General features: G+C 72.8%; 54 protein-coding genes (2 of these 54 running past the window's edge). 16 read left to right on the forward strand and 38 right to left on the reverse strand.

Annotated elements, in window-relative coordinates:
• The 3 genes in view from ABD292_RS10425 to ABD292_RS10435 are tightly spaced (at most 53 nt apart) and all read left to right on the forward strand, a layout consistent with a single transcriptional unit that may run on beyond the window.
• Positions 1-836: the 3' portion of a glycoside hydrolase family 43 protein gene (locus ABD292_RS10425; RefSeq protein ID WP_344206880.1), read on the forward strand. It extends 541 nt beyond the left edge of the window; 836 of the gene's 1377 nt are visible here — the last part of the coding sequence; its start codon lies beyond the left edge, outside the window; it ends in the stop codon at positions 834-836.
• Positions 837-849: 13 nt separating this feature from the next.
• Positions 850-2421, forward strand: a complete 1572-nt coding sequence (locus ABD292_RS10430) for a lectin (protein ID WP_344206881.1) — start codon at positions 850-852, stop codon at positions 2419-2421.
• Between the two features lie 53 nt (positions 2422-2474).
• The gene (locus ABD292_RS10435) at positions 2475-2915 is read left to right on the forward strand and encodes a S26 family signal peptidase (RefSeq protein ID WP_344206882.1); all 441 of its coding nucleotides are present in this window, start codon (positions 2475-2477) and stop codon (positions 2913-2915) included.
• Here ABD292_RS10435 and ABD292_RS10440 read toward each other — a convergent pair.
• The 3 genes from ABD292_RS10440 to ABD292_RS10450 all read right to left on the reverse strand — a co-directional run bounded on the left by ABD292_RS10440 (position 2837) and on the right by ABD292_RS10450 (position 5531).
• The gene (locus ABD292_RS10440) at positions 2837-4738 is read right to left on the reverse strand and encodes an ABC transporter ATP-binding protein (protein WP_344206883.1); all 1902 of its coding nucleotides are present in this window, start codon (positions 4736-4738) and stop codon (positions 2837-2839) included. The two genes, ABD292_RS10435 and ABD292_RS10440, sit on opposite strands and share 79 nt — an antisense overlap.
• On the reverse strand, positions 4735-5265 hold the full coding sequence (locus ABD292_RS10445) for a TlpA family protein disulfide reductase (RefSeq protein WP_344206884.1): 531 nt from the start codon (positions 5263-5265) through the stop codon (positions 4735-4737). Before ABD292_RS10445 ends, ABD292_RS10440 begins: the two co-directional genes overlap by 4 nt.
• Positions 5266-5363: 98 nt before the next feature.
• Positions 5364-5531 carry a hypothetical protein gene (locus ABD292_RS10450; protein WP_344206885.1) on the reverse strand — a complete coding sequence of 56 codons (168 nt, stop codon included), beginning with the start codon at positions 5529-5531 and terminating at the stop codon, positions 5364-5366.
• Between the two features lie 359 nt (positions 5532-5890).
• Between ABD292_RS10450 and ABD292_RS10455 the strand changes: the two genes are divergently transcribed.
• Positions 5891-6166, forward strand: a complete 276-nt coding sequence (locus ABD292_RS10455) for a hypothetical protein (RefSeq protein WP_344206886.1) — start codon at positions 5891-5893, stop codon at positions 6164-6166.
• A gap of 66 nt (positions 6167-6232) precedes the next feature.
• Here ABD292_RS10455 and ABD292_RS10460 read toward each other — a convergent pair whose 3' ends face one another.
• From ABD292_RS10460 to ABD292_RS10510, 11 genes are all read right to left on the reverse strand, one after another.
• A complete protein-coding gene (locus ABD292_RS10460; protein ID WP_344206888.1) occupies positions 6233-6460 on the reverse strand; it encodes a hypothetical protein in 228 nt (75 codons plus the stop codon).
• A gap of 872 nt (positions 6461-7332) precedes the next feature.
• Positions 7333-7875: a hypothetical protein gene (locus ABD292_RS10465; protein ID WP_344206889.1), complete on the reverse strand. Its 543-nt coding sequence runs from the start codon at positions 7873-7875 to the stop codon at positions 7333-7335.
• A gap of 11 nt (positions 7876-7886) precedes the next feature.
• A complete protein-coding gene (locus tag ABD292_RS10470; RefSeq protein WP_344206890.1) occupies positions 7887-9311 on the reverse strand; it encodes an oxygenase MpaB family protein in 1425 nt (474 codons plus the stop codon).
• Entirely contained in the window at positions 9308-10042 is a 735-nt protein-coding gene (uppS, locus tag ABD292_RS10475) for a polyprenyl diphosphate synthase (RefSeq protein ID WP_344206891.1), read from the reverse strand. The genes ABD292_RS10470 and uppS overlap by 4 nt, the downstream gene beginning before the upstream one ends.
• Positions 10043-10117: 75 nt before the next feature.
• Complete coding sequence (locus tag ABD292_RS10480; protein WP_344206892.1) at positions 10118-11545, reverse strand: FGGY family carbohydrate kinase; 1428 nt, start codon at positions 11543-11545, stop codon at positions 10118-10120.
• A gap of 2 nt (positions 11546-11547) precedes the next feature.
• Positions 11548-12336 carry a class I fructose-bisphosphate aldolase gene (locus ABD292_RS10485; protein ID WP_344206893.1) on the reverse strand — a complete coding sequence of 263 codons (789 nt, stop codon included), beginning with the start codon at positions 12334-12336 and terminating at the stop codon, positions 11548-11550.
• Positions 12337-12352: 16 nt separating this feature from the next.
• Positions 12353-13360, reverse strand: a complete 1008-nt coding sequence (locus ABD292_RS10490; protein WP_344206894.1) for an alcohol dehydrogenase catalytic domain-containing protein — start codon at positions 13358-13360, stop codon at positions 12353-12355.
• On the reverse strand, positions 13357-14187 hold the full coding sequence (locus ABD292_RS10495) for a carbohydrate ABC transporter permease (protein ID WP_344206896.1): 831 nt from the start codon (positions 14185-14187) through the stop codon (positions 13357-13359). Before ABD292_RS10495 ends, ABD292_RS10490 begins: the two co-directional genes overlap by 4 nt.
• Positions 14184-15104 carry a carbohydrate ABC transporter permease gene (locus tag ABD292_RS10500; RefSeq protein WP_344206897.1) on the reverse strand — a complete coding sequence of 307 codons (921 nt, stop codon included), beginning with the start codon at positions 15102-15104 and terminating at the stop codon, positions 14184-14186. The genes ABD292_RS10495 and ABD292_RS10500 overlap by 4 nt, the downstream gene beginning before the upstream one ends.
• A 66-nt stretch (positions 15105-15170) precedes the next feature.
• Entirely contained in the window at positions 15171-16535 is a 1365-nt protein-coding gene (locus tag ABD292_RS10505) for an ABC transporter substrate-binding protein (protein ID WP_344206898.1), read from the reverse strand.
• Between the two features lie 65 nt (positions 16536-16600).
• Positions 16601-17416, reverse strand: a complete 816-nt coding sequence (locus ABD292_RS10510) for a GntR family transcriptional regulator (RefSeq protein WP_329591547.1) — start codon at positions 17414-17416, stop codon at positions 16601-16603.
• A 121-nt stretch (positions 17417-17537) separates the two neighbouring features.
• On the opposite strand from ABD292_RS10510, the gene ABD292_RS10515 reads away from it, so the two are divergent.
• Positions 17538-18539: a dihydroxyacetone kinase subunit DhaK gene (locus ABD292_RS10515; RefSeq protein WP_344206899.1), complete on the forward strand. Its 1002-nt coding sequence runs from the start codon at positions 17538-17540 to the stop codon at positions 18537-18539.
• A gap of 5 nt (positions 18540-18544) precedes the next feature.
• Positions 18545-19162, forward strand: a complete 618-nt coding sequence (dhaL, locus tag ABD292_RS10520; protein WP_344206900.1) for a dihydroxyacetone kinase subunit DhaL — start codon at positions 18545-18547, stop codon at positions 19160-19162.
• Between the two features lie 5 nt (positions 19163-19167).
• Here dhaL and ABD292_RS10525 read toward each other — a convergent pair whose 3' ends face one another.
• From ABD292_RS10525 to ABD292_RS10575, 11 genes are all read right to left on the reverse strand, one after another.
• The gene (locus ABD292_RS10525) at positions 19168-20085 is read right to left on the reverse strand and encodes a MurR/RpiR family transcriptional regulator (protein WP_344206901.1); all 918 of its coding nucleotides are present in this window, start codon (positions 20083-20085) and stop codon (positions 19168-19170) included.
• A 69-nt stretch (positions 20086-20154) separates the two neighbouring features.
• Complete coding sequence (locus ABD292_RS10530) at positions 20155-21480, reverse strand: ArgE/DapE family deacylase (protein ID WP_344206902.1); 1326 nt, start codon at positions 21478-21480, stop codon at positions 20155-20157.
• Positions 21477-22490 carry a branched-chain amino acid ABC transporter permease gene (locus ABD292_RS10535; protein WP_344206903.1) on the reverse strand — a complete coding sequence of 338 codons (1014 nt, stop codon included), beginning with the start codon at positions 22488-22490 and terminating at the stop codon, positions 21477-21479. The genes ABD292_RS10530 and ABD292_RS10535 overlap by 4 nt, the downstream gene beginning before the upstream one ends.
• Positions 22490-23365, reverse strand: a complete 876-nt coding sequence (locus ABD292_RS10540) for a branched-chain amino acid ABC transporter permease (RefSeq protein WP_329591560.1) — start codon at positions 23363-23365, stop codon at positions 22490-22492. Before ABD292_RS10540 ends, ABD292_RS10535 begins: the two co-directional genes overlap by 1 nt.
• Complete coding sequence (locus ABD292_RS10545) at positions 23352-24083, reverse strand: ABC transporter ATP-binding protein (RefSeq protein WP_344206904.1); 732 nt, start codon at positions 24081-24083, stop codon at positions 23352-23354. The genes ABD292_RS10540 and ABD292_RS10545 overlap by 14 nt, the downstream gene beginning before the upstream one ends.
• The gene (locus ABD292_RS10550; RefSeq protein ID WP_344206905.1) at positions 24080-24826 is read right to left on the reverse strand and encodes an ABC transporter ATP-binding protein; all 747 of its coding nucleotides are present in this window, start codon (positions 24824-24826) and stop codon (positions 24080-24082) included. Before ABD292_RS10550 ends, ABD292_RS10545 begins: the two co-directional genes overlap by 4 nt.
• Positions 24823-25653 (reverse strand): SDR family NAD(P)-dependent oxidoreductase, encoded by an 831-nt coding sequence (locus tag ABD292_RS10555; RefSeq protein ID WP_344206906.1) that lies wholly within the window; start codon positions 25651-25653, stop codon positions 24823-24825. The genes ABD292_RS10550 and ABD292_RS10555 overlap by 4 nt, the downstream gene beginning before the upstream one ends.
• Entirely contained in the window at positions 25650-27347 is a 1698-nt protein-coding gene (locus ABD292_RS10560) for a gamma-glutamyltransferase (protein WP_344206907.1), read from the reverse strand. Before ABD292_RS10560 ends, ABD292_RS10555 begins: the two co-directional genes overlap by 4 nt.
• On the reverse strand, positions 27331-28173 hold the full coding sequence (locus ABD292_RS10565; RefSeq protein ID WP_344206908.1) for a polysaccharide deacetylase family protein: 843 nt from the start codon (positions 28171-28173) through the stop codon (positions 27331-27333). The genes ABD292_RS10560 and ABD292_RS10565 overlap by 17 nt, the downstream gene beginning before the upstream one ends.
• Before the next feature lie 6 nt (positions 28174-28179).
• The gene (locus ABD292_RS10570; RefSeq protein WP_344206909.1) at positions 28180-29487 is read right to left on the reverse strand and encodes an ABC transporter substrate-binding protein; all 1308 of its coding nucleotides are present in this window, start codon (positions 29485-29487) and stop codon (positions 28180-28182) included.
• A 153-nt stretch (positions 29488-29640) separates the two neighbouring features.
• A complete protein-coding gene (locus ABD292_RS10575; protein ID WP_344206910.1) occupies positions 29641-30408 on the reverse strand; it encodes an SDR family NAD(P)-dependent oxidoreductase in 768 nt (255 codons plus the stop codon).
• A 173-nt stretch (positions 30409-30581) separates the two neighbouring features.
• Here ABD292_RS10575 and ABD292_RS10580 point away from each other — a divergent pair, with 173 nt between their 5' ends.
• The 3 genes from ABD292_RS10580 to ABD292_RS10590 are packed head-to-tail and all read left to right on the forward strand — an operon-like array spanning position 30582 to position 34190.
• Positions 30582-31880, forward strand: a complete 1299-nt coding sequence (locus ABD292_RS10580; RefSeq protein WP_344206911.1) for a glutamine synthetase family protein — start codon at positions 30582-30584, stop codon at positions 31878-31880.
• Positions 31870-33030: an amidohydrolase family protein gene (locus ABD292_RS10585; RefSeq protein WP_344206912.1), complete on the forward strand. Its 1161-nt coding sequence runs from the start codon at positions 31870-31872 to the stop codon at positions 33028-33030. The genes ABD292_RS10580 and ABD292_RS10585 overlap by 11 nt, the downstream gene beginning before the upstream one ends.
• A complete protein-coding gene (locus tag ABD292_RS10590) occupies positions 33027-34190 on the forward strand; it encodes a M20 metallopeptidase family protein (protein ID WP_344206913.1) in 1164 nt (387 codons plus the stop codon). The genes ABD292_RS10585 and ABD292_RS10590 overlap by 4 nt, the downstream gene beginning before the upstream one ends.
• Positions 34191-34274: 84 nt before the next feature.
• Here ABD292_RS10590 and ABD292_RS10595 read toward each other — a convergent pair whose 3' ends face one another.
• Complete coding sequence (locus ABD292_RS10595) at positions 34275-35609, reverse strand: RNA-guided endonuclease InsQ/TnpB family protein (protein ID WP_344207152.1); 1335 nt, start codon at positions 35607-35609, stop codon at positions 34275-34277.
• A gap of 66 nt (positions 35610-35675) precedes the next feature.
• On the opposite strand from ABD292_RS10595, the gene tnpA reads away from it, so the two are divergent.
• Both tnpA and ABD292_RS10605 read left to right on the forward strand, forming a co-directional pair.
• Entirely contained in the window at positions 35676-36092 is a 417-nt protein-coding gene (gene tnpA / locus ABD292_RS10600) for an IS200/IS605 family transposase (protein WP_344206914.1), read from the forward strand.
• A gap of 168 nt (positions 36093-36260) precedes the next feature.
• A complete protein-coding gene (locus ABD292_RS10605; RefSeq protein WP_344206915.1) occupies positions 36261-37643 on the forward strand; it encodes a N,N-dimethylformamidase beta subunit family domain-containing protein in 1383 nt (460 codons plus the stop codon).
• Between the two features lie 71 nt (positions 37644-37714).
• Here the strand turns inward: ABD292_RS10605 and ABD292_RS10610 are convergent, their stop codons facing one another.
• The 11 genes from ABD292_RS10610 to coxB all read right to left on the reverse strand — a co-directional run bounded on the left by ABD292_RS10610 (position 37715) and on the right by coxB (position 47176).
• Positions 37715-38359 (reverse strand): cytochrome c maturation protein CcmE domain-containing protein, encoded by a 645-nt coding sequence (locus ABD292_RS10610; protein WP_344206916.1) that lies wholly within the window; start codon positions 38357-38359, stop codon positions 37715-37717.
• Between the two features lie 85 nt (positions 38360-38444).
• A complete protein-coding gene (gene ccsA, locus ABD292_RS10615; RefSeq protein WP_344206917.1) occupies positions 38445-39116 on the reverse strand; it encodes a cytochrome c biogenesis protein CcsA in 672 nt (223 codons plus the stop codon).
• Positions 39117-39156: 40 nt separating this feature from the next.
• On the reverse strand, positions 39157-39432 hold the full coding sequence (locus ABD292_RS10620; protein WP_344206918.1) for a hypothetical protein: 276 nt from the start codon (positions 39430-39432) through the stop codon (positions 39157-39159).
• On the reverse strand, positions 39422-40894 hold the full coding sequence (gene qcrB / locus ABD292_RS10625) for a cytochrome bc1 complex cytochrome b subunit (RefSeq protein WP_344206919.1): 1473 nt from the start codon (positions 40892-40894) through the stop codon (positions 39422-39424). The genes ABD292_RS10620 and qcrB overlap by 11 nt, the downstream gene beginning before the upstream one ends.
• Positions 40891-41730: a Rieske 2Fe-2S domain-containing protein gene (locus tag ABD292_RS10630; RefSeq protein ID WP_344206920.1), complete on the reverse strand. Its 840-nt coding sequence runs from the start codon at positions 41728-41730 to the stop codon at positions 40891-40893. Before ABD292_RS10630 ends, qcrB begins: the two co-directional genes overlap by 4 nt.
• The gene (qcrC, locus tag ABD292_RS10635) at positions 41727-42398 is read right to left on the reverse strand and encodes a cytochrome bc1 complex diheme cytochrome c subunit (RefSeq protein WP_344206921.1); all 672 of its coding nucleotides are present in this window, start codon (positions 42396-42398) and stop codon (positions 41727-41729) included. The genes ABD292_RS10630 and qcrC overlap by 4 nt, the downstream gene beginning before the upstream one ends.
• Positions 42395-43324, reverse strand: coding sequence for a cytochrome c oxidase assembly protein (locus tag ABD292_RS10640; RefSeq protein WP_344206923.1), 930 nt, complete (start codon positions 43322-43324; stop codon positions 42395-42397). Before ABD292_RS10640 ends, qcrC begins: the two co-directional genes overlap by 4 nt.
• Complete coding sequence (locus ABD292_RS10645) at positions 43315-43695, reverse strand: hypothetical protein (protein ID WP_344206924.1); 381 nt, start codon at positions 43693-43695, stop codon at positions 43315-43317. Before ABD292_RS10645 ends, ABD292_RS10640 begins: the two co-directional genes overlap by 10 nt.
• Positions 43692-44303 (reverse strand): cytochrome c oxidase subunit 3, encoded by a 612-nt coding sequence (locus tag ABD292_RS10650; RefSeq protein ID WP_344206925.1) that lies wholly within the window; start codon positions 44301-44303, stop codon positions 43692-43694. The genes ABD292_RS10645 and ABD292_RS10650 overlap by 4 nt, the downstream gene beginning before the upstream one ends.
• Entirely contained in the window at positions 44300-46201 is a 1902-nt protein-coding gene (gene ctaD / locus ABD292_RS10655; RefSeq protein ID WP_344206926.1) for a cytochrome c oxidase subunit I, read from the reverse strand. Before ctaD ends, ABD292_RS10650 begins: the two co-directional genes overlap by 4 nt.
• Before the next feature lie 3 nt (positions 46202-46204).
• Positions 46205-47176 carry a cytochrome c oxidase subunit II gene (coxB, locus tag ABD292_RS10660; protein ID WP_344206928.1) on the reverse strand — a complete coding sequence of 324 codons (972 nt, stop codon included), beginning with the start codon at positions 47174-47176 and terminating at the stop codon, positions 46205-46207.
• Positions 47177-47357: 181 nt separating this feature from the next.
• On the opposite strand from coxB, the gene ABD292_RS10665 reads away from it, so the two are divergent.
• From ABD292_RS10665 to ABD292_RS10685, 5 genes are read left to right on the forward strand one after another with little or no spacing between them, the layout of a single operon-like run.
• Positions 47358-49358 (forward strand): heme lyase CcmF/NrfE family subunit, encoded by a 2001-nt coding sequence (locus ABD292_RS10665; protein WP_344206930.1) that lies wholly within the window; start codon positions 47358-47360, stop codon positions 49356-49358.
• Entirely contained in the window at positions 49355-49873 is a 519-nt protein-coding gene (locus tag ABD292_RS10670; RefSeq protein ID WP_344206931.1) for a TlpA family protein disulfide reductase, read from the forward strand. The genes ABD292_RS10665 and ABD292_RS10670 overlap by 4 nt, the downstream gene beginning before the upstream one ends.
• The gene (locus tag ABD292_RS10675) at positions 49873-50889 is read left to right on the forward strand and encodes a cytochrome c-type biogenesis protein (protein ID WP_344206932.1); all 1017 of its coding nucleotides are present in this window, start codon (positions 49873-49875) and stop codon (positions 50887-50889) included. Before ABD292_RS10670 ends, ABD292_RS10675 begins: the two co-directional genes overlap by 1 nt.
• Positions 50886-51227 carry a hypothetical protein gene (locus ABD292_RS10680; protein WP_344206933.1) on the forward strand — a complete coding sequence of 114 codons (342 nt, stop codon included), beginning with the start codon at positions 50886-50888 and terminating at the stop codon, positions 51225-51227. Before ABD292_RS10675 ends, ABD292_RS10680 begins: the two co-directional genes overlap by 4 nt.
• Positions 51224-51673 (forward strand): MerR family transcriptional regulator, encoded by a 450-nt coding sequence (locus ABD292_RS10685; RefSeq protein WP_344206934.1) that lies wholly within the window; start codon positions 51224-51226, stop codon positions 51671-51673. The genes ABD292_RS10680 and ABD292_RS10685 overlap by 4 nt, the downstream gene beginning before the upstream one ends.
• A 33-nt stretch (positions 51674-51706) precedes the next feature.
• Here the strand turns inward: ABD292_RS10685 and ABD292_RS10690 are convergent, their stop codons facing one another.
• A protein-coding gene (locus ABD292_RS10690) for an ATP-binding protein (RefSeq protein WP_344206935.1) crosses the window boundary here: on the reverse strand, positions 51707-55928 show its 3' portion. It continues 1247 nt past the right edge of the window; the window shows 4222 of its 5469 coding nt (coding positions 1248-5469); the start codon falls outside the window, past its right edge; its stop codon occupies positions 51707-51709.

Raw genomic sequence — 55928 nt, forward strand, 5'->3', positions numbered from 1 at the left:
TCCGGCTCAACGCCGACATGATTTCGTACTCCGGCAGCCCCACCCAGATCCCGCTCACCACGGCGGGCTTCGGCACCCGCACCGGCAACGCCAGCCGGCCCACGCTGTACGAGGAGGGCCCCTGGGTCTACAAGCGCAACGGCCTCTACTACAACGTCTTCGCCGCGAAATGCTGCTCGGAGTTCATCGGCTATTCGACGGCCCCCGGCCCCACCGGCCCCTGGACCTACCGCGGGACGGTCATGCCCACGCAGGGCAGCAGCTTCACCAACCACGCCGGCGTCATCGACTTCAACGGCGGTTCCTACTTCTTCTACCACAACGGCGCACTGCCGGGCGGCGGCGGCTTCACCCGTTCGGTCGCCGTCGAGAAGTTCACCTACAACGCCGACGGCACCATCCCGACGATCAACATGACCACGACCGGAGCGCCCCAGGTCGGCACCCTGAACCCCTACGTCCGCCAGGAGGCCGAGACGATCGCCTGGGAGTCCGGCGTGGAGACCGAGCCCGCCAGCGAAGGCGGCATGAACGTCGGGTGGATCGAGAACGGCGACTACGTCAAGGTCAAGGGCGTCGCCTTCGGCTCCGGCGCGAGGTCCTTCAGCGCGCGGGTCGCCTCGGCGGCCGGCGGCGGCCGCATCGAGCTGCGCCTGGACGGGCCCAACGGCACCCTCGTGGGGACGTGCACCGTGGCGGGCACCGGCGGCTGGCAGACATGGACGACGGTCACCTGCCCGGTGAACGGCGCGACGGGCACCCACGACCTGTACTTCAGGTACGCCGGCGGCAGCGGCTACCTGTTCAACGTGAACTGGTGGCAGTTCACCTCCTGAAGGGAGGAATCGGATGCGTAAATTCATGAGCTGGCTCCTGACGGTGTCACTGGCCGCCGCCTCGCTGGTCGCGGTCGGCGGCGCCATGTCGCCCGCCCTCGCGCTGGACAACGGGCTCGCCCGCACCCCGCAGATGGGCTGGAACGACTGGAACTCCTTCTTCTGCAACGTGAACGAGAGCCTCATCCGGCAGACCGCGGACATCATGGTCTCCAGCGGCATGGCCGCGGCCGGCTACCAGTACGTCAACATCGACGACTGCTGGTCCACGAAGAGCCGCGACGCCGGCGGCAACCTGGTGCCCGACCCGCAGAAGTTCCCCAGCGGCATGAAGGCCCTCGCGGACTACGTCCACGGCAAGGGGCTCAAGCTCGGCATCTACTCCTCGGCGGGCACGACCACGTGCGCGGGCTACCCGGCCAGCCTCGGCTACGAGCAGCGCGACGCCGCGCTGTGGGCGTCCTGGGGGATCGACTACCTGAAGTACGACAACTGCGGCGACCACCAGGGCAGGACCGGATTACAGCGCTACACCGCCATGCGCGACGCGCTGGCCGCCACCGGACGCCCGATCCTCTACAGCCTGTGCAACTGGGGCCAGGAGAACGTGTGGACCTGGGGGATGCCGGTGGGCAACTCCTGGCGCACGACGGGTGACATCGCCGCGAACTGGAACTCCGTCATGGGCATCCTGGACCAGCAGGTCGGGCTCGAAGCGTACTCGGGGCCCGGAGGCTGGAACGACCCCGACATGCTGGAGGTCGGCGTCGGCTCGCTCACGGCGACCGAGGGACGGGCGCACTTCAGCCTGTGGTCCCTGCTGAACGCGCCGCTCATCGCGGGCAACGACCTCCGGTCGATGAGCGCTGAGACCCGTACCATCCTGACGAACACCGAGGTCATCGCGGTCAACCAGGACTGGGGCGGCAGGCAGGGCCACAAGATCAGCGACAACGGCAACCTGGAAGTCTGGCGCAAGCCGATGTCGAACGGCTCGGTCGCGGTCGTCCTGCTCAACCGGGGCACCTCCACCTCGACCGTCTCCACCACCGCCTCGGCCCTCGGCCTGGGCTCGGCGTCCTCCTACTCGGTACGCGACCTGTGGGCGCACACGACGTCCTCCTCCACCGGGACCATCAGCGCGTCGGTGCCCGGGCACGGGGCGGCCATGTACACCGTCACCGGCGGCGGCATCGTCCCCGCGGTCGCGTTCAGAGGGGTCGGCTCGGGCCGGTGCCTGGACGTCGCGGGCGCCTCGCCGACCAACGGCGCGCAGGCGCAGATCTGGGACTGCAACGGCCAGCCCAACCAGCAGTGGACGCCGACCGCGAGCGGCGAGCTGCGAGTGTACGGCAACAAGTGCCTGGACGCCTACGACCAGGGCACCGCCAACGGCACCCAGGTGATCATCTGGGACTGCAACGGCCAGGCCAACCAGCAATGGCGGCTGAACGCCGACGGCACCATCACCGGCGTGCAGTCGGGCCGGTGCCTCGACGTGCCGAACAACGCCACCGCCAACGGCACCAAGCTGGTGCTCTGGTCCTGCAACGGCGGCGCCAACCAGCGGTGGAGCCGCGTCTGACGCGTGGCCTGGGACATGACGGCTAGGGTGGCCCCGTGCGGTACTTATTGATCTTGCTTGGGGTTCTCGCCGGGGCCCTCGCCGTCGCCCGCCGTCGCTTCGTGGTCGTCCGGGTGACCGGGCCGAGCATGGAGCCCGCGTACCGCTCCGGCGACCGGGTGCTCGTCCGCCGCGTGGCCGGTTCGAAACTCGGGCGGGGCCAGGTGGTGGTCTTCGAGGCGGCGGCGGGCGGACGGTGGCGCACCGGCCCGCTGTCCGCCCCGAAGGACGCGAAGTGGCTCATCAAGCGGGTGGCCGCGCTGCCCGGCGATCCTGTGCCGCCCGCGGTCAACGCCCCCGAGGGGGCGCTGGTCCCCGCAGGGCGGCTGGTCGTGATCGGCGACGGCCCGCTGAGCGCCGACTCGCGGCACTGGGGTCATCTACCGGCGGACCGGGTGCTGGGCGTGGTCGTACGCAGGCTCTCCCCGGCACCTGGCCCGGCGGCGGGCTCGTAGCCGCTGGCCTGCAGACCGAACAGCCGCGCGTACTCGCCGCCCAGCGCCATGAGCTCGCTGTGGGAGCCGCGTTCGCGGATCTTCCCCTCGCTCAGCACGACGATGAGGTCCGCGTCCCGCAGGGCTCCGAGCCGGTGTGAGATCAGCACGCTGGTACGTCCCGCCCGATGCCGGCGCAGCCCCAGGTGGACGGCGTGCTCGGCCTCCGCGTCCAGGCCGGAGCTCGGCTCGTCGAGGATGAGCAGGTCCCGGCGATGACGCATCAGCGCACGGGCAAGCGCCAGCCGCTGCCACTGCCCGCCCGACAACGTCACCCCCGCCTGCCGCTCGTCCCCCTCACCGAAGAAGATCCGGCTGAGCAACGTGTCATAGCCCTTGGGCAGCGTGTCGAGCGCGTCATGTATCCCGGCCCGCCGGGCCGCGGCCCGGATCGCCTCCGGATCGGCACCCGCGGCCAGGTCACCGAGCATGATGTTCTCGGCGGCGGTGAGGTCGTACGCCATGTAGTCCTGGAAGACCACGCCGAGCCGGGCGCGCAGGTCGTCCGGGTGCACCTCACGCAGGTCCACGCCGTCCCAGAGGACGGCGCCGCGGACCGGGTCGTACAGCCGGCACAGCAGTTTGACCAGGGTGCTCTTGCCCGCCCCGTTCAGCCCGACCAGGGCGACGGCTTTGCCGTACGGGATGAAGAGGTTCACCCCGCGCAGCACCCAGGGGTGCTCGTCGTCGTAGCGGAACCACACGTCGCGCAGTTCGATGCCCTCGCGCAGCGCGGGCAGCGCGGCGGGCGCCGCGGCCACCGGAAGGCCGGGCCCGGCCTGGACGACGCCGACGTAGTGCCCGAACATCAGCAGGGCGTTGTGCGCGCCGGCCCACTGGCTGACGATCGAGGTCAGGGCCGTCTGCACCCCGGCGACGGCGGCGACGAACACGGAGACGTCCCCCACGCTCAGGCTGCCCGACGCGGCGGCCAGCACGGCCCAGAACAGGCCGCCGGCCGCGACGGCGGCGCCCAGCAGGGACATCAGCCCCTGGCTGCGCAGCGTCCGCCGGTCCAGGTCCCGCTCGGCCTCGTTCACGGTCCCGAGCTCCTTGAGCATCCGGGCGCGCAGGAAGTCGCCGAGGCCGAACAGCCGTACCTCCTTGGCCGCGTCGGGGCTGGTGAGAAGGGCGCCGTAGAAGAGCTGGCGGCGCGTGTTGGAGCTGATGCCCCACATCGTGCGGGCCCTGCGGCGGCTCAAGGCGAGCTGTACCCGGGCCGACGGCAGCGCGGCCGCGATGACGATGACGACCATGACCGGGCTGAGCACGGTCAGCGTGACCATGAACCCGAGCAGCGTCAGGACGCCCTGGAAGATCGCCAGGGATGAGCCGACGATCTGCTGCGGTGCGTTCTGGCCGGCCTCATGGGCCAGCCGCAGCTCGTCGTGGAAGGAGGGGTTCTCGAACCGGCTGAGCCCGGGGTCGGCGTTGACGGCCCGGAACAGCCGATCGTAGATCAGCCGCTGCAACCCCCGGTGCAACTGCCCGTTGAGGTACTCGGCGACGTGCGGCAGGACGACCAGGGCCAGGCCCGCCACCCCGAGGGCGGCCGCGAGGAGGAGGATGCCCCCGCCGCCGCCACTACCACCGTCGCCGCTGCCGCCGCCGCTCGCCAGGCTGTCGAGCACGAGCTTGGTCAGCCACGCGGTCGCCACCGGTGCCGCACCCATGAGCAGCACCACTGCCAGCGAACCCAGCACGGCGGCCGGCTGCGCCCGCCAGGCCAGCTCGGCCGCCACCCGTCCGCGGCGGAGCAGGGAGCCCGCCCCGGCGTCCCTCACGTGAGGGCCGCCAGCGGCAGCTCGTCAGGGGTGAGCGCGGCCGCGGAGATCACCGCTCGGCCGTCGACGAGGTAGAAGGCCGGGAAGAACGACACCTGGAACGCCCTGCCCAGCGGCCCGTCCGGCGGCTCGACGACCACGGTCGCCACCGGGGCCAGGGCGGCCGCGAACGCGCCGGCGTCCTGTTTCTCGTCCACGACCACCGCGAGCGCGCGCCCGGGGCCGAGGGACTCCGCCCGGCTGGTGAACTCGGGCAGTCGCTCGTGACAGGCCGAGCAGGTGGTGGAGAACATCCCCACCAGGGTCGGCCCGGTGAAGAAGTCCCGCGACACCGTCGTGCCGTCGGCCGCGGCAGCGGTGAAATCGGGCAGCGCGGTGCCGGCCCGCACGAGGGGCGGTCGCGCCGGCCGACCGGCGGCGAGCTGGGCCGCATGCTCGCGGAGACGGCGGATGACCGCCAGGGTCAGCAGCAGGTTCACGGCGCACAGGGCCCCGACGAGGACTACGGCGACAACGAGGTACGACATCGAATTCCCTTCACAGGCCGGCCCGCCCGGAGAACGGCGCCGACCGGCACGCAGCCGGCGCCGTGCACCGCATGACGATCACTCGGTGCGGATCTCGATCAGCGCCAGGGGGTGCAGGCCGTGTAACCGGCGGCGATGCAGCACGTCCTGCGCATGGTGTAGCCGACGAACTTGATCTCGTCCCAGCAGGTGTCGGCGGCGGCGGAGGTCGTGGGGAGCAGCTTGTCGAGCAGCCGGTCGCCCAGCTTGCCAAGAGAACGGATCATGAACTCTCCTCTGTCGAGCACCTCGTCCGTACGCTGTCACCGCGTCGCGGAAGTCGGTGATCATTGCTTGTGGCGCCTGCAACCTATGCCGGACCAAGATCAGAACTTAACGATGAAGATCGCCGCAAGGCGCAACCTTGTTTCGATGACTCTTGCCGTTGACATGATCATCCGGTTTGTGTAAAGGCGCGGGGGCGTGCGGGCGCGGCAGCGTCAGGATCGACCTGACGGCAACCCCCCTTCTCCGAAAATCGGAGAAAGTCAATTACGGTGTTGACACACTTGAGTGAAGATCCGTAGCGTGTTGCGCAAAGGTCGGCAAAAGGGGCGCAATCGGGTGCCCTGCGGAAAGGAAAAGTGTGCGACGCAGATTGGCGCAAGCCGCTTCAACGCTCCTGGCAGCAGTATTCCTGACAGCGGGAGGAAGCTTCCTCGCGACCGCTTCCGCACAAGCTCAAACCGCACAGCAGGCAAAGGTCGCGGCGCCGCCTGCGGTCTGGGTGGACTACAAGAACTACGCCACTTATGAAGCCTGCCGTCAGCAGGGCCGGGAAATGCTCGGCGGCGGAGTCGTCATCGCCTACACCTGTGACTACGACAGCCCGTTCTGGCTGCTCCGCGTACGTATCGAATAGCCAGCCAACAGTCTGATGGAGGGTGACGGACCACGCTCCGTCACCCTCCATCAGCCTTTCGCGGAATTATTTGTAAACGCTCAGCAGCCAGTAGGGGCTGTCCCACGAACAGTCGTAGTTCTTGACGATGCCCGCATTCAGCAGTTCCTTCCCCTCCTGCTGGCAGGCCGCGTAGGTGGCGTAATTCTTGTACGGCGTCCAGCCGGCCGCGGCGTAGGCCTGCTGCGTCGATCCGGCCTCCGCGGAAGCGGCCGCGATGGAGGCTCCGCCGACCGTCAGGAATACCGCTGCCATGAGCGTGGAGGTTGCTTGCGCCAGTCTACGTCGCACACTTTTCCTTTCCGCAGGACGCTGCAAAGCGCCCCATATGTCGCACTTTTCACAACACGCTACGGATCTTCACCAAGATCTGTCAACGCCGACCAGCGTCCGCGACGGGCACCCCCCGCCCCAAGCAGGAGCCTTCCCTGCGGCACGAGGCGGACGGAAAGAACGCAGCCACGACCCCGCCCCGCCGCTCCAACTGGCCACCCGACCTCGGCTGGAGCAGCTTCATCCGGCCGAGCGGATGCACCGGAACCCTGCCGACTCAACGGCCTCCAAGCGGAGGACGCGCCGCGCCCAAGCACGGCCACGGCATGGTTGAGCTCGGCAACGGCGTGCCGCGCGGGCAGAGGCGTGCCGTCGCAGGCCGCGGGCAGGCGTCGCAGACCGGAGGCATCACCGCAGCAGCCCCCGCGCCATAGCCGCCGAACTCACCGATTGAAGGGCCGCGCCGCCGCCACCAAGCCGTAAGCCGACGGCCTAGGCGCCTTCGTCATCCGCTCCGCGGGGATCGTCGGCCGCTCGACGTGTCAGCCGCCGGATGACGAGTGCTCCGCCGAGCCAGCCGCCCCCGAACACGACAACCCGGGCGACGACATAAGTCGTCGTGATCCTCTCCGACCCTTCGCTGAGGAGATCTCCGGCCAGCATTCCCGCGAGGAGGATCAACAGCCAGGAGGTCCAGCCCAGCAGGGCCCTGGTCGCATCCTGCCCCCAGCGCCTTCGACGATCAGTCACCTCATGCCTCCGGAGGGCGGGGACGCTCTGGCTCCAAAGCGAGGACCACCGCATCGAAGGCCAGAGCATAGACGCCGCTACGCGTCCCATCCACGCTCGCGCAGTCATCGAAGTGCGAAACGGCGCAGCAACTCCGCCTGCTCGGGGCGCAGGAGCAGCGCCGGGTTGCTTGCGCGCGGGTAGATCTCGGCTGCCGCCCATTGCGCTGCTCGGACGCTGGAGGCGGTTCCGATCCTGAGCCCGCGCGCGCGTAGCTCCGCCTGCACCTGCTGGACGTCGAACAAGTAGACCGACTCGATGCACCAGGGGCGGACGCCCCCGCGCGACGAGGCCGCCGGCGACGCCGGCCCCGTCAGCACGAGGTAGTAGTCCAGCGCCGCCCGCTCGGTCATGTCCAGAAGGCCCTCGCGCTTCAAGTACCACTTCACGTTGACCGTCCGCCCGTGCAGCGGACCGGACGTGAACCGGCCGTCGATCGCGGCGGTCACCGCGGACCTCTCCAGCTCGATGCCGAAGACCCGCGCCGCGATCCACTCGCCCAGGTGGCCCGCCGTCATCGGTCGCTGAATGATCGCTGCGATCTTCTCGTCGACGGCGTTGCGCTCCCTCAGCAGCTCGGCGATCCGCTCGACCTCGGCATCGCTCATGTCGTCCACGGTCAGCCCGACGACAGGAGGGAGATGTAGGCGTTGGAGTGCTGCTGTCCGGACATGAAGGAGACGAACTGTCTGACGAAGGCGCCGCGGGAGTAGCTGTCGTCGTTGCCGGCCAGGTCGCGGTGGAAGGCCGTACGGAACAGGTTGAGGTATTCCTCGCTGTCGATCTTCTCGTCGTCGTCCACGTCGGTGACGTCGAACAGCACGTCGGCGATCTTCACGAGGCCGGTGCTGGGCAGGCGGGCGGCCGAGGCGGCGTATTCGGCGCGGGTGACCCGTCCGTCGCCGTCGCTGTCGAGGGCGCTCTGCAGCTCGCGCCACCAGGCGGCGTACGCCTGGAACAGCCGGTCTTCCTCCTGTTCGCCCAGGTCGAGCCGGGTGGCGATCTCCCGGGCCATCGCGGCCAGGTCGGGCCAGCGCAGGTAGCCGTCGCCGGTCTGGTCGAGGACCTCGGCGAAGAACCGGTCGGCCGATCGGGTCACCTGGCCGTCCTCGCCGCCGGAGGCGGGGGTGAGGAGGCGGGCCAGGGCCGCGGCCTTGCCGGCCCGGCGGCGTACGGTCTCCCACGGGCCCGCGCCCTTGTGGTGGGAGGGGTCGAGCAGGCCCATGAAGAACTCCACCCGCGTCCAGCTCTCCGGCAGGTGGCGGGTGGCGAGGGCGGTGCTGAGGTAGGCGGCCTGCATGAGGGTGCGGGCGCCCGGCAGGTCGGGCAGGGCGACGCGCCGGCTGAAGGACTCGGGGAGCGAGGCGATGGTGATCGCCGTGGCCAGCGGGCCCGCAACGGCCCGGCCCGCGGCCCACACCACGGGGTAGGGGCGCAGCACCGGAGGCGCGGGCACGTTGGCGAACAGCCGGTAGAGGATGGCGCCCACCGCCTCGTTGTTCTCCAGCTGGTGCTCGACGATGTCGTCGTAGTAGGGCCAGAACTCGTGCAGCGTCGCGGGAAGGTGGTCGCTGGTGCCGTCGATCAGGGCCAGGAACGTGCGGTGCTCGGCGTAGAGCCGCCGCATCTCGTCGGCGTCGAGCGCGTCGCCGCTCAGCCGGCACATCGTCACCGTCGACTCGAACAGGGTCGCCGCCACCCAGGCGCGCGCCGCGGGGTCGGTCGCGTCGTAGGGGCGGCCCTGGGCGTCGACGCCGGACATGCGGGAGTGGAGGCGGTTGAGCCGGGCCGCTTCGCGGTCGCGTACGCGCGGATCGGGGTCGAGGAGCCGCCGCGAGCTCGTCGCGGTGTTGCGCAGCCGCCGCCAGGGGTTGGTGAGGAACGTGGAGTTCTCCATCAGCGCCGCGCCGATCTGCGGGTGGGCGGCTTCCAGCAGGGTGGCGCGGGTCACCGCGAGGCCCCAGCGTGCCTCGCCGACCAGGCGGCGCAGGATGGAGTCGGGTCCGAAGACGTCGATGGTCTCCTGGGGGATCGTGTGAGTCATCGAAGGCCCTTTCCTGTCATGGTGGCGGGGCTGACGTCGCCGAACCGGCGCTGGCGCCGGAGGTAGGCGTCGAGGCATTCGCAGAAGTGGGCGGCGCGGAAGTCGGGCCAGAGCACCTTGGGGAAGACCCACTCGGCGTAGGCCACCTGCCAGAGCATGAAGTTGGAGATGCGCTGCTCGCCGGAGGTGCGGATGACCAGATCCACGTCGGGGGTGTCGGCGTAGGGCAGGTGCTCGGCGAAGCTCGCCTCGGTGACCTGGTCGGCCGGCGTCGAGGACCGGATCAGCGACCGGGCGGCCTCCACGATGTCGCGGCGGCCGCCGTGGTCGAAGGCGACGGTCAGCGTCATGCGCTTGTTGTCGCGGGTGAGCGTCATCAGGTCGGTGATGTCCTGGACCAGCGGCGCCGGGATGCGCGGGTCGGTCATGCCGAGGAACCTGCAGCGGATGCCCCGCGTGTGCAGCACCGGCGCGTGTTTGCGGATGGCGCGGCGGACGAGCCGCATGAGGATGTCGACCTCGCCGGACGGCCGCCGCCAGTTTTCCGTGGAGAAGGCGTAGAGGCTCAGCCAGGAGACCCCGGAGGAGCGCGCCGCCTCGATGACGTCCATCACGGCGGCCTCGGCGGCCTCGTGACCCGCCGTGCGCGGCAGCGACCGCTGCGCGGCCCAGCGGCCGTTTCCGTCCATCACACACGCCACGTGACGCGGCACGACCATGACCACCCCCATAGCTGTACGTGACTATACCAATACTCTAGGTGCTCCTTGGAGTCATGGCAGCCCCACGTACGGCCACCGGTCGCGTCAGGGGGTGAGTTCCCGTACGGACACCGGTGCGATCGGTCCGGGCAGGCAGAGGTGGGCCGCGCCGAGTGCGGACAGCTCCGGCTCCGCGAGAATCCGGTACGGCAGACCCGCCGCGGCGGCCTTCAGGCGCATCCACCCTGGCGCGCGGGTCCATCCGCCGGCCGCGTAGGCGGCTTCGGCGTCGGGGGCCAGGGCCCGCAGGGCTGCGGCGCCGGCCTGCGCGAGCTGCCAGGCCGCGCCGGCCGCCCGCGCCTCGGCGGACAGGTCGGCCGCGGCGGGTGTCCAGTAGGGCGGTTCGCCGCCTGCCGCGCCGGGCGCGAACACCGGCCGATCGGGCCGTTCCACGACGAGGCGGCCGGCCAGGACGGCGTCCAGGCAGGGGCCGAGGCCGTTGTCGCGGAGCCAGGTCATGTTGCGGTCCAGCTCCAGCACGGTGAGAGCGGTCAGACCGTCGCCGAGCACCGCAGGGGAGAGGTCCACCCCAGGAGGCGGGTTCCCCCCGGTCCGACGATCCCCGGTCCGGAGGTCTCCGCGATCCCCGCCGTCTTCATTCCGGAGGTCCCCGGTTCGGAGGACCCCGGTCCGGAGGTCTCCGCGATCCCCGCGGTCCCCGGTCCGGCGGTCCCCGGTGCGGGCCGGTCGGTTCGCGGGTTCGAGGGTGCGGACGAGGACCTCTGCGGTGCCCATCGAGTCGAGGGGCGCGCCGGGATCCTGCCGGTGCACGACGGAGGCGCCCACCGGGTGGTCGTGGCCGCCCGCGACCACCACCGCGTCGGACGCGAGCAGGTCCGCCAGCCGCCTGCTGCGCAGCTCGCCGACCACGGTGCCGGCCGGGACGACCGGCGGCAGCAGGTCGGCGGGGAGGAACCGGCCGGCGCGTTCGATGTCCCACTCACCCGGATCGAGCAGCCAGGCGCCGGTGCGCGGAGCGAGGCTGCTGGACATGATCGCCCGGCCGGTCCAGCGCAGCGCCGGGTAGTCGGTGCACGCCACCCACCCGTCGGCCGCCGCGAGGTCGGCGGACGGGATCAGGGCCCAGGCCGCGACGGTGCGGGCGGCGTCCAGCTCCACCCCGTAGCGGAGCCGGTCGCCCGGCCGGGCGAGCTCGGCCAGGCGGTCCAGGGCCGCACGCCGGGACGGGTCGAACCACGGCAGCGCGGTGCCGAGCGGCCGCCCGCCGGCGTGCAGCACGCCGTCCTCGCCGACCCCGGCCACGCACACCCCGCGCAGCCGGGGACGCGACGCCGCGCCCGCGGCCAGCAGGATCAGCTCCTCGAGGACGTCGACCAGCTCGTCCGGGCGGACGCGCAGCCCGGCCCTGGGGGTGGGCCTGGCGGCGCGAGCCAGTACGGTGCCCTCGGCGTCGGCGAGCAGCACCTTGACGTTGGTGCTGCCGAGGTCGGCGCCGGCCCACACGTCCGTCATGGTCAGACGGTCTGCAGCGTGCGGCCGCCGGAACGCGAGAGCGCGGCGAGCTGCCCGACGATGGTGTGCGCCTCGGGAAGGCTGCGCTGCCAGACGTTGCGGCCCACGATGATGCCGCGGGCGCCGGCCACGACGGTCTGCCTGACGGCCTCGACGGTGTCGGCCGCGTCGCCCTCCCGGGGTCCGCCGGCGATGACGACGGGCAGGCCGAGCTCCTCGACCAGGCGGCGGGTGCCGTCCTCGCCCGGGAACGCGATCTTGATGATGTGCGCGCCGAGGTCGAAGGCGATCCGGGCGGCCAGCTCCTCGGCGGCGACGACCTCGGGGGTGCGCGGCGCGCCCAGCATCACCGGCTCCAGCATGAGCGGGATCTGCCAGCGCTCGCAGTCGGAGACCACCTTGCCGACGCGGGTGACGAGCGCGGCCTGCTCCGCCTTGGTGGTGTTCCAGGGCATCAGCATCTTCACGCAGTCCACGCCGAGCCGTACGGCGTCCTCCACGCTGTGCTGCAGCGCGCCGACGCCGGCCGGGGCGTCGGTGTAGTGGTAGAACGCGTCGATCGCCATCACCCGGGACAGGTGCGGTCGCTCGGCGAAGTACCGCTCGGTGCGCACGACGAGCCCCGGGCTCATCATGAAGCCGGTGATGTCGTCACCGCCGAACTCCTCCACCACGGCGGCCGGGTTCTCCAGGCCGGGCAGGCGGTCGAAGATGAGCCCGTGGTCGACGGGCATGATGATGGCCGCCCGGTCCGCGGGCAGCGTACGGGTCATGCGGTAGGCCATGGTCATGGGTGTTGCCTTCCGATCAGGTGTTCATTGAGGGATCGATGTGGACCTTGAGCGCCTCGGGGGAGGCGGCGACCGCGAGCGCCTCGGCGTACGCGGTGAGCGGCAGCCGGTGCGTGACCAGCGGCCGGACGGCCGCGGCCAGGTCGCCGATCTGCTCGACGGCGGCCGGGTAGCAGTCGGCGAGGCTGTTGGAGCCGAGCACCGTCAGCTCCTTCTCGAAGACCTCGAACGGGCGCAGCGGCACGGCCGTCTCCGGCGCCGTGACGCCCATCTGCACGAGGGTGCCGCGGATCGCGATCCGCTCCAGCGCGTCGGCGACGGCGGACGGGTGCCCGCTCGCCTCGACGACGACCTGGGCCCCGTCGGGCAGGTCGAGTTCGGCGCCGTTCGCGGCGACGTGGTCGGCGCCGAGGCGGAGCGCGGCGTCACGGCGTACCGCGTGCGGTTCGACGACCTGGACGCGGCCTGCTCCGCGCTGCCGGGCGACGGCGCACAGGAGCAGGCCGATGGAGCCGGCGCCGTACACCAGGACGTCCAGTCCCCGCAGGTCGGGGGCGCGGTCGAGGGCGTGCAGGACGCAGGCGAGCGGCTCGATCAGCGCGCCGACCGTGGGATCGAGGCCCGCGGGCAGCCGGTGGGCGACGCGGGCGGGGACGGCGACCTTCTCGGCGCAGGCCCCGGCGCGGGTGACGCCGACCGGTTCGAGGCTGAGGCACAGGTTGGGGGCTCCCGCCCGGCACCAGCGACAGCGGCCGCAGTTGACGTTGGGGTCGACGCCGACCAGGTCGCCGGGTGACAGGCCGCGGACGTCCGCCCCGACCTCGACCACGGTGCCGGCGAACTCGTGGCCGGGCACGACCGGATGGCGTCCCGTGGCGTAGCTGCCCTCGACGAGGTGCAGGTCGGTGCCGCAGATGCCGACCGCGGCGGGGGCGATGACGACGTCCTCGGGGCCGGGCACCGGGTCGGGCACCTCGGCCGGTTCGACGCCGCCTTTTCCGTCCAGGATGATCGCGCGCATCATTTCACCGCTCCGAACAGCAGGCCGCGCACCAGGCTGCGCTGACAGATCCAGCCGAGGATCACGACAGGGACGCTCACGACGGTGGCCACGGCCGCGACCTGGGCGGTGTAGAGCTCACCGAAGGACAGGAACTTCTGCATGAACACCGGCAGGCTGGAGGTGGTCGTGGTGAGGTTGACCGCGTAGAAGTACTCGTTCCAGGAGAACACGCACGACAGCAGCGCGGTCGCCCACAGGCCGGGGCTGATCAGCGGCAGCACGATGCTGCGCATGATCCGCAGCCGGCCGGCCCCGTCCATGGACGCGGCCTCCAGCACCTCGCCCGGCACCTCCTGCAGGAAGGAGCGGATCATCCACACCGCGAGCGGCAGATTCATGCCGAGGTGCAGGACGATCAGGACGGTGACCGTGTTCAGCAGGTTCAGCTGCTGCGCGACCACGTAGATCGGGATGATGCCGGCCGCGATCGGCATCATCTTGGTGCTGATGAAGAAGAACAGCGCGTCCTGCGCCTTGCGGACCGGCCGGACCGACAGCGCGTACGCGGCCGGCAGCGCGAGCAGCAGGACCAGGACCGTCGAGACCACCGCGATGGCGATCGAGTTGCCGGCGTACGCCCAGAAACCCGCGCCGAAGGCGTTCCTGTAGTGCTCGAACGTCGGCTCGAAGATGAGCCTCGGCGCCGGCGAGGCGGCGTCCGTCTCGCTCTGGACGCTCTTGAGCAGCATGTACGCGACCGGCGAGAACAGCAGCAGCGAGCCGAGCCAGCCGAGCACGGCGACCGGCCAGCGGGCCCGGTCCTTGTCCGGAGCGGTGGTGACGGTCATCGCCGTCCCTCCTGTCGGAAGATGCCGGACAGCAGGCGCAGCGCCGGCAGCGCGAGCGCGATCGTGAGCACCAGCGTGACCAGGCCGTAGGCGGACGCCGTGCCGAAGTCGAACGAGTTGAACGCGCGCAGGTAGACGTAGTAGGTGATGTTGGTGGTGCCGTACGCGGGGCCGCCCGCCGTGAGCAGCGCGATCTCGCCGAACGTCTGGATGACGTTCATGCTGAGCAGCAGCGCGGTCAGCTCCATGAACGGCCGCAGATGCGGCAGGACCACGCCGCGGAACTGCCACCACCAGCTCGCGCCGTCCACCCGCGCGGCCTCCAGCTGCTCGTCGGGCATCGCCTGCAGCCCGGCGAGCAGGACGAGCATCGCGAACGGCGTCCAGCGCCAGGACGTGATGAGCACGATGGACGTCATCGACTGCTCGCTCAGCCAGTTCACCCGCGGCAGCCCGGCCAGGTCGGTGAGCCAGCCGAGCAGGCCGAACGAGGGGTCGAACATGGCGCTGCGCCAGAACAGCGCGGCCGCCACCGGCATGATGAAGAACGGCGTGATGGCGAGCGTGCGGGCGACGCCCCGGCCGGGGAACTTCTTCTGCAGCAGCATCGCCAGCACCAGGCCCACGAGCATGCTGAGGATCGTCGCCCCGGCGGTGAGCACCACCGTGTTGCCGATGGCCTTCCAGAAGGTGCCGTCGGCGAACGTGGCCCGATAGTTGGCGAGCCCCGCGAAGCCTCCCTCGCCGGGGGCCAGCAGGTTCCAGCTCCGCAGCGAGTACCAGATCGTCATGACGAACGGGATCTGCGTGAGCGCGAGCGTGATGACGAGGGCCGGCAGCAACGGGGCGCGTCTGCTCCACGCCCCGCGCCGGCCGCGGGCCCGCGCCGGGCCGGTCGTTGACGCGATGGCGGTCATGTCCCACCTCCTCCTGGGTTGTCGGGTGGCGTCGCGGGGTGGCCTTCGCGACGCCACCCCCGGCGGCTACTTGAGGTAGCCGGCCTTCTTGACGGCCTCCGCCGCGTACTCCTGGGACTTCCTCAGCGCGTCGGCCACGGTCTGGGTGCCGCTGATGGCGCCCGCGACCTGCTGGGAGACGTAGTCGCCGATGTCGGTGAACTCGGGGATCTGGACGTACTGGACGCCCGTGTAGGGCACCGGCCGCACGGTCGGCTGCTTCGGATCGGCCGCGTTGATCGACTTGAGGGTCAGGTCGGCGTAGGACCTGGCCGCTTCCTGGTACTCAGGCAGGTCGTAGGTAGAGGTGCGCGAGCCGGGCGGGATCGAGTCCCAGCCGGCCTTGGCGCCGGCCAGCTTGATGTACTCCTTGCTGGTCGCCCACGAGATGAACTTCCAGGCGGCGTCCTTGTTCTTGCTGGACTCCGTGATGCCGAGGGCCCAGGACCACAGCCAGCCGGAGGCGTCGGTCCGCTCGACCGGGGCCAGGGCGAAGGCCAGGTTGTCCTTGATCTCGGGGGTGGCCTGCTGCAGGGCCGAGCCGGCGAAGACGGTGTCGTCGTACCACATGGCGGTCTTGCCCTGGGTGATCTGCTGCAGGCAGCCCTCCCAGCCGTCCTTGGCGGCGTCCGGTTGGCCGTGCTCGCGCAGCAGGTCGACGTAGAACTGCACGGCCTTCGTGGTCTCGGGCGAGGTGAGCTGGGGCTGCCACTGCTCGTCGAACCAGCGGCCGCCGAAGGTGTTGATGACGGTGGTCAGCGAGGCCAGGTTCTGTCCCCAGCCCGGGAGGCCGCGCAGGCAGATGCCCGAGACGCCGCCTTTCTTGTCGTCCATCTTGGCCGCGGCGTCGGCGACCTGCTTCCAGGTCGGCTTCTCCGGGATCTTGACGCCCGCCTTCTCGGCGAGGTCCTTGCGGTAGAAGAGGAAGGAGCTGGAGCCGTAGAAGGGGGCGCCGTAGAGCTTGCCGTCCGCGGAGACGATGTCCTTGATGGGCTGGAGCACGTCGCCGGAGTCCCAGGCGGTGTCCTTGGCGACGTAGTCGTCGAGTGGAACGATCCAACCGTTCTTCGCCCAGATCGGCACCTCGTAGCTGCCGATCATCGTGACGTCGTACTGGCCGGCCTTGGTGGCGACGTCCTTGGTCACGGCGGGGCGCAGGTCGTTCTCCGGCAGGGTGGTGAACTTGACCTTGAGGCCGGGGTTCTTCTGCTCGAAGTCCGCGATGAGGCTCTCCGCGGTCTTCATCTGGGGGTTCGCGGCGAGCGCCACGGTGATCGTGGTCTCGCCCGAGGCCGAGGTCTGCTCGGCGGTGGGGTCGGAGCAGGCGGAGACGGTGGCGAGGGTGGCGACGGCCAGCACGGCCGCGCTGAGTGGTCGGGTACGGAGTCGCAAGAGATCCTCCAGGAGGGGGTGGGGGGACCGGCCCGCCGTCGGCGCGGCGGGCCGGGCAAGCGGGTTCAGGGGCTGGCGATCCGGCCGATCTCGGGGTGGCGGGCCGAGGTGGACGACGGGGTGGGGGCGCCCACCTGGATCTCGACGTGCACGACGTCGCTGCGTACCCAGACCTCGTAGTGGTCGAAGGCCACCAGGTTCGCGTCCCAGGACGTCGACTTGATCTTCAGTAGCGGAGTGCCCTCGGGCACGTGGAGCAGGCGGGCGATCTCGCCCTCCGCGGCGACCGCCTCGACCGTGCGCGAGGCGCTCGCGACGGCGTAGCCGGCCCTGCGCAGGATGCCGTTGAGCGAGCCGGTGCCGGTCGGGACCTCGCCGCGCGACACCAGCGTCCCGATCTGCGGTGGCAGATAGTTGATGGAGAACAGGGCGACCTTGCCGTCGAGCTCGCGCACCCGTTCGAGGACGTAGCCGTGGCTGCCGGGCGGCAGGTGCAGCGCCTCCAGGGCCGACTGCGGCAGCGGGGCCTGCTCGGCGCGCAGCACCTGGGTGGTGACCTGGCGCTGACGCCCCTCGACCTCGTCCTCGAAGAAGCCCTCACGCCCCTGCAGCAGCCAGCCGCGCTGGGGCGGCATCGAGGCGAACGCCCCGCGGCGGGGGATGCGGATGACCCAGCCCTGCTCCTCCAGCAGCCGGAGCGCCTCGCGAACGGTGGCTCGCGACAGGTTCCAGGTGGTGGCCAGCTCGCCCTCGCTCGGCAGGCGGTCGCCCATCGCGAGGTGGCCGTCCGAGATCTGCTTGCGGATCCGGTCGGCCAGCTGGAGGTAGTAAGGCTCGACCGAGACGCGGTCGATGGCCTTGCCGTCGGGGGGTAGGTTCATGGTGACTCCGTAATCCGAGGTCAGTGCCCTGGTACGTACAAGACGTACAGTCTGGACATGGAGGAATGTATGGGTTAGTTTTCCGGCACGTCAAGAGCTCGTTACACGGAAGTTGGGCTGCATGAGCCGACGACAGTTTGTCAACGAACCCGATCAGGTCGTCCCGGAGGCGCTGGAAGGGCTGGTCCTGGCCCACCCCGCGCTCCTGCGGCTGAACCCCGACCCCGCCTACGTGGTCCGGGCCACGCCCGCCACCGGCAAGGTCGCCCTGGTGTCCGGAGGCGGATCCGGGCACGAACCGCTCCACACCGGCTTCGTCGGCGCCGGCATGCTCGACGCCGCCGTGCCCGGCGCGGTCTTCGCCAGCCCCACGGCGCTGCAGGTGGCGGCGGCGACCACCGCCGTCGACAACGGCCGGGGCGTGCTCCAGATCGTCAAGAACTACACCGGCGACGTGCTCAACTTCACCATCGCCGCCGAGATCGCCGCCGACGAGGGCGTCTCCGTCGAGCGGGTCCTCGTGGACGACGACCTCGCCTCCGAGCGTGCCGACGGCGAGGGCCCGGGGCGGCGCGGCACCGCCGCCGTCGTCGTGGTGGAGAAGCTGTGCGGCGCCCTCGCCGAGCAGGGAGCCGACCTGACCCGCGTCGCCGGCTTCGGCCGCGAGCTGGTCCGCGACGCGCGCAGCATGGGCGTCGCCCTCGCGGCGGGCGCGCATCCCGGCGAGCGCCTGCCCGCGTGGGAGCTGGCCGACGACGAGGTCGAGCTGGGCGTCGGCATCCACGGCGAGCGCGGCATCGGCAGGCGGGCGTTCGCGAGCGCCGACGAGCTGACCGCCGACCTGCTCGACCGGCTGGTCGCCGCGCTCGGGTTGGGCCGCGGCGACGGCGTGCTCGTCGTCGTGAACTCGCTCGGCGCCACCCACGGACTCGAACTGTCCCTGGTCCACCGGGCCGTGCACCGGCAACTGGCCGGCCGCGGCATCGAGGTGGCCAGAAGCCTGGTCGGCCCCTACGTCACCTCGCTCGACATGGCCGGCCTGTCCATCACCCTGGTGCGCGCCGACGACACCCGCGTCGCCCTCTGGGACGCTCCCGTCCGCACCCCGGCCCTGACCTGGTGAAAGGCATGAGCATGAACGCATCCGACGCGCGGCGGTGGATGGAGCGGTTCTTCGCCGCCTTCGACCGCGAGCAGCAGGCGCTCACCGACCTCGACCGCCGCTCGGGCGACGGCGACTTCGGCGCGAACCTGCGCTCCGCGCTGGGCCGCGCCCGTACGGCGCTCGCGACCGCCGACACCGCCACCCCCGGCGACGTGTTCGACGTGGTCTCCACCGCGTTCCTCAACACCGGCGGGACGTCCGGCCCGCTGTTCGGGATGTGGTTCAGGCACCTGGCCAAGGCGACCCGCGCCGAGACCGTCGGCGTGGCCGAGCTGGCCCGCGGCTTCGCCGACGCGACCGCGACCGTGCAGCGGCTCGGCGGGGCGAAGCCGGGCGACAAGACCATGGTGGACGCCATGGTCCCGGCCGCCGAAGCGCTCACCGCGGCCTCCGTGGGAGCGCCAGGCGACCTGCGGGAGGCGCTGACGGCCGCGGCCGCCGCCGCCCGCTCCGGCGCCGACGCCACCGCCGACCTGCTGGCCAGGCGTGGCCGGGCCAGCTATGTGGGCGAGGTGGCACGCGGCGTCCTCGACCCTGGCGCGGTCACGGTGGCGCTCCTGACGGAGGCCGCCTGCCCGTGACCTGGTCAGCGTGCTCTCTGTGACCTGCGGGAGCGCTCGGCGGACGGGGCCCGGCGGTCGTCCTCGCGGAGGACGCCGTCGGCCAGCTGGTCGTACTCGGCCACGCGGGCCCGCCCCACCTCGCCCAGCTCCTCCACCACCGCCGCGATCAGCGTCTCCAGCAGCGCCACGGCCGGGGTGAGCGAGTCGAACGGCGACGGTGAGCGCACCTGGGCGGGCAGCACCACGTCGGCCACCGCGGCGGCCGGGGACAGCCACGGGTCCGTCAGCAGCACGATCTTGACGTTGCGGGCCGCCGCGGCGTTGGCGAAGGCGATGCTCTCCTGCTGGTAGCGGCGGTAGTCGAACAGGACGAGCACGTCCTTACGGCCCATGTCGAGCAGGTGGGCAGCGTGGTCGGCGGTCGAGCCCGCCAGGTGGGCCGTGCCCGGCCGCAGCTGCTGGAGATGGGCGATCAGGTATTGGGCGAGGATCGTGCTGAACCGCCCGCCGAGCGCCCACACGCGCCGGGCGGGGTCGGCCAGCAGCCCGGCGGCCTTGAGCAGCTCGCCCTCCGGCAGTTGCTCGAAGGTCGCGGCGGTCGCTTCGAGCAGGACCCGGCCGGACCGGCCCAGCACGCCGTCGGAGTCCTCCTGCGGGGTGCCGTACTGCGCCAGCGGTGAGGTGTAGCGCTGCTGGGTCTCGCGCTTGATCGCCTGCTGCAGCTCGGGATAGCCCTCGAAGCCGAGCCGGTAGGCCAGCCGCAGCACGGTCGCGGCGCTGGTCTGGGCGAGCCCGGCGACGATCGCGAGCGGTTCGAGGCCCGCCGTGGGGTAGCCGGCGAGGAGGGCGCGGGCCACCCGCTGCTCGGCCTTCGGAAGCTGGGGCAGCACCTCGCGGAGCTGCGCCGCGACGGTGCGGGACTCGGGCACGCCGGATGTCACCCTGCCTCCTGGGGGAAGAGACGGCACGCCGCCCGCCGATGGGCGGCGCGCCGCAAAAGCGTACGCGGTTCACGCACCGTCCGTGAGCCCGCACCAGTCGATCGCGGTGAGCGCGTACGTCTTGGCCGACTGGACGAGCTGGGCGATCTCGACGTACTCGTTCTCGGCGTGCGCCGTGAAACCGACGCCGGGGCCGTAGACCAGGCCGCCGAGGCCCTTGCGGTCCATCCACGTCAGGTCGCACACGCCCATGAACCCGGCCCGCTGCGGCGCCACGCCGCCGGCCGCGGCGGCGTGCGCGCCCGCCACCACCGCGTTGAGCGGGGCGTCGTCGGGCAGCGAGTACGGCGGCCACAGCAGCTTCCACGCGAAGACCGGCGGGTGCTCGCGCAGCCACGGGTCGGCGGCGCAGGCCGCGAGGACGCGCCCCTCGATCTCGGCGATGACCTCCTCGTTGGACCGGTCGGGGTGGTGGTAGACGCAGTACTCGACGGTCAGCTCGTCGGCCAGGAAGAACGGCACGAGAATCCCGGACGGGTTCGCCCGCAGCACGCCGGGGAGCAGGTTGAAGTAGCCGGGCGGGAAGAGCGGGTGCCGGTTGTGCCTGGCCCACTCGTCCTCCAGGGCGCGCAGCGCCTGGTAGACGACCCAGAACTTGTCGACGGTGTTCACGCCGAGCGCGTCGCCTTCGAGCGTGGGGTGCACGGTCATGCCGCGCAGCCCGGAATGGGCGGTCTTGCCCTCCAGCGAGATGCTGAACCACAGCAGGCCGGGGGTGACCGGGACCTGCGCCGGCAGGGTGCCCGCCTGCCCGGACGGCTCGCAGACGATGGCCGCGTCGGCGGTGAACCCGGCCTCCAGCACGGCCGTGGTGCCGGCCTCGTGGTCGCCGACCTCCTCGCCGACGACGCCCTGCAGGACCAGGTCGCCCGCGAGGCGCACCCCGGCCCGGCGCAGCGCCACGGCGGCGTAGGCGGCGGCGATCAGGCCGCCCTTCATGTCGGTCGCGCCGCGCCCGACCACCTTGTCGTCGGTGACGACGGCCTGGAACGGGTTGCCGCGCCACCGGTCGAGCCGGCCCTCCGGCACCACGTCCACGTGCCCGTTGAGCAGCAGCGACCGCCCGCCGCCCGCGCCCGCGACGACGCCGACCACGTTGTCGCGGCGGGGCTCGGCGGTGACCTTGGTGACGTCCGCGCCCGCCTCGGCGTAGAGGTCGGCCAGCAGCGCGCTGACGTCGCTCTCCGCGCCGACGATCTTGTCGTACTCCTGGCCGGGGTAGCGCGGGTTGACGCTGGGCACCGCGATGGCGTCGGACAGGCTGGACACCATGCGCTCGGCGAGCCGGTCCACCTCGTCGATGACCGCGTCCCGCGGGTCGCCGGTGTTCGTCATGAGAGCTCCTTCGCGTGGGTGATGGGATCGGATGCGGACGGAGAGCGGTCGGCACGGCCGCGCCGTTCGCGCAGCGCGGTGACGGCGGAGCGGGCGATGCCCGCAAGGCCCTTGGGCGCGGTCCACAGCACGACGAGGATGAGCGCGGCGATCACGACGTCCCGCCACGGCCCGGCGTCCTGGAGCGCGTCCGAGACGACCGTGACGACCACGGCCCCGGCGATCGGCCCGTAGACGCTGCCGCTGCCGCCCAGGAAGATCATGCTGAGCAGCAGGGTGAGGTAGCCGAAGCCGAAGATGTCGGTGCTGACCACGCCGTTGAGGAAGGCGTTGAAGCTGCCCGCCACGCCCGCGACGGCCGCGCCGACCATGAACACGATCAGGTGCTGCCGGACGCGGGAGATGCCCCGGCTGGTGGCCAGTGCCTCGTTGTCCCTGATCGCGAGCAGCGACCTGCCGAGCGTGGACCTGGTCAGGACCCTTACCAGCAGGGTGACCGCGAACAGCAGCGCCGCGCCGAGGAAGTAGTAGCCGATCCGCCCGTCGGCGCGCAGGTTCAGCTCGCCCAGGGACAGCCGGGGGATGCCGACGATGCCGTTGGAGCCGCCGGTCAGGCCCGCCTGCCCGAGCACCAGGTAGATGCACAGCTGCGAGAACACGTACGTGGCCAGGCCCACGTAGATGCCGCGCAGCCGCAGCACCGGCAGGAACGCCACCAGCGACGCGAGCGCCGCCGACACCCCGGAGACGGGCAGGGCCAGCCAGGGCTCGACGCCGGTGCGGGTGACGAGGATGCCGGTCGTGTAGGCGCCGATGCCGAAGAAGCCGATCTGCGCGAAGTTGAAGATGCCCGCGAAGCCGAGCGTGAGGTTCCAGCTCAGCGCGAGCACGCCGTACATGGTGATGAGGATCAGCAGCAGCCTGCCGTGCGGATCGGTGATGACCAGCGGCAGGATCGCCAGCACGATCGCGTAGGCGGGCCAGCCGGCCCGCGTCCCGAGCTTCGCCATCACGCGCTCCTCACCCGCGTGTGCAGCAGCCCTTCCGGCTTGACCAGCATGATCACGATCATCGCGAGGAACACCAGCACGGGGCTCCAGGACAGGCCGAAGTAGTACGTGGTGACCGCCTCCAGCAGGCCGATGGCGTACGCGCCGGCGATGGTCCCTGCGAGGCTGCCCGCGCCGCCGAAGGCGAGGACCACGAACGCGCGCAGCAGCGGGTCGCTCCCCATGGCCGGGGACATGAACTGCATGCTGCCGAGCAGCGCCCCGGCCACGGTGGCCAGCCCGACCGCGACCATGACCACGAACAGGTAGACCCGGCGCGGCGCGATGCCCAGCAACTGGGCGTGCTCGCGGTTCTGTTCGAGTGCGCGCACGGTCAGCCCGATGCTGCTGCGCCTCAGCACCAGCGCGAGCAGGCCGACCAGGAGCGGGGCCAGCACGATCGTGACGAGCTGGGTGCCCTGGACGACGGAGCCGGCCACGTCCACCCGCGCCCCGCCGAACGGCGGGAGCTGCTTGAGCTCCGGCCCCCAGATGAGCTGGGCGCCGGACTGCAGCAGCATCGTCGCCGCGAGCGTGGCCACCATCACCAGCATGTCCCCGTTGGGGCGCTTGATGAACGGGCTGACCAGCAGGAACTCGTACACCGCCCCCAGCGCCGCCATCGCCACGACGGCCCCGGCGAGCGAGACGACCAGGGGCAGCCCGGTCGTGTTGAGCAGCGTCCAGGTCAGGTAGGCGCCGAACATCAGCAGCGCGCCGTGCCCGAAGTTGAAGACCCGCAGCGTGGACCAGATCAGGGTCAGGCCCGCCGCCATGAGCAGGTAGAGGCCGCCCAGCACGAGCGTGCTGGTGGCGATGACGCTAATGCCGCTCATCCGCGGCTCCTCCCAGAAAGAGCGACATCATCTCGTCGCGGCTGCGCTCGTCGTCCGACGCGCCGCTGTCCACGACGTCGCCGTGCAGGACGACGTGGTAGCGGTCGGTCAGATCGAGCACCAGCTCCATATCGCCGTCGACCAGGATGATCGACGACACCTCGGCGCGGACGCGGACGATGCACTCGCTCAGCTCGTGCTTGACCTTCGGCGACAGGCCCAGGGTGGGCTCGTCGAGGATGAGCAGCGTGGGCTGGGCCATGAGGCCCATGCCGAGGCTGGCCATCTGGCGCTCCCCGCCGCTCAGCGTGCCGGTGAGCTGGCGGCGGCGCTCCTTGAGCCGGGGGAAGACCGAGTAGACCCGGTCGATGCCGTCCCGCCAGGAGCCGGCATGCCCGCTGGAGGCGGCCGACAGCCGCAGCGCCTCCTCGACGGTGAGCTGCGGGAACAGCCGCGAGCCCTGCGGCACGTGGACCAGCCCGCTCCTCACCAGGTCGCGCGGCGAGCGGCCGGCGGTGGGGCGGCCCGCGAAGGTGATCGTGCCGGACGTGGGCCGGTGCAGGTTGGACACGCAGCGCAGCAGCGTCGTCTTGCCGTGGCCGTTGGGGCCGAGCAGGCCGACGGCCTCGTTCTCGCCGACGCGCAGCGAGATGCCGCGCAGCACTCCGGCCTGGCCGTAGCCGGCGGTCAGGTTCTCGACGGTCAGCAGGTCGCTCATCGGGCGGCTCCCGGTCCCAGGTAGGCTTCCACGACCTTGGGGTCCGACAGGACCTCGGCCGGGACGCCGGTGGCGATGATCCGGCCGCTGTCCAGCACCGCCATGCGGCCGGCCAGGGCCTCCAGCACCGACAGCACGTGCTCGATGATCACCATGGTCACGCCGGAGCCCGCGATGCGGCCGAGGAGCCGGATCAGGGCGTCCTGGTCGGCCGGGTCGAGACCGGCGGCGGGCTCGTCGAGCAGCAGCAGCGACGGACGGCTCACCAACGCGCAGGCGATCATCAGCCGCTTGCGGTCGATGAGCGACAGGCCGTCCGCGGGCCGTTCCGGGTCGCCGCCGAGCTCCACGACGTCGAGGACCTCGCGGCAGCGGGCCGCGTCGGGGCGTACGGCACGGCCGGCCCCTCCGTACGCGGAGCTGACCCGCAGGTTCTCCATCACGCTCAGCGAGTCGAAGACGGCCTCGGTCTGGAAGGTGCGCTTCAGCCCCGCCTTGGCGATCAGGCGGGGCGAACGGTTCTGGACCTCCCGCCCGTCGAAGACGACCTCGCCCGAGTCGGGCCGGATGGGGATGCCGGTCAGCAGGTTGAACAGCGTGCTCTTGCCGGCGCCGTTCGGGCCCGCCAGGCCGAACACCTCGCCCCGGCGCACCTCCAGGGAGACCCGGTCCACCGCCTTGAGGCTGCCGAACGACTTGCTCACCTCCCTCGCGGCGAGCAGCACGGGAGCGTCGGCCGTCATGCCGGCCCCCCGGGCCCGCGCCAGTCGCCCTGCGCCAGGAAGCCGCCGTCCACCGGCAGCAGCGTCCCGGTGACGAACGAGGAGCGCGGGTCGGTCAGGAAGGCGACCGCGGTCGCGATCTCGTCCGGAGAGCACTGCCGCCCGATCGGCTGCCTGGCCGCCGCCGCCTCGCGCTGCCGCAGCGCCTCGGCCGCGTCGTCGGCGTCGAGCAGGTCGCGGGAGCGACCCATGTCGTTGTCGACGTAGCCGGGCAGCACGGCGTTCACCCGGATGCCGAGCGGGCCGCCCTCGACGGCGAGCTGCCTGGTCAGGTTGGCGATCGCGCCCTTCGCCGCCGAGTAGGCGGGGAAGGCGGGCAGTCCCGTGACGCCGAAGATGGACGACAGGTTGACGATCGCGCCGCCACCGGCCGCGGCCAGCAGCGGGAACGCCGCCCGGGAGCAGAGGAACGTGCCGGTGACGTTGACGTCCAGCACCCGCCGCCACTCGGCGACGGGCACGCCGATGACGCCGCCGCCGCTCTCGGCCACGCCGGCGTTGTTCACCAGCACGTCCAGGCCGCCGAACTCGTCCGTCACCCGGTCGAACAGCGCCGTCACGGAGCCTTCGTCCGACACGTCCGCCTCCTGGAAGGCGGCGGACAGGTCGCGGGCCGTACGGGCGCCGCGAACGGCGTCGACGTCGGCGATCATCACCCGCGCCCCCTCCTGGAGCAGCCTGCGGGCGATGGCCGCGCCGATGCCGCTCGCGGCGCCGGTGACCAGGGCGCGCCGCCCTGCCAAAGTGGTCGCCATCGCGTTGCCTTTCTCGAAATCGCTGATGATCATGGGGTGGGCACGCCCACGCCGTACGGCTTCATGAGGTCGACGCCCGCCGTCCACGGGCCGCCGGCCCGGCGGGCGATGCCGTTCGGGCGGGCGAAGTGCCAGGTGGTGGGTTCCTCGGTGACGATCTGGACGTCGAACCCGGCGGCGGCCAGCTCGCCTGCGGCGGCCTCTTCGCGCCGGTCCAGCCAGACCCGGCGGCCCTCCGCGTGCAGGCGCGGCGCGGAGATCGCGTCCTGGACGCCTTCGCCGTCGTGCCAGCGGGCGGTGATCTGGGCGATCGCCGAGATGATGCGCCGCCCGCCCGACGCGCCCAGCGTGGCCTCGGCGCCGCCGGGACCCTCCAGGATCAGCGGGCTGACCGCGCTGAGCCCGGCAGCGCCGGGGGCGACGCTGGTCACCTGGCCGGGGCGGGGGTCGAAGTACATCATCCCGTCGTTGAGCAGGATGCCGGTCGCGGGCTCGACGATCCGCGAGCCGAACAGGTCCAGCACCGTCTGGGTGAGCGCCACCGTCATGCCGTCGGCGTCCACGGCCGACATGTGGGAGGTGCAGCCCGCCTTGGGCGGGCCGGCGTTCTCGCGGGGGCCGGGGTCGCGGCCGGCGAGCCAGCCGTCCACGATCTCGGCGGCGTGTCCGGCGGTGGCCAGCCTGGTCCACGGCGCGGACTCGTCCGTGGTGACCTCGCGGAGGCGGTCGTCCATGGCGTGCGACAGCACGCGCGCCCACAACGCCGGTCCCGGAGGGAGACCGCGGCGGCGCGCGGCGTCGGCGAGCTGCAGCGCCTCCGCCACAGTGATCATCCCGGTCGCCACCGGCCCGAAGAGACGCAGCCCACCGGCCCCGATCCCACCGGCCCCGATCGCACCGGCCCCGATCCCGCCGGCTCCGGTCGCGCCCGCCCCGATCCCGCCGGCCACGACCGTGCCGATGTCGATCGGGGCCACCTGGCGTTCTTCCGCCTGGTAGCCGGCGAGGTCGGGCTCGCGCAGGAGGCCGCCCGCGGCGGCGAGCGTCGCGGCGATGGCCCGGGCGGCCCGGCCCCGGTAGAAGGCGTCCGGGCCGCCGGCGGCGATCTCGCGCAGCACCCGGGCCAGCCTCGGCTGGACGAGCCGGTCGCCCGGCCCCAGTGACGGGCCGCGCAGCGGCAGGCCGTCCGGCAGGAACAGCTCGGCGCTGGAGGGGAACCGGCGCAGGGTGCGGGCGTCGGAGCAGATCGCCGCCGAGGCGAACCAGTTCGTCTCGTGGCCGTCCTCGGCCAGCTCGATCGCGGGGGCCAGCACCTGGGCGAGCGGCAGCCGTCCGAAGCGGGCGTGGGCGTGGCAGAGCGCGGCGACCGCGCCGGGCACGCCCACCGACAGCGGGCCGACGATGTTGGCGTCGTCCCGGACGGCGGGCCAGCCGTACAGGCCGGTCCCGGGCCCCGACGGGACCAGCGGGAACATGTCGGGCGTGGCCAGCGCGGGCGCGCGGATCGGACCGGACACGGTGGTGGCGGTGGGCGCGCCCGGCTCGCGGATCACGAGCCACGCGCCGCCGCCGATCCCGCTCATGAACGGCTCGACCACGCCGGTGGCGAAGGCCGTGGCCACCGCGGCGTCCACGGCGCTGCCGCCGGCGCGCAGCATCGCCGCGCCGGCCTCGGCCGCCCGTGGGTCAGGCGCGGTGACGAGTCCGGCGTCAGCCCTGCCAGGCATCGGCGATCTCGCTCAGGGTCGCGAACCAGACGTCGCCCTTGTCCGCCATCCGCTCCAGCAGCCCCTCCAGCACGAGCAGGTGGTGGGCGCGGCCGATGGTCTGCGGATGCATGGTGAGCACGTACACCGCGCCGGGCACCCGCTCGTAGGCGTAGTCGAAGATGACGTTCCAGCGGTCTTCCATCGCCCGGTGCGAGCCGAGCGCGGACACGCCCGCCACGTACTCGACCGCGGGCCAGTCGTCGAGGTACCACGAGACGGGGATCTCGATGATCGGGCTCTCCGGCCCGAACTCGTTGGCCGACTCGTAGTTCACGGTGACCCGGCGCGGCCGGTAAAGCTCGAACTCGCGGCCCATCAGCGAGCTGTCCCAGTCGAAGCCGAACTCCTCCAGCAGGTCCAGCGTGGTCTCGGAGAAGTCCCACGCGGGGGAGCGGTAGCCGCGCGGACGCCGGCCGACCACCTGCTCGTGCTGGCGCAGCGCCACCTCCATGAGCCGGCGTTCCTCGTCGGCGCCGAGGCTCGGCACCACCTCGTGGTAGCAGCCGTGCGCGGCGATCTCGTGCCCCGCCTGGAGGATCTGCTCGATGCGGTGCGGGAACGTCACCAGGTCATGGCCGGGCGTCGCCCAGGTGGCGGGCACGTCGTGGCGGCCCAGCAGTTCGAGCAGCCGGGGCACGCCCTGCTCGGCGCCGAAGTCGCCGCGCGACAGGTACGAAGGCGAGGTCCGCCCGAGCGTCCCCATCCACGGCGAGTGGGCGTCGAAGTCGAACGTCAGCGCCACGGCCATGCGCTTGCCCGGCGGCAGGGTGAGGGGGTTCGTCATCGCGGGTCAGCCCTTGGCCATCCACGGCGGCAGCCGGAAGGTGCCCGACTTGTACTTCTCGGGGGCGATCAGCACCCGCTTCTGGTCCTGGAACTGGAACGACTGCAGCGGCACGTAGTCGTCGCCCTGCTTGGCGAGGTGGGTGGCCTGGTCGAAGACGATCCGGCCGGACGCCTGCTCGGTGTCGATCTTGCTGATGGCCGAGCTGATCCCGAGCACGTCGTCGGGGTCGCCGACCTGCTTGAGCGCCTCCGCGTAGATCATGATCTCGACGTAGGTCATGACGCCCTGCGGGTCCACGTTGTCGGTCCCGTACGCGGCCTTCCAGTCGGCGGTGAGCTGGGCGGCGGGCGCGTAGTTCGCGGCGGGCACCAGCCCGGCGAGGTTGTTGAACAGCACGCCCTCGGCCTTGTCCTTGGTCAGCTCGAAGAACTGCGGCTGGTTCGGCCCGTACTGCATGAACACCAGCGACTGGGTGGGGTTCTGCAGGAACTGCTGCATGAAGCTGGCCTCGTTGGAGACCTGGTAGTCGGTGTTGACGATGAAGTCGGGGTCGGCGTCACGGATCTTGCCGATGATGGTGCCCCAGTCGTTGACCGCGCCGAAGGGCACCTTCTCCTCCCCGGCGATGGTCCAGCCCTTGGAGGTGAAGGTCTTGACCAGGCCGTCGGCGATGCCCTCGCTGTAGGGGTTGTCGGAGCGGACCACGAAGACCGACTTGTTGCGCGGCTTCCACAGGCCCTCTTCCGCCCACTTCTCGGCGAGCGCGACCGGCTCGGTGCCGTAGGCGTCGTAGTTGGGGGTGATGGACCAGACGGTCGGGTACTTGGCCGGGTCCTTCTCGATGATGGCCTGGGTCTGCGCGGTGTTGCCGCCGATCAGGTAGAGCTTCTCGGCCGCCGCGAACTCGTCGATCTCGAAGTTGGAGGTCGAGGCGTAGCCGGTGACGACCGCCTTGACCGAGTCGTCGTCGGTCAGGGTCTGCACGCCCTTGGTGACCGCGTCGTTCGACTGGCCCTGCACGTCGACCGTCTTGAGCTTGAACGTGTGGCCGGCCACGCCGCCGCGCTCGTTGAGCTGCTTGATCGCCAGCTCGGCGCCCTGCTGCATGCCCTTGCCGTCCGCGGCGGACCCGCCGGTGAGCGGGGCGAGCAGACCGATCTGGATCTCCTCGCCGCCGCCCTCGGGCGCGGCGCCCTCGGAGGGGGTGGTGGACGAGGAACAGGCGGTGGCGGCGGTCAGGGCGCCGGCCAGTGCGATGGCGGCGACGGCCCGGCGGCGGGTCCGGGGTCGGCCGAAGGGGAGACGGGCCACGGTGAAGCCTCTCTGCGCGATCGGGGGGCGGCGACGGTACGTCACCAATCGAAGTGAAATGTACGTTGCATATGCCGGTAAAGAGTAGGTCTGTAAAATATTCGTTACTTAGCCGGATGGGAAGAGCGTGCCGGTGATCAGGCGAAACGCGGATCAGCTCGGCGGCAGGGCCGTTCCCGCCAGGAAACCGCCGTCCACGTCGAGAACACTCCCCGTGACGAACGACGCGTCCGGATGGGCCAGGAAGAGACAGGCGCGGGCGATCTCGGCCGGCGTGCCCATGCGGTGCACCGGCTGCCCGGCGACCAGGGTGGCCACGTACTCGGGGGCCAGGTCCGCCGTGGCGGGCACCTCGATGAGGCCGGGGGCGACCGCGTTCACCGTGACGCCGAGCGGCGCCAGTTCGAGCGCCAGCACCTTGGTGAGCATCTCCACGGCCGCCTTCGACGAGCAGTAGTGGGACGCGCCCACCCGGGCGGACCTGGCCGCCGCCGACGAGACGGTGATGATCCGGCGGCCGTCCCCGCCGGGCAGCCTGGCGAACGCCTGCGAGGTCAGCATCACGCCGCGCACGTTGATCGCGTAGACGTCGTCCCACTCGGCGAGCGGCATGTCCAGCAGGGGCGTGTTGGGGTAGCGTCCGGCGCAGTTGACCAGGATGTCGAGGCGGCCGTGCCGCTCGGCGGCACGGCGGAACGCCTCCTCCACGGAGGCCGGGTCGCGGACGTCGAGGCGGAGCGCCGACATCCGGCCGGGGCCCGCCACGACCTCGGCGGCCCGCTCGGCGTCCAGGTCGGCGACGACGACCGTCGCGCCCGCGTCGCGGAACGCCTCGGCGATGCCCCTGCCGATGCCCTGGGCGCCTCCGGTGACGAGGGCGACGGCGCCGGAAAGCCCGTCCGGGGAGGAGGTTCTGGCCATGGCTGCCCTTCCGTTCGGCGGCGGAGAACGCCTTGACCTGCGCTTTTTCTCCGGCCGCGGTGAGTAACGTGCATGATAAATTTCATCTCGCCCTCTTGACCAGAGATTTGCATCAAATGTTTCATTTGGGCAGCCGGTCGCGGGCGTGCCGACCGGACTGGGAGGAGAGTGCGATGACCACCGGGACCGTCTTCGTGGCGACCTGCGACCTCGCGGCGCAGGTCCGCGGCCGGGCCGCGCCCGTGTCGAGGCTGGAACAGACGCTTCGCGGCGGAGTCGGCTGGGTTCCGGCCAACCTGGCGCTGAACTGCTTCGGCGACCTCGCGGACGGCAACGTGTTCGGCTCGGTCGGCGACCTGCGGCTGATGCCCGACCCCGCCACCGCGATCGACCTGCCGGCCGACGAGGGGACGCCCGGCGCCCGGCTCTACCTCGCCGACCAGACCGGCCTCGACGGCTCCCCCTGGCCAGGCTGCCCGCGCGGTTTCCTCCGCGCCGCACTCGACGACCTGCGCGAACGCGCCGGGCTGGAGATCCACGCCTCCTTCGAGCACGAGTTCATGCTCGAAGGGGGCGAGCCCGGTGACGACCCGCCGTTCTCCTTCCAGCGCGCCCGCCGCGCCGAGCCCTTCGGCACCGACCTGGTCACGCTGCTGGAGGGCGCCGGGCTGGAGCCGGAGACCTGGCTGCCCGAGTACGGCCCCGGCCAGTTCGAGATCACCCTCCGGCCCGCATCCGGCCTGGTCGCCGCCGACCGCGCCGTGCTCCTCCGCGAGCTCGTCCGCGACCTCGCCCGCAGGCGCGGCCACCGGGCCACGTTCGCGCCGATCGCCGACCCGGAGTCCGTCGGCAACGGCGTCCACGTGCACTTCTCGCTGCGGCGGGCGGACGGCGGCGGCCCCGTCATGTACGACGCCGACGCCCCCGGCAGGCTGTCGGCCGTGGCCGCCGCGTTCGCCGCCGGCGTCCTGGAGCACGCCGGCGCGGTCGTGGCCGTCACCGCGCCCAGCCCTTCCTCCTCCATCCGGCTCACCCCGCACCGGTGGAGCTCCGGCGGGGTGTTCCTCGCCGAGCGCAACCGCGAGGCGCTGCTGCGCATCGCGCCCACCGTGGCGATCGGCGACGCCGACCCCGCCGCCCAGCTCCACCTGGAGTACCGGGCCGCGGACGCCACCGCCAACCCGTGGCTGGTCCTGGGCGTCCTCGTCCGCGCGGGGCTGGCCGGGCTGGCGGCGGGCGAGCCCGCCCGGGTCTGGCCCGAGTCCAGCAGCGAGGCCGACCTGGCCGGCGAGCCCCCGCTGCCCGCGTCGCTGCCGGAGGCGCTCGCCGCGCTCGAAGCCGACGAGGTGGCGCGCGGCTGGTTCCCGCCCGAGCTGCTGCACACCTTCCTCACCGTGAAGCGGACCGAGCTGGACCACGTCGCGGGCCTGCCCTCCCACGAGCTCTGCAGGAAGGTCGCCGATGTCTACTGAGACCCCGGACGCCGCGCTGGAGACCGAACTCGGCGCCCTCCCCCTGGTCGACCACCACGTGCACGGAGCCTCCGCCGACGATCTCGGCCGGGACGTGTTCGAGACGCTGGTGACCGAGTCGGACCGCCCGATCCCCGCGTTCATGACGCAGTTCGACTCCCAGATCGGCTTCGCCATCCGCCGCTGGTGCGCGCCCGTGCTCGGGCTGCCCGCGCACGCCTCCCCCGAGGAGTACATGTCCCGCCGCGCCGAGCTCGGCGCGGCCGAGGTCAACCGGCTGCTGCTCACCGCGAGCGGCATCGGCCGCTACCTGGTCGAGACCGGCTACCGGGGGGACGACGTGCTCAGCCCCGCCGGGATGACGGCCGTGTCCGGCCGGCCCGCCCACGAGGTGGTCCGGGTCGAACGGGTGATGGAGGACGTCGCGGCGTCCGGCGTCGCCGCCGCCGACCTGCCCGGCCGCTTCCGCGAGGAGCTGCGCCGCCGTACGGAGCACGCCGTCGGGCTCAAGAGCATCGTCGCCTACCGGCACGGCTTCGCCTTCGACCCCGCCCCGCCCGGCGACCGCGAGGCCGTCGCGGCGGCGGGCCGCTGGCTCGCCGACGCCGAACGGACAGGGAAGTGGCGGGTGAGCGACCCCGTCCTGCTGCGCCTCGGCCTGTGGGCGGCGGCCGAGCGCGGCCTGCCGCTGCAACTGCACGCCGGGTACGGCGACCCCGACGTCGAGCTGCACCTGTGCGACCCGCTGCTGCTCACCCGGTGGCTCAAGCTGGTCGAGCCGACCGGCATGGACGTGCTGCTGCTGCACTGCTACCCGTACCACCGCAACGCCGGCTACCTCGCGCAGGTGTTCCCGCACGTCTACTTCGACGTCGGGCTCGGCGTGAACTACACCGGCAGCCGCTCGGCCGAGCTGATCGCCGAGTCGCTGGAGCTGGCCCCGTTCGCCAAGACCCTGTTCTCGTCCGACGCCTGGGGCCCCGCCGAGCTGCACTTCCTGGGCGCCCACCTCTTCCGCCGCGGCCTCGGCCGGGCCCTGCGGCACTGGATCGACGCCGGGGAGTGGAGCGAGCGCGACGCCGTACGGGTGGCCCGCATGATCGGCGCGGACAACGCGCTGCGCGTGTACCGCCTGGAGGGCGCCGCGTGAGCACGAGCCTGGCGGCCCGCCTGCTGACCGCACTGGAGAAGGAGCTGCCCGCGGCCGGCGAGCTGCGCCGCAGACTGCACGCCGCCCCCGACCTGTCCGGTGAGGAGGGCCCCACCCGCGACCTCGTGCTCGCCGAGCTGCCCGGCGACGAGGCGCACCTGGTGGCGGGGACCGGCGCACTCGTCCGCGTCGGCGGACCGGGCCCCGCCATCGGCGTCCGCGCCGAGCTCGACGCGCTCGCCGTGACCGAGCGGACCGGCGTCGCCTGGGCGTCCGGCACCCCCGGCCGCATGCACGCGTGCGGGCACGACGTGCACCTCGCCGCGCTGGTCGCGCTCGCCCGCGCGGTCGCGGCCACCGGCGACGCGGTGCCGCTGGTGGCGGTGCTGCAACCCCGCGAGGAGACCTATCCCTCGGGGGCGCGCGACATCGCCGAATCGCCGCTGCTGGCCGGGCAGGAGCTCACCGCCGTCATCGGCGCGCATGTCCAGCCCACGCTCCCCGCGGGGACGGTCGCCGCCACCCCCGGCACGGTGAACGCCGCCGCCGACGAGTTCACCGTCGTCGTACGGGGCCGCGGCGGCCACGCCGCCTATCCGCACCTGACCAGCGACCCCGTGCTCGCCCTCGCCCACGTCATCGTCGGCCTCCAGCGGGTGGTCAGCCGCGACGTCGACCCGACCAGCTCGGCCGTGCTCGGCGTCTCCACCCTCGCCGCCGGGAGCGCGCCCAACGTCGTCCCCGACTCCGCCTCCGCCAGCGGCACGCTCAGGTCCCTGAGCGACCCGGTACGCGAGCGCGTCCACGCCCGCCTGCGCGAGGTGGCCGAGCTCGTGGCCCGCGCCCACGGCTGCGAGGCCACGGTCACCATCACCCACGGCGAGCCGATCCTGCACAACGACCCCGCGCTCGCCGCCCTGGCCGGCGCGAACCTGACCGCGCTCGGGCTCGAACCCGCCCGGCCGATGTGGTCGTTCGGGGCCGACGACTTCTCGTACCTGTCGGCGGTGCTGCCGGGGCTGATGATGTTCGTCGGCGTGGACGACGGCGGCGGCGCCCGCCTGCACGGCTCCGACTTCCTGCCGGGCGACGACGCGGTCCGCGACGTGGGCCTGGCGATGCTGGCGGGATACCTGGCGGCGGCCGGCGAGACGGCCTGACCAGGCAGATCGGGGGGGCGCGGGGGCGAGTGCCGGAACAATTGACCTGCTCCCCGCCCTGAAGGGACGGGGATTCCCGTGCCGCTATGCGGCAGCTCGTGCCGCTTGCGCGGCCCGTGCTGTGGAACGGGGTGCTTGACGTTTCACGGACCCGGGTGGGTCTCCACGCCCTGAGACGACCAGCCCGGCCGCCTGTCCTTTGCTCTTGATGTTCTTGGCCCCGACGATGTCGGCGTGCTCGGTGTGCCCGCAAGAAGTGCAGGAGAAGATCGCTTGGCTCTTGCGGCTCTTCTCGTCCACCTTCGCGCACGCGGGTTGCGGGCACGTCTGGGACGTGTACGCGGGGTTGATCTTATGGATGACGCTGCCGGTGTAGCGCGCCTTGGAGCGCAGAGCGACTTCCAGGCCGTACCAGCCCTTGTCGAGAATCGCCTTGTTGAGCCCGGACTTGGCTGCCGCGCCGTTGCGCAGGAACCTGCCCGGCCGGCCGGGGTCGGGCTTGGGCTTGGCGGCCGCGCTCATGCCCTTGGTGTTCAGGTCTTCGATCACCACATGCCCGTACATACGGGTGAGCCGGTGCGCGGCTTGGGCGTTGAAGTCGGCGCGCCGCCACCGGACTCGCCGCATGATCTCACTCATCGCGGCCGTGACCGCCTTGCGCCGCTTCGACCCCTTCTTCGTGCGGGCGAGCCGGCGTTGCAGCCGTAGATACCGTTCCGCTTCGCCGGGCGTGAGATACCCGAGGTCGTCGGTTCGGTCCTGTTCCGTCTCGGGTGGCGGCTGCCTGGAGGAGACACCGTCGCTTCCGGCGTGGCGGCGGTCGAAGAACTCCCCGTCCGAGGTCACGGCGGCCGTGACCAGCCCCCGGTCCACGCCCACCCATTGCGGGCAGGGGTGTTCCTCACGCTCGGCGATCCCATCGTCGAGCAGGAAGCTGATGAACCAGTGTCTGCCGTCCCGGGACACGGTCGCGGACTTGACGCTTCCCCCGAGCGGGCGCGACATGCGAAACCGCGTCCACCCGAACTTGGGCAGGAAGACTCGCCCCCACTTGCGGTTAATCCGCTCCACGGGAAGGTGCCTGGCGGTGGGGAACCGGAACGAGGGCCGCCACTTCGCCTTCGACTTCCAGTGCACCGTCCAGGCGCCATGCTTGCGGCACGCCTGGTCCAGGTCTTTGAGGGTCTGCTGGATCACCTGGGCGGGGGCGTCGGCGAGCCAGCCGCAGTACGGGTCCTTCTTGGCGTCGGCGAGTTGCCTGCACTGCTCGGCATAGGTGATCCACTGCCCGCGTCGCCGGTATTCCCGCCGTTGTTCGAGACCGGTGTTCCACACGGCCCGGCAGATTCCGCCCAGCCTTTCGGCGAACGCCCGCTGCCCGAAGTCGAACTCCAGGCGGTACTTCCGGCCCGCCAGCATGCGCGACACCCCCTCTTCCACGGGACGCTCACGACTCACCGACCCGAACACATTATCGCCCGGTCTATGAGCCAGGATGTGGAATACCGGCGAGGCAGACACGTGGTTTCCACGCTGCACGTCCATCTGGTCTTTGTCACCAAATATCGCGGAAACGTGTTCGACGACGCGATGCTGCGCCGCTGCGAAGACATCATGATCGAGGTGTGCGACAGTTTCGAGGCCGAACTCCGCGAGTTCAACGGCGAACACGACCACGTCCACCTGCTCATCCACTACCCGCCCAAGGTCGCGATCAGCAAACTCGTCAACTCGTTGAAAGGCGTCTCCTCGCACTACCTGCGCAAGGAGTTCACCGGCCAGGTCAACCCCGCCATCACGCACGGCCCCTTCTGGTCACCCAGCTACTTCGCCGCTTCCTGGGGCGGAGCGCCACTATCGATCATCAAGGCGTATATCGAACAGCAGCGCCGCCCCACCTGAGGTTCCAGGTCCACGCTCCGCGCTGCCCCGCCTACGGGGGGCCATCCCCTGAAGGGGGGACCGCATTCATCCCCGGCCTGAAGCTGAAGACCGAGGCTTTCTGCGGACCTCGGTAAGCACTCGGCCAAAGGCCGGCGCCCGGAGGGGACCGGGCGTGAGCATGTGATCATGCGTCACGTCCTCGCCGCCCTGGTCCTGCTCGCCGCCGCAGGCTGCTCCGTCCCCGCTCCCGTGGCCCCCGGGCCCGCCGCTCCCGAACGGGCGGCTCCCGAGAGCCCCGCGCCGGCGCAGGCGCCGCCCGCCGGGCCGGTGCCCTGGCGCATCACGAAGCGCGGCGGCGAGCACGAGATCGAGGGCTACGCCGACCGCGTCAGCGTGCTGCCGGGTGAGCGGTTCCGGCTGCTCGTCTCCACCACCGCGCCGCGCTTCACCGCGTCGGCGTTCCGGATGGGCGCCCGGCCGGTACGGGTCTGGCGCTCCGCGCCGGCCGACGGGAAGCGGCAGCCGCGGGCGCGGACCGTCGCCCGCACGGTGACCGCCGCCCACTGGACGCCCTCGCTCACCGTCGACACCACCGGCTGGGCCGAGGGCGCCTACCTGATACGGCTGGACGCCTCCACGGGCGGCCAGCGGTACGTCCCGATCACCGTGCGCTCGGCCTCGACGGAGGGCCGTGTCGTGCTCGTCAACGCGGTCACCACCTGGCAGGCGTACAACCTGTGGGGCGGCCGCAGCCTCTACATGGGCCCCGGCGGCTTCGCCGACCGCTCACGCGCGGTCACCTTCGACCGCCCCTACGACGGCTCGGGCGCCCGGCTCTTCCTCGACTTCGAGTGGAACGCCATCCGGCTGGCCGAGCAGAGCGGCCTGCCGCTGGCCTATCTGACCAGCCTCGACCTGCGGCCCGGCGCGCTGCGCGGCGCCCGGGCCGTGGTGTCGCTGGGGCACGACGAGTACTGGTCGCCGGAGATGCGGAAGGTCGTCACCCGGGCCCGCGACGAGGGCGTGAACCTGGCCTTCCTCGGGGCCAACGCGGTCTACTGGCGGATCGGGCTGTCCGGCAGGACGGTCAGGTGCGACAAGGAGACCCAGTGTCCGCTCTGGCGGCAGTCGAAGCCGGAGAGCGCGCTGGTCGGGCAGATGTACGACTGCTTCCCCGCCGAGGCGGCCTACCGGGTGACCAGGCCGGGCCACTGGATCTTCGCGGGGACCAGGGGCAGGGTCTTCCCCGGCCTGGCGGGCGTGGAGACCGACAAGGTGTCGGCCGGCTCGCCCGACGTCGAGGTGCTGGCCGAGTCGCCGGTCGACTGCGGCGGCCGGGCCACCGTGAGCAACAGCACCTACTACGTCGCCCCCAGCGGCGCCGGCGTGTTCGCCTCCGGCACGATGCGCTGGGTGTGCGGGATGAAGGGCGCGGCGTGCGGCCACGGCGTGACGCGGGCGGCCGCCGCCTTCACCCGGCGTGCCACGCTCAACCTGCTGACCAGGTTCGCCAAGGGCCCGGCCGGGGACGCCCGCGAGCCTGGCGGCCGGCGCCGGACGCGAGCCTAGAGGCCGCCGCCGGCCGCGGGCCTAGAGGCCGGCGTCGCATGCGGGCCTAGAGGCCGGCGTCGCACGCGAGCCTAGAGGTCGGCGACGCGGAGCGTGCCGGTCATGCCCAGCGTCTCGTGGCCGGTGACGCCGCACACGAGGGTCAGCAGCGCGCCGGACGGGGCGTCGAGCCGCAGCGTCGCCGTCTGCCCCGGGGCCAGCACCGGCGTGTGCGCCGACACGCCGATGCCGGTCACGATGAGGTCGTGCGCGGTGGACCCGGCGTTGGTCACCTCCAGCGTCACCGGTCCGGGCCGCAGCACGGGGTCGCCTACGGTCACGGCCCATTCGGTGAGGCCGACGCGGGTGCTCGCGACCGGCGGCCGGTACTCGTTGGAGTGCTTGACCATCAGCCGGTCCGACAGGAGCACCCCGCCGTCCATGCGGCCCTCGACGACCGCCCCCTGACCGCCCGCGAAGACCGGGGAGACCTCGCCGGTGTGCCGCACGGGCAGGTTCCGTACGCCGTCGGTGAGCGTGAAGGCGACGCCGTGGGGCATGGCGTGCACGCTGCCGGCGACGACCAGCCCGCCGACCCGCAGCCGGGCGCCCGGCTCCGGCGGGTCCTGGGCGAGCTCCTGCGGCGTGCGGTAGTAGACGGCCCCTTCGCCCAGCGCCTGGAAGACGAGCACGCCCCCGGCCACCACCGCCACGGCGGCGATCAGCAGCCTCCTCATGACGGGGTGCGCCCCGACCACACGACGTAACCCGCCCAGGTGGCCACGGTGAGCAGGTAGCCGGCGGCGACCCAGAGCCAGCCGCTCATCGCGCGGCTCCCGCGGGCACGGGCGCGGCGGGGAGCGACGGCGGGGGAGCGGCGGCGAGCGAGCGGACGCGGCGCGCGACCACCCAGGCCGCCAGCGCGGTGAACGCCGCCGTCGCCAGGATCAGCGCGGCCAGCATGGGCGCCGCGATCGGGAGCCGCCCTTCCGGGCTGAGCACGGTCGGCGGCTGGTGCAGCGCCCGCCACCACAGGACCGAGCCGTGCGCGAGCGGCACGGTCAGGAACCCGGCGCAGCCGGCGAGCGCCGCGGCCCGGCCGCCCGCGAGCCGCCCGGCCAGCAGGTACGCGACGTACGCGGCGAGCATCAGCGCCGTCGTGGTCAGCCGCGGGTCCCAGGTCCACCACACGCCCCAGACCGGCCGCCCCCACACCATGCCGAGCGCGATGGCGAGGGCGGTGACGCCGGCGCCGACCTCGGCCGCGGCCCTGCCGATCCGGTCCAGCTCCGGCCTGGGGCGCCGCAGCCGCAGCAGCCCGGCGGCGAAGACCGCGGTGAAGCACAGGTAGGCCGTCCACGCGGCGGGCACGTGCACGTACATGAGGCGCTGGACCTCGCCCTGCACGGCGTCGGGCGGCGCCACCGCCAGGCCCGTGACCAGGGCCGTCGCGGCTCCCGCCGAGACCAGCGAGCCTGTCAGGGACGGTCGCATGCCTCCTCCTCCCGTCATCACCGTGCGTGACCGTGTCAATCTATCCACCCCGTCCGTGACCACGGCGGAGGCGCACCCGCCGCAGCAGCCGGCAGGCGGCCACGGCGAGGAGGAAGCGCTCCAACCAGCGGCTCAGCAGGCGGCCGGTGCGGGAGCGCGGCTCGCCGCCGCCGGAAGGAGGCGGGTAGGCCGTGTCGGCGCTGTGCCGGGCGGCCTCCTCGCTCGTGTACTCGGAGTTGCTGAGCAGGCAGGTGTCCCCCTCGTAGTAGGCCCAGCGCCAGTAGCCGTTCGGCTGCCGCCACACCTCAACCCGCATGCCGGCCTCCCGCCTCCGCGACCCGCGGCGCGTCCTCCGCTGGCACGTCGGGCCGGTGACCGAGCCGCCCCGGTGCCGGGCGGCGGGGCGGCCGGGGGCGGGACAGGCCCAGGGCCTCACCGACCTGACGGGGCTCCAGCGTCATGAGTCGGCTCTCCGGATGCGCCCGCAGGGCCCGCGCCAGCACGTACGCCACCGCCCCGATGACCGGCGGCACGGCGAGCACCACGATCCGCAGCACCGCGACGACGTCCTCCACGGGAGCCTTCAGCCAGCGCGCGATCAGGTCGTCGGAGGCGGCGAACAGCAGCAGCCCCGTCTGCGCCACCGCCCACGCCCCCACCGCCGTCCGCCCGGGACGGTCCCTGACGCGGGCGTCCACGTGGTGCCGGCCCCGGTCGCCGGTGACCAGGCGGTCCAGCCACGGCCAGGCGTACATGACGAGGACCATGAGCAGCGGCAGCGCCACCGCGGGCAGGAACGGCGACGGCACCAGGTAGCCGAACACCCGGAACTCGGCCGCGGGGAACAGCCGGATCATGCCCTCCACCCAGCCCATGTAGAAGTCGGGCTGGCCCGGCGTGGTCGCGTTGGCCGGCTTGAACGGCCCCCATATCCACACCGGGTTGATCTGCGCCAGCCCGCCCAGGCCGAAGGTCACCGCCAGCACGCCGGACAGCAGGGCGAGGGAGCGGAAGGCGTACGTGGGCCACATCTTGGAGCCGACGACGTTGCTGTCGCGCCGCCCGGGGCCGGGGAAGTGCGTGTGCTTCTGGCGGATCAGGATCGCCATGTGCGCGGCGATCAGCGTGGCGATGAGCGCGGGCAGCAGCAGCACGTGCAGGCCGTACAGGCGCGAGATGATCAGGTCGCCGGGGAACTCGCCGCCGAACAGCAGGAACGCCGCCCACGACCCGACCACCGGCACCGACAGCGCGATCGAGTAGCCGATGCGCAGCCCGGTGCCGGACAGCAGGTCGTCCAGCAGCGAGTAGCCGACGAAGCCGTTGGCCAGCGACGTGAGCAGCAGGGTGACGCCGACCAGCCAGTTGATCTCGCGCGGCTTGCGGAACGCGCCGGTGAAGAAGATCCGGCAGGCGTGCGCCGCGATCGCCCCCAGGAAGATCAGCGCCGACCAGTGGTGGACCTGCCGGAACAGCAGCCCGCCGCGCACGTCGAAGCTGAGCTCGACCGCCGAGGCGTAGGCGGCCGACACGGACGCGCCGTGCAGCGGCGCGTACGAGCCGCCGTAGATCGTCTCGGCGGTGCTCGGCACGAAGAAGAAGGTGAGGAAAACCCCGGTCGCGACCAGCGTGACGAAGCTGTAGAGGGCGATCTCGCCCAGCATGAACGTCCAGTGGTCGGGGAAGACCTTGGCCAGCGCGGTCCTGGTGATCTCGGCGGCCCGCAGCCGCCCGTCCACCCAGCGCCACCCGGCCCGCCCCAGCAGGCGGAGGATCACATCGGCCTCCAGTAGCCCGCGCCGACCGGCTCGTGGAAGTCGCCGGCGGCCACCAGCACCCCGTCGAACCCGAGCCTGAGCGGCAGCTGCGGCAGCGAGCGGGCGGCCGGACCGAACACCGGCTCCGCGCCGCGCAGCACGTCGAACACCGACTGGTGGCACGGGCAGACCAGCCGCTCCTCGGGCCGCATGTACTGGCCGACGGGGCAGCCGGCGTGGGTGCACAGCTTGGAGTAGGCGATGATGCCGCCGACCGTCCAGCTCTCGCGGCCGCGCGGCAGGTCCAGGCGGGCCGGGTCCACGTGCAGCAGCAGCGCCATGCTGTCGCCGGTGTCGCGGTGGCCTTCGGGGAAGACCGTCAGCATCGTGCCCCGGGGGACCCGCTCGGGCCGGATGAGGTAGCCGTCCTGGTCCACCAGGCGCACGCCGTCCTGCCAGGCGGTGGTGGCCAGCGCGACCGCGGGGGAGGGGCCGTGCACCAGCAGCGACCGCAGCGGGAACAGCCCGGCCAGGCCGAGCGTGCCGAGCGCCGCCGTCAGCATGCGGCGCGGCAGCCGGCCGGCGGGCGGCTCGAACTCCGACTCCAGCGCCTCGCGCTCCTCCGGCGGGGAGCGCATCGGCTCGCGCTCCTCGACGTACGGGCCCTGCGGCAGCAGCCGGGCCGCCCACAGCGTGAACCCGGCGGCCAGCCCCGCGAAGGCCAGGCAGAAGCCGAGCCCGAGCAGCAGCCGGTCGCTTCCGGTCACGTAGCCGAACGCGGCCAGCACCGCGCCGAGCACGGTCGCCGCGAAGGCCACGGCGATGCCGCGCTCGGCCCGCCGCCCCGGATCGCTCATGGCGCCCTCTTCCCGATCAGGCGGATGAACAGCAGCAGCAGGCCGAGCCCGACCAGCAGGGCGACCGCGCCCTCGGCGACCGGGCCGATGCCGCCCAGCGGGTTGCCGCCGTGGTCGAGCTGATGGCGGGTGGTGGTCAGGTAGGAGGCGATGGAGTCCAGCTCGGCGTCCCCGAGCACCGAGGGCGGGAAGGCGGGCATCGCGCCGGGGCCGATCCGCACGGCCTCGGCGATCTGCGTGGGTGTGGAGTGGAGCAGCGGGGGAGCGGCCAGCCCGTGGGCCAGCGTGCCGCCCGACTGCGCGCCGGAGTGGCAGGAGGCGCAGGTGGCCAGGTAGAGCTCGCGGCCCAGCCGCACGTCCCCCGGCCCGACCCGGGGGATGGCCGGACCCGGGCCGAGCGCGGCGATGTAGGAGGTGAGCGCGGCGATGTCGGCCTCGGTGAACGCGGGCGGATGGCGTTCGGGGCGCACGTCGGGCCGCGGGATCGGCATGCGTCCCGTCGAGAGCTGGTAGTCGGCGTTGGCCGCGCCGACGCCCTTGAGCGACGGGCCGCGGTCGCTGCCCACGCCCCCCTGGCCGTGGCAGGTCGCGCAGTGCGCCCCGAACAGGTCCCTGCCGCGCTCCTGCGGGGACGGGGACGGCGTTCCGGCGAGCACGCGCTCGATCATCGCTCACCTCCGGACGCCGGCGAGGCGACGGACGGCCTCGGAGCGCTCATTTCCCGGGGCCCGTCCATCCACGCGAGGAAGACGGCAAAGATCGCGCCGAGATATACCAGGTCAGCCGGTATCCACATGACCAGCCCGGCCAGTTGCTGATCGGTCAGCGGGTCGGCGCCCGACGCGAGCGCGGCCGCCGCCTGACCGGGGAACAGCGGCGCCCCTGCCAGGGTGAGGACCGCGCCGAGCGCCGCGCTGGGCAGCGCCGTGGCGAACAGGTAGAGGATCGCGGCGGGCGGGTTCAGCCGCGACCGGGAGGACGACAGGACGTGCGTCCACAGCAGGTACGAGGTCCCCAGAAAGCAGGTGTGCTCCACCAGGTGCGCCACGGGGTCGCGGAGCGCCAGCTCGTACGGGCCGGGCAGGTGCCAGAGCCAGAGCACGCCCACGTGCGCGGCCCAGGCCGCGACCGGCCGCCTCGGCACCCGGCGCAGGACGTGCCTGGCCCGGGCGAGCACCCGCCGCGCCCGCCGGGGGAGCGCCAGGGTGAGCGGCAGGCCGGGGGAGCCGGCGGCCAGCAGCGGACCGGCCGCCGAGACGAGGATCATGTGCTGCAGCATGTGGGTGGAGAACCGCTCGTCGGCGACCGCGTCGAGGGGCGGCAGCAGGGCCGCCGCGACCGCCCCGAGCCCGCCCGCGAAGGCCCACGCCCTGACCCGGCCCAGCCGGCGCGCGCCCGCCCGCGGCGAGCGGCCGGGGCCGCCGAGCCGCCGCAGCCCGATGAGGTAGCCGGCGGCGGCCAGGACCAGCCAGCAGGCCACCGGCGCCACCCCGGCCAGGTCCAGCCCGCCGGCGTGATGGTGCAGCGCCGTGGGGTGTGGGGCCGTGGGGTGCGGGGCCGCATGGTGCAGCGCCCGCAGGGCCGTCACCCGCATGCGGCCAGCACCGCCACCGCGACCGCGCCGAACAGGATCATCAGGCAGGAGAACGCGTCGAGCCCGAGCCCCAGCTCGGCCAGGAACCTCGCCCGCCGCTCCCGCCGCCCCTCAGGCTCGGTCAGGTGACGCAGCCGCAGCCGCCACGCGACGGCCAGCGCCGCGACCGCGACGACGCCGGGCAGGACGGTGGCCAGCAGCGCGAAGAGGCGTACGGGGACGCCGGCCACCTCGGGGTGGCCGATCGAGCAGGCCACCTCCACCACGGCCCAGGCCACCAGCAGGTGCGCGGCCCACGCCAGCACGCCGCCCACGACGGCGAAGGCGAGCAGCCACCGCGCCGCCCGCCGGGTGCTCGGCCGCGTGCTCACAGGTGCGGGCTCAGGTAGAGGGAGAACAGGATGGCCAGCCATACCCCGTCCACGAAATGCCAGTAGAACGACACGATCCGGACCCGTTCGTGATGGGTGCGGCCGAACTTGCCGGCCAGCGCCGCCACCAGCGTGAAGCCCACCATGAGCAGGCCGGTGAAGACGTGCGTGCCGTGGAAGCCGGTGATGACGTAGAACAGCGAGCCGTAGGCGTTCGTGGTCCAGGTGAACTCCGACAGCTTGGTCGCGTACTCGGTGGCCTGGACGCCGAGGAAACCCGCGCCGAACAGCAGCGTGAGCGCCAGCATGACCCTGAGCAGCCACCGCCGGTCGTGCCTGATCGCCCAGTCGGCCCAGGCCATCCAGCCGCTGCTGATCAGCAGCAGCCCGGTCATCGCCAGCGGCTTGGCCAGCTCGGGCTTCTTGATCCCCGGCGGCGGCCACTCCGCGGAGGTCAGGAACCGCAGGTAGAAGTACGAGGCCAGCAGGCAGGCGAACAGCGTCGCCTCGGTGGCCACGAACAGCACCATCCCCCACCAGGCAGGGGTGCGGCCCTTGGGCGCGCTGCTCAGCGCCGCGGGCTCGGTGATCTCGTCGATCGCGCTCATGCCCGGGCGGCCTCCTTCGGCCAGAGCCAGCGGACGACGACCAGCGCGGTCGCGACGCCGAAGGCGGCGGCGAAGCCGGGCCGGTCGAACAGCAGGGAGGCGACGGCCAGGAACAGCGCGCCCGCCGCCGCGATCGGCGCCCATGAGTGCTCCGGCATCTCCAGCGGCCCCTCCGGCTCGCCGTCCAGCTCCGACGTGCGCAGCACCAGATGCCCGTCGGCCAGCACCCGCGCCTCGGACGTCGCGCCCTCGGCGAGGGAGGCGCGCGAACGCTCGTCCCACATCGGGTGCAGGCTGTGGACGGTGGGGATGACCGCGAAGTCGTACGGCTTCGGCGGGGACGCCGCCGCCCACTCCAGCGTCTCGCCACCCCACGGGTCGGCGGGTGCGGACGGGCCGCGCCGGTGGGCGTACCAGAGCGTGCCGAGCACGACCAGCAGCCCGACGCCCAGCAGGTACGCCCCGACGGTCGCGGCCAGGTTCCACGGCTCCCAGCCGATCCCCGACGGAAAGGTGTAGACCCGGCGCGGCATCCCCAGCAGCCCGGAGACGTGCATGGGGAGGAAGGTCAGGTTGAACCCGGCGAAGGTGAGCCAGAACGCCCAGCGCCCGGCCCGCTCGCTCGTCATCGTGCCGGTCAGCTTCGGCCACCAGTGGAACAGCCCGCCGATGACGGGGAACACCGCGCCGCCGAACAGCACGTAGTGGAAGTGCGCGACCACGAAGTAGGAGTCGGTGACCTGCTGGTCGAAGGGGACGACGGCGAACATCACCCCGGTCACCCCGCCCATCGTGAACACCACGATGAACCCGGCCGCCCACATCATCGGCACCTTCGGCACGACGCGGCCCATGAGCATGGTGGCCAGCCAGGAGAAGACCTGGATCCCGGCCGGGATCGACACCACGATGCTGGCGGCGGAGAAGAACGTGAGCGACAGCTGCGGCAGGCCCACCGCGAACATGTGGTGCACCCACACCCCGAAGCTGATCACCCCGGTCGCCACCGTGGCCAGCACGATGAGGCTGTAGGCGGCGATCGGGCGGCGGGAGAAGACCGGCACGATCGAGGAGACGATGCCGAGCGCGGGCAGCACGATGATGTACACGTCGGGATGGCCGAACAGCCAGAACAGGTGCTGCCACAGCACCGCGTCCCCGCCCGCGGCCGGGTTGAAGAAGTGCGTGCCGAACCGGCGGTCCAGGAAGAGCAGGAAGTTGGCGGTGTTCAGCGGCGGCAGCGCGAACACCACCATGAACGAGGTGACCACCAGCGCCCACACGAACACCGGCACCCGGTTCAGCGTCATGCCGGGCGCGCGCAGCTTCAGCGCGGTGGAGATGAAGTTGATCGCGCCCGCCGTCGTGGACACCCCCAGGAACAGCAGCCCCAGCGTGTAGACGTCCAGATTGGGGCCGGGGGCGAAACGAGGGCCGGTGAGCGGCACGTACGCGAACCACCCGCCGTCCGGCGCGGCCCCGAACGGCAGGCTGCCGAACATCAGCACCCCCGCCAGCAAGAACACCCAGTAGCCGAAGGCGTTCAGCCGGGGGAAGGCCATGTCCCTGGTGCCCAGCATGAGCGGGAACAGGAAGTTGCCGAACCCGAACAGCACCGGCGTCGCGAACAGGAAGATCATCGCGGTGCCGTGCAGGCTGAAGAGCTGGTTGTAGGTCTGCGGCGCGACCACGCCGGCGTCCGGGGCGATGAGCTGGGTGCGCATCACCACGGCCTCCAGCCCGGCCAGCGTGAAGTACACGGAGGCCGTCACCAGGTAGCGGCGGCCCACCCGCTTGTGGTCCACCGTGGTCAGGAAGCCGCGCAGGCCGGGCGGCTCCTGCCAGTGGCGCGCGACGCGCTCGGCGGCGCTCGCCCGCGCCCCGGTGACGGTCTCCACGTGCTACTCCAGACTGTCCAGGTAGGCGGTGACGGCGCGCAGCTGCTCCGGCGCGAGCGGCTGCGGCGGCATGCGGTTGCCCGGCTTGTACGCCTGCGCGTTCGCGATCCAGGCGGCCAGGTTGGCCGGCGTGTTGTGCAGGGTGCCCGCGCCGAGGAAGCGGCGCCCGCCGACGTGCGTCAGGTCCGGCCCCTGCCTGCCCGCCGCGGACGTCCCGGCGACGGTGTGGCAGGAGGCGCAGGACGCCGCCTCGAACACCTGCCGCCCCTCGCCCGCCGCAGTCGCCGGCCGCGCCTGCCTGGCCAGCCACGCGTTGAAGGCGGCGTCCGGCTCGGCCACGATGTGCAGGGCCATCCGGCCGTGCTGGGTGCCGCAGTACTCGGCGCACTGCCCACGGAACAGGCCGGGCCGGTTCGCGGTGAACCACATGTCGTTGACCCGCCCGGCCACCAGGTCGGTCTTCACCGTGAGCTGCGGCACCCAGAAGCTGTGGTTGACGTCGGCGGTGCGGAGCCGTACGTGGACGGTGCGCCCGACCGGCACGTGGATCTCGTTGGCCGTGGTGAAGTGCGAGGCGGGGTAGCGGACCTCCCACCACCACTGGTGGCCGGTCACCTCGATGGTCAGCGCCTTCGGGTCGCGCGGGTCCTCGAACGCCCGCATGCCGTCCAGGCCGGTCAGGTACGTGAAGGTGAGGATGACGGCCGGGACGGCGAGCCCCCACACCACGACGAACCGGCGTCCCGTCGCGGTGCGCGCGCTCGCGTCGCGGCGTCGCACGACCGCCCACAGCACCAGGACCGTGACCACGACGCACACCACCACGGCGATGCCGAACAGCAGCCACCACAGATCGGCCACCCGCGCCGCGCCGGGACCGCCCGGCGACAACGCCGACGGAGCGCCGGCGGAGCAGGACGCGGCGAGGAGCGGCACGCAGGCCGCGGCCACGCGCCCGATCTTCGTTGCCGCCACGCTCGGAGCCTCCCGTCCCCCCTGTCCGCGCAGGCTAACCCGGTGCCTCGACGCGGCCCGCTCGCCACGCCAGCGACCTGGGGAAACTTGTCCATCGCCGCGGTCGGGGCGATGCTGGCCCTGCCTCCCTCCGATCCGTACTCCGGGAGGAAGCCGTGTCCGACCGACGGGCCGCGCGGCCGTGATCGACGTCCTGGGTTCCGCCGCGCTGTGGTCCGGGCTGGCCGCGTCGCTGGCCGCCGCGCTCACCTGGCCGCGCGCCCGGAGCCGTGCCCGGAGCCGCGCCCTGGCGGTCGGCGGCACGGCGGCGGCGCTCGCCGCCGCGATCCTCGCCTTCCTGCTGCTGGAGACCGCGCTCGTCACGCACGACTTCAGCGTGGGGTTCGTGGCCCGGCACGGCGGGCGCGAGGTGCCGCTCTTCTTCACGCTCACCAGCCTGTGGTCGGCGCTGGAAGGGTCGCTGGTGCTGTGGCTGCTGATCCTCACCGGCGTCGCCGCCGTCGCCGCGCGGGCCCGCGACCCGCTCCAGCCGGTGGCGATGACCGTCGTCATGCTCGTCTGCGCCGCGTTCTTCGCGCTCACCGCGCTCGCCGCCGACCCCTTCGTCCCGGCCGACCCCGTCCCGGCCGACGGGCCGGGCCCCGACCCGCTGCTGCGCGGCCACCCGCTGATGGGGGTGCACCCGCCGCTGCTCTACCTGGGGTTCGCCGCCCTGGTGGCGCCCTTCGGGTACGGCGTCGCCTGCCTCGTCACCGGCGGCACGGCTGCCGCGCGCATCAGGGCCTGGACGCTGGCCGCGTGGGTCCCGCTGACCGCCGGGATCGTGCTCGGCGCGTGGTGGTCGTACGGGGTGCTCGGGTGGGGCGGCTACTGGGAGTGGGACCCCGTCGAGAACGCGTCCCTGATGCCCTGGCTGCTCGCCACGGCGCTGCTGCACGCCGTCCGTACGCGGGCGCTCGTCACCTGGACGACGCCGCTGGCCGTGGGGGCGTTCCTGCTGGTGCTGCTCGGCACGTTCCTGACCAGGAGCGGGGCGGTGGCGAGCGTGCACTCCTTCACCCGCTCGGAGGCCGGACCGGCGCTGCTCGGACTGCTGACGGTCGCGCTGGTCGGCGCGGGCGGGCTGCTCGCCCGGCGCTCCGCGCGGCGGCCGCGGCCGGCGGGCCGGCCGGACCCGGCGCTCCTGCTCGGCTGCGCGCTCCTGACCGTGCTGGCCGGCACCGTGCTGCTCGGCACCCTGTTCCCCGCCGTCGCCGGGCTCCTCAGCGGCGAGCAGGTGTCGGTCGGGCCGCCGTACTACGACCGCACCGTGGTGCCGGGCCTGCTGGCGCTGGTCGTCCTCATGGGAGCGGGCGTACGCCGCGCGGGCCGCGGCCTGGCCGTGCCCGTCGCCGTGGGGGCCGCCACCGTCGCCTGCCTCGGGTTCACCGGCCGCCATCCCGTCATGGCCCTGGTCACGTTCGGGGCGGCGGCGTTCGCGCTGGCGGCGCTCGCGGGACGCCTGCCCGGCCCCTCGGCTCGCGAACGGCTCGACCGGAGGCGCACGGGCGCGCTGCTCGCGCACGCCGGGGTCGCCCTGGCCGCCGTCGCCATCGCCGCCTCCACCGCGTACGCCGAGGAGGACCAGGGCCGGATCCAGCAGGGCGGCTCCCTGCCGGCCGGCGGCTACAGCGTGCGGCTCGACGGCGTCGAACGGGCGCGGACCGGTGACGCCATGACGGCGACCGCCCGCGTCAGCGTCACCCGGGAGGGGCGGTTCGTCGGGGTGCTGCGACCCGCGCTCGTCTTCTTCCCCGCCAGGGGCGGCTCGCCGGTCGCCCGACCGGCCGTCCACGGGGGGTTCGCGGGCGATCTGTACGTGTCCGTGACGGAGATCGACCAGGAGGGGGGCGCGGTGATGCTGCGGGTGGCGGTGAACCCCCTCATGGGGATGCTCTGGACAAGCGGCGGCGTGACCGCCCTGGGCGGCCTCCTCGCGCTGCTCCCGGTCGGCCGCAAGCGAACCCGCACCACCGGACGGTCGGGGCCGTCCGAGCGGGCTTCCAGCCCGGACGAGCCATCCAGCCCGGACGAGCCATCCAGTCCGGACGAGCCGTCCACTCCCTCAGCGCCCCCAGGGCCCCCAGCGGCCTCAGGGGCGGCCCGGCGGACGGCCCGGCGTGGTGGGGTGTCGTCGGCATGAGGCGGCTGTCGGTTGTCGCGGTCGTCGCTGTCGTGGTGCCGATGTTGGTGGTCGTGCTCGTCCACGCTCTCGGCGACGGCCGGGAAGGGACGTGGGTCGCGCCCGAGCGGCGCAGGCCCGATCTGGCCGGTCGCACGCTCGACGGGCGGCCGTTCGCGCTCGCCGATCTGCGCGGCAGCCCGGTCCTCGTCACGGTGTGGGCCTCCTGGTGCGACCCGTGCCGCGAGGAGTTCCCGCTGCTCGTCGCCGCCGCGCGCGACCTGCGCGGCGTCCACGTGCTAGGGGTGGACCTGCGCGACGCGGCCGGCGCGGCGCGCGCGTTCCTGGCGGAGACGGGCGCGACGTCCTTCCCGCACCTGTCCGACCCCGAGGGGCGGCTCGCGCTCGAACTCGGGGCGCGGGGCGTGCCGGAGACGTTCCTCCTCGACCGGGACGGCTTCGTCGTCGACCGCCTGATCGGCACGCTCACCCCCGGCTGGATCGAGGCGCACGTGCCGCCGCTGCTGGACCCGTGATGGCCAGGCTCGCCGCACTGATCCTGACCGTGCTCGCCGCCCTGGCGCTCTGGAACTCCGCGCAGCGGGAGCCCGGCCTGGCCGAGCGTACGCACGACCTCGCCGCGATGCTGCGCTGCCCCGACTGCGCGGGGGTGTCGGCGGCGGAGTCGTCCTCGGCGATGGCCCTGTCGGTCCGGGCCGAGATCGAGCGCCTGCTGCGCGCCGGCGTCGGCGATGACGACATCCTTCGATATTTCCGGCAGCGTTACGGGGAGTGGATCCTGCTCTCCCCGCCGATGCAGGGGCTGCCGCTGGCCCTCTGGGCGCTCCCCGCGGCAGCCCTGGCGGCGGCCCTCGTGGCGGTGGCGTCGTCGGCCGCCCTGACGATGCCACGACCGGCCGTCTTGGCGCCGCCGGCCGCACGGCGGTGGCGGCGCATGGCGCTTCGCGGCCGGGAGCCGTCGGCCGCACGGCGGCGGAGCATGGCGCTTCGCGGCCGGGAACCGTCGGCCGCCGACGCCGGGGCCGTGCCCGGCAGGGGTGGCGCCGCTGTTCCCGTGGTCGCGTTGGCCGCGCTCGGCGTCCTGGCCCTCGTCGCGGGGGCCGTCGTCGTCCGGGTGAGTCACGAACCCGCGCGACCCGTGACGGCGGACCAGCCCGACGACCCGGTGGCCAGGGGACGGCTGCTCGCGTCCGCCGGCGACCACGAGGGCGCGATACGCGCCTACCGGGAGGCACTGCGCCGGCGTCCGGACGACCGCGCCGCGCTCTCCCTGCTCGGCCTGCAGCTCATCGAGACGGGCCGGGCCGCCGAGGCGGTGTCCCTGCTTCAGCGCATGGCCAGCGGCCGGTCACGGGACGCCGACCTGCTGCTCGTCCTCGGCACCGCGCAACTGGCCATCGAGCCCGAGCGAGGCCGCCGCACGCTCGCCCGCTTCCTGGCCGTCGCCCCCGCCGGGCACCCGGCGGTGCCACGGATCCGTGACCTCCTCTTGCATCCGGTACCCAGGTACAGGCTTAACGTCGGGACATGAAGAAAAACCTCGCTCCTGATGAGGTGTGGGCTCCCGACGCGTGCACGCTGCCCACGGTCGAGCGGCCCCTGCGGGTGGCCGAGTTCGACGCGCTGTTCGCCGGGACCGTCCGGGCCGTGCGCCGTCCCGCGCGGGAGCGGCTGCTGCTGGAGCTCGCCTTCAGCCCGGACAACGCCGCGATGGCAGCCGAGCTGGCGGCGCGGGAGAGCGGCTGCTGCTCCTTCTTCACCTTTGTCCTCACCATCGCGGGCGGCGGTCTCGCGTTGGAGGTGGCGGTGCCGCCGGAGCACGTCGAGGTGCTGGACGCGCTGGCCGGGCGCGCGGGGAGACCGGCGTGAGGCAGGACGGCCCGTACCTGCGCAGCGGGCAGGTCGCCGAGCGGGCCGGGGTCAACCCGCAGACCCTGCGTTACTACGAACGCCGGGGGCTGATCGCCGAACCGGCCCGCAGCCCCGGCGGGCACCGCGCCTACCCACCGGACACGGTCACCCTGCTGACCGTGATCAAGGCGGCCCAGCGGCTCGGCTTCACCCTGGACGAGGTGGCCGAGCTGCTCGACACGGGCCGGCGTGGCCATCCCACCCCTGACCTGCGGACCCGCGCCCAGGCCAAGATCGCCGAAGTGGACGCGAAGATCGCCGACCTGACCACGATCAGGACGGCGCTGGGCCAGGTGGTCAGCGCCGGCTGCGACAGCCTGACGCACTGCACCTGCCCCGACTGCCCGCTGCCCTTCGCCGACCTGGCCCCGGGCCATGCCCCCGAGGAGAGCCGGCCGACGTGAGGACCGGCCGCCGCGCGGCGGCCGGTCGCCGGGTCAGGAGCGGGGGGCCAGCCCGCGCTCGATGGCCTCGATGATCCGGGGACGCAGCTCCGCGACGCTGACGATCGCGTCCACCGAGCCGACCTCCACGGCCCGCTGGATGCTGTGCACCCGGTCGAACTCCGCGGCGATCTCGCCCAGCTTCTCCGCCCGCACGGCCGCCTGCACCTCCACGAGCTGCGCGTTCAGCGCCGCCCGCTCGGCCCCGGTGAGCCCCGAGAGGCGTCCCTGCAGCTCGGTGACCCGCGCGTCGGTCGCCGTGCGGTGGTTCACCTCGCTGGAGAACACCACGGCGGCGGCCGGCGCCCCGCCCAGCACCGAGGCGAACGAGCCCTCCAGCGCCAGCACGGTCATGTTCGGGTTGAGCGCCTTGGAGAACACCACGAACGCCCCGCCGTGGTAGCGCGAGATCACGCAGAACACGATCGGGCCCTTGAAGTTGACGATCGCCCGGCCGATCTCCGCGCCGTACTCGAGCTGGAGCTTGCGCATCGACTCCGGCGAGCCGTCGAAGCCGGACAGGTTGGCCAGCACCACCAGCGGCCGGTTGCCCGACGCCGCGTTGATCGCCCGCGCGGTCTTCTTCGACGAGCGCGGGAAGAGCGTGCCCGCGGTGTAGGTGTCGGGGCCGTCGGTGGGAGGGAAGCCCCGCCGCGGCACCGCGCGGGACTCGATGCCGATCAGGCAGACCGGATGGCCGCCGATGTGCGCGTCCTGGACCGCGGCCGTCTCGGCGTCGGCCATGCCCGCCCAGCGCTCCAGCACCGGGTGGTCCTGGTCGGCCAGCGCGCGCATCACCGTGCGGATGTCGAACGGCTTCTTGCGGTCCGGGTTGTGCTCGGCCGAGAAGATCTCGCCCACCGTGGTGAAGTCGCTGCCCGCGACCGTGTGCGGGAAGGGCGAGATGTCCCGGTCGGCGGGGTCGGTGGTGACGGCCCGCCGGGGCCCGGTCTCGCCGGGCGCGACGTAGGTGTGGTCGTAGTGCGCCATCAGCACGTCGTGGGCGGCCCGCAGGTTGGGGGCCCAGTATTGCGCCTGGCCGTTCGGGCCCATGACGCGGTCGTAGCCGCCGATGCCGAAGTTGTCCTCGGCCGACACCCCGCCGGAGAAGTCCAGCGACTGCTTGCCGGTGAGCACCATCGCCGAGTCCGGGGTCATCACCAGGACGCCCTTGGTGTGCATGAGCATCGTCGCCTCGGCGTTCCAGTAGGGCTGGGCGCCGACGTTGATCCCGGCGACCACGACGTTGATCTCGCCGCCCGCCTGCGTGAACGTGACGATCCGCTTGAGCGCCGCCGCGACCCAGTCCATGTTCTCGGTGCCCGAGGTCATCGAGATCCGCGCGCCCGCCGACAGCGCGTACCACTCCAGCGGTACGCGCATCCGCTCGGCGAGGTCGAGCGCGGCGATCACCCGCGAGCACTCCGGCTCCGACAGCGCGCCCAGCGCCTTGGTCGGGTCGCCGAGCAGGACCACGCGGGTGACGCCCTCCGGGTGCCGCTCGGTCGGCGTCGAGACGACGCCCGCGACGATGGCCGCGCTGTTGCGGCCCTTCGGCCGGTCCACCGGCACGAGCGCGCCGTGCTCGTCGAGGTCGTGCTCGACGAAGCGGCCGAGCATGGCGCTCAGCTCGTACGGATAGACGCTGCCGCGCCGGGCGGCCCGCAGCACCTTCTGGCGGTAGTCGTCGAGCGGCCGGACCGGCTCCGTCGAGGGCTTCTCGACGTACAGGGTCGCGCCGTGGCCCGCGTCGAGCGTGATGCGCACGGCGACCTCGCTCAGCTCGCCCGCGGCGTTGCGCTGGCGGGCCACGAACAGGACCTCCTCCAGCCCCGCGCCCACCGTGGTCGGCAGGATGCGCTGGACCAGCGCGTTGAGCTCGTCGTGCGAGATCTCGGTGGCCGGCCAGACGTACATCATGATGCGGTTGGTGTCGAGGCGTTTGTTCTGCGGGCGCTGCGCCTGGAAGTTGCGGATCGCGTCGAGGCCCGCGGTGAGCGCGTCCTCCACGGCCGGCAACGCGACCAGCCTGCCGTCGGCCTCGCGCAGCGGCGTCAGGTCACGGACCTGGCCCATCGCGAGCAGCCGCTCGTCGGCGGGGTTGCTCTTCGCGACCGCCTTGAACAGGTAGATCTCCTCGTCGACCGACGGCAGCCGGGTGAGGTCGAACTCGCGCCACCGTTCGAGCTGGAGGCGCTGCGCGATCTGCGGGTGGATGCCGCGGATCAGCCGGTCCTCGGCGAAGCCCTGCCCGTCGGGCCGGAAGGTGAAGCCGTGGTGCATCACGGCGCCGCCGGTGCCGGCCACGATGACGGTGATCCGCTGGACGCCCTCGGGCCGGGCGTGCCCGGCGACGATCCCGTCCAGCCGTACGGCCATCGCGTCGTCGTCGGGCTGGTCCTCCCAGGTGACGTAGACGTCGACGGCCACCTCAGGCCCGTCGGCCTCGGCGGTGAGCGTGGCGGCGGCCGCGAGGGCGTCCGGCAGGGCGGTGATGTCGGCGGCGGTGGCGACCACGCGGGTCGCGCCGTCCGAGCCCGCCCGCGTCGCCGTGACGAACCGGCAGCCGCCGATGTCCCGCGCGACGACCTCCGACAGCCCGCGGTTGCCGTAGTAGCGCCGGGTCAGGACCTCCAGCAGCGGCGCGTGGTCGCGTCCCGGCCGGCCGATCCGCTGGCCGAGCAGCCGGACCAGCGGCTCGGCGCTGGCCACCATGGCCTGGATCCGCTCGGCGCGGTCGGGCGCGTCCGGGTCGCGGTCGAGGTGACGCAGGTGGCCGCGGACCGCCGCGTACACCTCGGCGCGGCTGCGCCGCAGCAGCGGCTGGGCGAACCAGCGGAACACCACGCCGCGGGCCAGGTCGGTCAGCGTGGGGAAGCGCACCTGCGTGGCCTCGACCAGGTGCTCAAGGGTGAGCCCCGCGGGCTCGCCCAGCGACTCCAGCGGCGGCGGGCCGGCCAGCCACCGGCGCAGCAGCTCCGACACGATCGCGACGCCCGTGCTCATCCGCTGCTGCGCCAGGAAGATCCGGAACACCGCGGACTCCAGCTCCGGCGTCCGGTCGAGACTCGTGACGCCGTAGTGGGCGAGGACCTTGGCGAGCTTGGCCTGGAAGCCCTCGGTGAGGCCGGCGCGTTCGACGTCGAGGCTCTGCAGGTAGCTGTGGAAGAACTCGCGCGGGCTGTGCACCGCGCTGTCGGACTCGGCGCCGAGGTCGCCGCTCGGCTTGTTGCGGCTCAGCTCGCACAGGTCGGCGAAGACGGTGAGCAGGTCGAGCTCGCCTTCGAGCACCTGGCCGCCCAGCTCGTCGCGGGCGGCCACGTAGTCCGCCAGCACCCGCTGGTGGCCCTGCGGATCGGCGTCGAAGCCCAGCAGCAGCCCGCGCAGGTGCCGCAGGCCGCGCTCGGCCCGCTCGGCCGCGGGCACGTGCGCCGGCTCGGCGGGCAGGTCGATCTCGGCGACGCCGGCCTCCTCCTGCGGGCTGTCGTCGGTGAGCGGCTCCAGGCGCATCAGGGCGGCCCCGGTCTCGACCTGGGTGCCCACCGGCACCGGGCATTCGCGCACCCGGGCCCGGAACGGCGCGCGCAGCACCGTCTCCATCTTCATGCTCTCCAGCACCAGGATGGGCGTGCCCGCCTCGACCTCGTCGCCCACGGCCACCGGCGCCGCCACGACCAGCGCGGGGGCGGGGGAGCGGACCACGCCGCCCTCGTCGCGGCTGATCCGGTGCGTGACGCCGTCGACCTCGACCAGGTGGGCCGGTCCGTGGGCGGCCGACACCAGGCGGAACCGGCGGCCGTTGACCACGATCTGGCCGCTGTGCGCGTCGAACCTGTCGACCTCGACGTCCGCGTGGTGCACGTCGCCGCCGCCCGAGACGCCCACCCGGAACCGCTCGGGCCCGACCCTGGCCACGCTCACGCGGTAGCCGACGCCGCGCAGCTTGAGGTCCAGCGGACGGCCCGGGTCGTGCCGCACCTGGGGACGGCCGCCGTAGGCGGTGGACAGGAGCCGGCGGAGACTGAGCTCCTCCTCGTCGCGGTAGGCCCGGATGGCGGCGGCCACGAGGGCGACGGCGGAGTGCCGGTGGCTGACCAGACGGCCCTCGGCGCGTACGCGGTCGATCCAGCCGGTGTCGGCCCGGGCGGTGATGACCTCGGGCTGGTCGAGCAGGTCGAGGATGAAGCTCTTGTTGGTGGCGCCGCCCTCGATGATC

Source organism: Nonomuraea bangladeshensis, assembly GCF_039529455.1.
Taxonomy (GTDB): Bacteria; Actinomycetota; Actinomycetes; order Streptosporangiales; family Streptosporangiaceae; genus Nonomuraea; species Nonomuraea bangladeshensis.

Coding starts and splice junctions, on each gene's coding strand:
- ABD292_RS10515 (WP_344206899.1), top strand. CDS start 17,538: ATGAGCCGACGACAGTTTGTCAACGAACCCGATCAGGTCGTCCCGGAG.
- ABD292_RS10585 (WP_344206912.1), top strand. CDS start 31,870: ATGTCTACTGAGACCCCGGACGCCGCGCTGGAGACCGAACTCGGCGCC.
- ABD292_RS10580 (WP_344206911.1), top strand. CDS start 30,582: ATGACCACCGGGACCGTCTTCGTGGCGACCTGCGACCTCGCGGCGCAG.
- ABD292_RS10630 (WP_344206920.1), bottom strand. CDS start 41,730: ATGAGCGATCCGGGGCGGCGGGCCGAGCGCGGCATCGCCGTGGCCTTC.
- ABD292_RS10620 (WP_344206918.1), bottom strand. CDS start 39,432: ATGCGGGTTGAGGTGTGGCGGCAGCCGAACGGCTACTGGCGCTGGGCC.
- ABD292_RS10560 (WP_344206907.1), bottom strand. CDS start 27,347: ATGCCTGGCAGGGCTGACGCCGGACTCGTCACCGCGCCTGACCCACGG.
- ABD292_RS10640 (WP_344206923.1), bottom strand. CDS start 43,324: ATGCGGGTGACGGCCCTGCGGGCGCTGCACCATGCGGCCCCGCACCCC.
- ABD292_RS10650 (WP_344206925.1), bottom strand. CDS start 44,303: ATGAGCGCGATCGACGAGATCACCGAGCCCGCGGCGCTGAGCAGCGCG.
- ABD292_RS10555 (WP_344206906.1), bottom strand. CDS start 25,653: ATGATCATCAGCGATTTCGAGAAAGGCAACGCGATGGCGACCACTTTG.
- ABD292_RS10535 (WP_344206903.1), bottom strand. CDS start 22,490: ATGGCGAAGCTCGGGACGCGGGCCGGCTGGCCCGCCTACGCGATCGTG.
- ABD292_RS10595 (WP_344207152.1), bottom strand. CDS start 35,609: ATGCTGGCGGGCCGGAAGTACCGCCTGGAGTTCGACTTCGGGCAGCGG.
- qcrC (WP_344206921.1), bottom strand. CDS start 42,398: ATGATCGAGCGCGTGCTCGCCGGAACGCCGTCCCCGTCCCCGCAGGAG.
- tnpA (WP_344206914.1), top strand. CDS start 35,676: ATGAGCCAGGATGTGGAATACCGGCGAGGCAGACACGTGGTTTCCACG.
- ABD292_RS10540 (WP_329591560.1), bottom strand. CDS start 23,365: ATGAGCGGCATTAGCGTCATCGCCACCAGCACGCTCGTGCTGGGCGGC.
- ABD292_RS10680 (WP_344206933.1), top strand. CDS start 50,886: ATGAAGAAAAACCTCGCTCCTGATGAGGTGTGGGCTCCCGACGCGTGC.
- ccsA (WP_344206917.1), bottom strand. CDS start 39,116: ATGCGACCGTCCCTGACAGGCTCGCTGGTCTCGGCGGGAGCCGCGACG.
- ABD292_RS10430 (WP_344206881.1), top strand. CDS start 850: ATGCGTAAATTCATGAGCTGGCTCCTGACGGTGTCACTGGCCGCCGCC.
- ABD292_RS10480 (WP_344206892.1), bottom strand. CDS start 11,545: ATGACGGACGTGTGGGCCGGCGCCGACCTCGGCAGCACCAACGTCAAG.
- ABD292_RS10670 (WP_344206931.1), top strand. CDS start 49,355: ATGAGGCGGCTGTCGGTTGTCGCGGTCGTCGCTGTCGTGGTGCCGATG.
- ABD292_RS10495 (WP_344206896.1), bottom strand. CDS start 14,187: ATGACCGTCACCACCGCTCCGGACAAGGACCGGGCCCGCTGGCCGGTC.
- ABD292_RS10465 (WP_344206889.1), bottom strand. CDS start 7,875: ATGAGCGATGCCGAGGTCGAGCGGATCGCCGAGCTGCTGAGGGAGCGC.
- ABD292_RS10605 (WP_344206915.1), top strand. CDS start 36,261: ATGCGTCACGTCCTCGCCGCCCTGGTCCTGCTCGCCGCCGCAGGCTGC.
- ABD292_RS10545 (WP_344206904.1), bottom strand. CDS start 24,083: ATGAGCGACCTGCTGACCGTCGAGAACCTGACCGCCGGCTACGGCCAG.
- ABD292_RS10490 (WP_344206894.1), bottom strand. CDS start 13,360: ATGATGCGCGCGATCATCCTGGACGGAAAAGGCGGCGTCGAACCGGCC.
- ABD292_RS10450 (WP_344206885.1), bottom strand. CDS start 5,531: ATGATCCGTTCTCTTGGCAAGCTGGGCGACCGGCTGCTCGACAAGCTG.
- uppS (WP_344206891.1), bottom strand. CDS start 10,042: ATGGGGGTGGTCATGGTCGTGCCGCGTCACGTGGCGTGTGTGATGGAC.
- ABD292_RS10470 (WP_344206890.1), bottom strand. CDS start 9,311: ATGACTCACACGATCCCCCAGGAGACCATCGACGTCTTCGGACCCGAC.
- ABD292_RS10550 (WP_344206905.1), bottom strand. CDS start 24,826: ATGACGGCCGACGCTCCCGTGCTGCTCGCCGCGAGGGAGGTGAGCAAG.
- ABD292_RS10445 (WP_344206884.1), bottom strand. CDS start 5,265: ATGTCGTACCTCGTTGTCGCCGTAGTCCTCGTCGGGGCCCTGTGCGCC.
- dhaL (WP_344206900.1), top strand. CDS start 18,545: ATGAGCATGAACGCATCCGACGCGCGGCGGTGGATGGAGCGGTTCTTC.
- ABD292_RS10675 (WP_344206932.1), top strand. CDS start 49,873: ATGGCCAGGCTCGCCGCACTGATCCTGACCGTGCTCGCCGCCCTGGCG.
- ABD292_RS10510 (WP_329591547.1), bottom strand. CDS start 17,416: ATGAACCTACCCCCCGACGGCAAGGCCATCGACCGCGTCTCGGTCGAG.
- ABD292_RS10610 (WP_344206916.1), bottom strand. CDS start 38,359: ATGAGGAGGCTGCTGATCGCCGCCGTGGCGGTGGTGGCCGGGGGCGTG.
- ABD292_RS10575 (WP_344206910.1), bottom strand. CDS start 30,408: ATGGCCAGAACCTCCTCCCCGGACGGGCTTTCCGGCGCCGTCGCCCTC.
- ABD292_RS10460 (WP_344206888.1), bottom strand. CDS start 6,460: ATGGCAGCGGTATTCCTGACGGTCGGCGGAGCCTCCATCGCGGCCGCT.
- ABD292_RS10565 (WP_344206908.1), bottom strand. CDS start 28,173: ATGACGAACCCCCTCACCCTGCCGCCGGGCAAGCGCATGGCCGTGGCG.
- ABD292_RS10500 (WP_344206897.1), bottom strand. CDS start 15,104: ATGACCGCCATCGCGTCAACGACCGGCCCGGCGCGGGCCCGCGGCCGG.
- ABD292_RS10530 (WP_344206902.1), bottom strand. CDS start 21,480: ATGACGAACACCGGCGACCCGCGGGACGCGGTCATCGACGAGGTGGAC.
- ABD292_RS10485 (WP_344206893.1), bottom strand. CDS start 12,336: ATGACCATGGCCTACCGCATGACCCGTACGCTGCCCGCGGACCGGGCG.